The sequence below is a fragment of the Streptomyces sp. NPDC058307 genome (assembly GCF_042880295.1).
Lineage (GTDB): Bacteria > Actinomycetota > Actinomycetes > Streptomycetales > Streptomycetaceae > Streptomyces.
Map to the genome: position 1 here is coordinate 91,601 of NZ_JBHVYZ010000001.1, position 51,684 is coordinate 143,284.

A 51,684-nucleotide genomic window follows, 5' to 3' on the forward strand; every position below is an offset into this window, starting at 1 on the left:
ACCCGCGCCCCCGGCGGTTTGAAGTAGAACATGCTCTGCGCGGCCAGTACCTCCTCCCCGAGCAGCGTCTCCAGCACCTCCCGCAGCCGGGCGTCCAGCAGGACCTGCAGCGCGAGGTCGTTGATCTCGTGCGGCTGCATCACCCGTGGATACCTCCGCAGCGGATCCGTCGACTCGCTCGGCGCGCTCGGCTCGAAATGCCCCGGCACCGGCCCGCCGGAGTGCAGCGCGGTGAACTCGCCGCACAGCCGGTCGATCTCGTCGCGCGCGAACAGCCCGCGGACGACCATGAAGCCGTCCTCCTGGAACTGCCGGAGCCCTGTCTCGATGCCCGTGACTGTCATGTGTCCACTCCCTGCTCGGACGTGTTCCACTCTTCACGCTAGGCCGCAGACCGTGCGAGGAGGATGCCCGTGACCGCCGACGGATTGCCCGAGACCGCTGCGTCCGGCGACCCGGGCCCGCCACCGGGCCTCGTGGTCGTCGGCCGCTACCGCGAACTCCCGGGCTACGCCGTCCAGCGACCACGCGGCGCCGACAGTTGGCTGTTCACCTGGACGGTGAGCGGCCGGGGCACCCTGCGCCAGGGCCGGACCGAGACCGGGGCGGGCGCCGGGGACCTGGTGGTGCTCGCCCCCGGCACCCCGCACCGCTACGGCGTCCAACAGGGCGCCGGACACTGGGAGTTCTGGTGGGTGCATTGCGGAGCCCGCCCGTCCTGGACCACCTGGCTGGCGCCGCACGCCAGGGGAGACGGCATGTACGTCGTCACCCCGCCCCCCGCCGACGACAGCCCGCGGGCCCGCATCGAGGCGGCCGTCGTCCCCGCGGCCCCCACCGGTGACGGTCCGTCCGCCCGCGTCAAGGCGGATGTCGTCCCCCCGACCCCCGCCGACGACGGCCCGCAGGCCCGCATCGAGGCGGCCTTCCGGCGGATGTTCGCCGACGCCCGCTGGACCGGCACCGGCACTCCACCCGACACCGCCCCGCCCGACGACCGGGCCGCCGTCGCCGTGGCGCACGGCACCACCGCCCGCGAACTCGCCCTGGGCGCACTTGAGGAGGTCGTCCTGCTCACCGCCGGCGCCGCGCTCGGGAACCGGAACGGGACCGGCGTAGACCCCCGGGTGCAGCGCGCCCAGGAGCTGATCGCGGCCGACCCAGGCGCCCCGCACACGGTCCGGTCGCTCGCCGTCCAGGTCTCCCTGTCACCGTCCCGGTTCGCCCACCTCTTCACTCAAGAGCTGGGCCGCTCGCCCATCCGGGCGCTGCGCGAGGCACGTCTCCAGCACGCCGCCCGGCTGCTGGAGAGCACCGACCTGTCCGTGGAACGCGTCGCCGCCGCCTCCGGCTTCGCCAGCCCGTTCCACTTCAACCGCGTCTTCCGCGACCGCTACGGCACACCGCCCGGGGCCTACCGGGCCGTACGGCCCAATGGTTGAGGCATGACATCATGGGTGATCCCGGACGTGCGGTGTAGTGGAGGTTCAATGGTTTCCTGGATCTCATCGCGGAGTTGACTGAATCCTGTTTCCAATTGCGAAATCAGGAGAATGGCAATCCTTACGGCGTCGGTGCTGACAAATCGTCTATCTGCGCCGGGCCAGCGGGATGTGGAAAACCGCTAGATCACTTGTTGGACGCCCTTGACCTGTGCAAAGGTGTGCCTTGTCAGCGCACAGACAATGCGCATTCATCCTGTGTGCTCTTGACCCCCTCCGTACGCCCTTCACGCTTCAAGAGAGCTGTTCCAGGCGGACGTACCCATTGGTATGGACTTTATGCAACGCAGCATGCCCTCGGGAGGAAATGCCGCCGTGAATGACGCAGGCCTGTCGAATTCCCCGTCTCCGGTTCGCCCGTACGACGTCACGGACGAGCAGCTGAGCGCCGAGCTCAAGAAGTGGAGCGGCACGACGCCGGCCCTGCAGCCCGTCGGTGAACTCCTCGACCGGCACTGGGAAGCCGCCTTCGCCTACGCGCGGCTGTGCACCGACGGTCCCCGCCCCGCGGGCATGCTCACCACGGCCGCGTTCACCCGCCTCTTCGGTGAATCCCTGCGCCACACCGGGCCGACCGCCGCATGGCGGCCCCACCTGCTCGTCACCGTCCGCCGCATCGCCGCCGAGTGGGACGCCGACGGCCGACGGGAGATGCTCCACCCCGCGCTGAGAACCGAGGCGGGCGGAGACAGGGCCGCGGCCCGTCTGCTGCCGCCCGCCGAGCGGCGTCTGCTGTCCGGTGCCTTCCAGCGGCTGCAGCAGTCCGCCCGCTGCCTGCTGTGGCACACCGAGGTCGAGGCCGAGCCGATCGGCGCCCCCGCCGCCCTCCTCGGCCTGGACGAGGAGGACGCCGGCGTCGAACTGCGCCGGGCCCGCGAGCGGCTGCGCGAGGAGTGTCTCCAGGTCCACCGCGAACTCGCCCCCGAGCAGGAGTGCCGGCACTACCTGCGACTGCTCGACGTGACCTTCCGCCGCGGCGGTGTCGACCTCGACCCCGATCTGCGCGAGCACCTGGAGCGGTGCAGGCACTGCATGCACACCGCCGACCAGCTGCACCAGTTCAACGGGCAGCTCGGCCTCGCCCTCGCCGAGGCCGTGCTCGGCTGGGGTGCCGCCGCCTACGTGCAGTCACGGATGAGCGTCGACGACGCGGGAGAGGCGGCGCGGGAGGCCCAGGAGCACGCGCCGGCCAGGGCGTTCGTGGGCGAGGCCTTCGGTGCCGCGATGCCCTTCACCGCCCCGGGCCAGACCGCCGCTTCCGGCCCCGCTCCCGGCGACCCGGCGGCCACCGCCCCCCGCTCCCGCGCCCGTGAGCGCTCGGCCTCCCACCGCTCGACCCACAAGGCCTCCCGCCGCACCTCCCGCCGCAACCTCACCGCGGCCGTCCTGACGGTGGGCGGACTCGTCGTCCTTCCCCTGGTCATGTGGTCCGCGTTCCACTCGGACGGCAACGGCCCCGCCGACGCCGCCCCCTCCGAGGTGCCCGGCACCGACACGGCCTCCGCGACCAGTGACCCGTCGTGGGCCGGCGCGAGCGAGGCACGTGAGGGCGACCTGCGGGGCCGCCTGCACAACGTCGAGTCGGGGCTGTGCGTCGGCGTCGTCGGCAAGAAGATCGCCCAGGGCGCCGAGACCGAACTCGCCGAGTGCTCCGCGGCCGAGGGCCAGCAGTGGACGTACGAGACCGACGGTCTGCTGCGCAGCGCCGCCGACCCGGACCTGTGCCTGGACTCCCGCCTCGGCTTCTCGGTGCGCCTCGCGACCTGCACGGGCACCACCGCGCCCGACACCAAGGACATCCGCTACGACTTCACCCTCCAGGGCACCCTCGTACCGCGCTGGAACCAGGACCTCGCCCTGACCCCCGCCGCCACCGACGGATCCGGCGCGCTGGTCCTGAAGAACCGCGACGACGGCCCCGCCCAGCGCTGGGTGTTCGACACCTCGAAGCCCGACGCCCAGATGCAGGCGGTCAACTGGGACGCGGACAGCAGCCCCACACCGACCCCGAAGTCCGCCCCCGCGCCCTCCAGGACCCCCGCACCGACCCCGACGGCGACCGCCACACCGACGGCCACGCCGACACCGCCGAGCAGCGCGCCCCCCGGCGGCAACTGCGCCACCAACCCGTACGCCTGCAACTGGGGCGGCCAGAACGGCGGCGCACCCGGCGGCGGGTACGGCTACCCCGGTGGCCCCGGCTACGGCTATCCCGGTGGCCCCGGCTACGGTCCCGGCTACGGAGGCGCGCGCTGACCCCGCTCAGGCTCCGACGAGCTGAAGCGAGCCCCACAGCGCCACCACGGCGGCGGCCAGCGCGGCCGGCACGGTGAGCAGGCCGAGCCGGGTGAACTCCCCGAGCCCGACCTCGTGGTCGTCGCGGTGCAGGATGCGCCGCCACAGCAGCGTGGCCAGGGACCCGGCGTAGGTGAGGTTCGGGCCGATGTTCACCCCGAGCAGCACCGCGAGGACCGCGCCGGGCCCGGCGGCGGCGGTGAGCGGCAGCAGGACCAGGACCGCGGGCAGGTTGTTGATCAGGTTCGCCAGGACGGCGGCCAGCGCGGCGATCGCCAACAGCGCCACGATCCCCGTCCCGTCGGGCAGGACGTGGCGCAGGGCGTCGGCGAGCCCGTTGTCGACGACCGCTCGCACCACGACGCCGAGGGCGAGCACGAACGCCAGGAAGGCCGGAGCCGCCGCCCGCACCACCGAGACCGGGGTCGCCTTCCTCCGCACGAGCGCGCGGCCCGCCAGCACGAGCGCCCCCGCACACGCGACCCAGGCGGGGTCGACGCCGAACGCGGAGGCCACCACGAACCCGGCCAGCGTGCAGCCGACGGTGACCAGCGCGAACAGCGGCAGCGCGGGTTCCTCCGACGCCTCGGGGGAGTGGTCGAGGACGGTGAGGTCGGTGTGGAAGAAGCGCCGGAACACCACGTACTCGACGGCGATCGCCGCCAGCCAGGGCAGCGCCATCAGCAGTGCGAACCGGGTGAAGCTCACCCCGCTCGCCTCGAAGGCCAGCAGGTTGGTGAGGTTCGACACGGGCAGCAGCAGTGAGGCCGTGTTCGACAGATGCGCGCACGCGTAGACGTGCGGTTTCGCGCGGGCGCCCATCCGGGAGGCCGTGACCAGCACCACCGGCGTCAGCAGCACCACGGTGGCGTCCAGGCTCAGTACCGCCGTGATCACCGACGCCAGCCCGAAGACGCCGGTCAGCAGCCGACCGGGCGAGCCTGCCGCGCGCCGGGCCAGCCAGGCCCCACAGGCATGGAAGAGCCCCTCGACGTCACAGAAGTGGGCGAGCACCAGCACCGCGGCCAGGAACCCGACCACCGGCCCCAGCCGTTCGGCCTCCGCCCACGCGTGGTCCGGGGAGATCGCCCCGGTCACGACCGCGAGAGCCGCCGCCGGGACCGCGACCACCGCCTCCGGCCAGCCGAAGGGGCGCAGGACCGCCCACACGAGTACGGCGACGAGCAGGGCGACGGACAGGGCTTCGGCGAGCGGGGTGTTCAGGGCGAATCCTTCGGGACGTGAGCAGATCGTGCCTGGTCATGAAACCAGGCGGGGGTAAGAAACCTGCTAGTACCCCCGGTCGCGACCGCTCAGGCCCCGGTGCCCGGACTGAAGGGGATCAGGCGCACCGACGACTCGTTGCCGGACACCGGGACCTCCCCGGACTTCCACGCCACCTTCAACGGGTCCTTCTCGTCCGGCGGGGTCACCACAAGGGCGGCAGGGGTGGCCGTGCCCGCGCCGCTGACCTCGGGGTTCGCGAAGGACAGACCGGCCCAGGCGCTCTGGCCCGGCGCGAGTTTCACGGTCTCCGGCTCCGTGGAGGAGCGCTCGGGGTCCGGGCCCAGCTGCTTGCCGGACGCGTCGACGAAGGCGGTGCCCGGATAGCCGTACAGGGTGCAGGTGCGGCTCGACCTGTTCGTCAGCACGACCGGGAAGTTCTCCTGCCCGGCGCCCGGGTCGTTGCGGCCGACGGAGGCGCTCAGCTCGGAGGTGTGGCAGCGGGTGCCACCGACCGGGGAGTGCGCTGCGGACGGGGTGAGGGAGTTGCTCACCGCGTCGGTCGCCACCCCGCTCGGCGGGCTGCTCGCGCCTTCTGTGCGGGGAACGGAGGCGGACGCGGTGGTGGCGCCGGTCGAGGGCGCCGCCGTGTCGTCGCCGCTGCCGCAGCCCGCCAGCAGGCCGAGCATCGCGACCGGACCGGCGAGCAGTGCCGCCCGCCGCACACCAAGGGACCTGTTCGTCATGTCTCCACACTCCCGGAGATTGCACCCACGCGCGCGTACGGCGCCTTCTGCCCCGTCACACAGGTCCGACGCGGCACGGCCCGCAAAGGTTCGCTCACTCCTCGTCGAAGAGCCCGATCTCTGCCCAGATCGTCTTGCCGTCGGGCGTGTGCCGACTGCCCCAGCGCTGGGTGAGCTGCGCCACCAGGAGCAGTCCCCGGCCGCCCTCGTCCCATGTCTTGGCGCGCCGCAGATGCGGGGCGGTGTGGCTGGTGTCGGAGACCTCGCAGATCAGCGTGGTCGCGTCATGGATGAGACGCAGCCGGATGGGGTGGGCGCCGTAGCGGATCGCGTTCGTGACCAGTTCGCTCGTCACCAGCTCGGCCGTGAACGACGCCTCGCTCATGTCCCAGCGGCCCAGCTGCTCCACGACCTGCTTGCGGACGGGCGCCACAAGCGCCGGGTCGGCGGGGATGTCCCAGGTCGCCACCTGGGAGGCGGGCAGCCCCAGGGTGCGGGCCAGCAGCAGGGCCACGTCGTCCGTGGAGCCGCCGGGCGGGAGCAGCGCGTGCAGCACCCGGTCGCAGCTCTCTTCCAGGGAGTCGGCGGGTACGGCCAGCGCCTCGCACAGCAGCGTGTGACTGGCGTCCACGTCCCGTTCCTGGGACTCGACAAGACCGTCCGTGAACAGGGACAGCACGGTCCCTTCGGGCAGGGCCAGCTCGGCGGACTCGAACGGCAGCCCGCCCAGGCCCAGCGCCGGCCCCGCGGGCAGGTCCACCTGGCGGGCCGGCCCGCCAGGCGTCATCATCATGGGCGCCGGATGCCCCGCCCGGGCCAGCGTGCAGCGCCGCGACACCGGGTCGTACACCGCGTACAGACAGCTGGCCCCGACCTCACCGGGACTGCCGTCGTGCCCGGCCTCCGCGGACAGCCGTACGACGAGGTCGTCGAGGTGGGTGAGCAGCTCGTCCGGGGCCAGGTCGATGTCGGCGAGCGTGCGGACGGCGGTGCGCAGCCGGCCCATCGTCGCCGAGGCCTGGATGCCGTGCCCGACCACGTCCCCGACGACCATCGCGACCCGCATGCCCGACAGCGGGATCACGTCGAACCAGTCGCCGCCCACTCCGGCGCGCGCGGCCGGAAGATAGCGGGAGGCCGCCTCCACGGCGGCGGTGCGCGGCAGGGAGCGGGGCAGCAGACTGCGCTGGAGGGTGAGGGCGGTCTCGCGCTCGCGGGAGAAGCGGCGGGCGTTGTCGATGCAGATCGCGGCGCGCGCGGTGATCTCCTCGGCCAGCAGCACGTCGTCCGGGGTGAAGGGGTCGGGCCGGCGGTACCGGGTGAGGACCGCGACCCCGAGGGTCTGGCCGCGGGCCTGGATCGGTACCGACATAGTGGAGTGGACGCCGAACTCCTTGACCCGTTCGCCGCGGGTCCTGTTCCAGTTGAGCCACTGGTCCAGGCGTCCGGACGCCACAGTGGCGACGATGGTGCGGCCCGCCACCAGGGAGTCGGCCTGCGGTGAGGTGGCGGGATACACCTCGGTGTGCCCGGGTTTCGTCACGGCCATCGGATTGCCGGGGTCCACGGAATGGTGGGCGGCGCGGCGCAGTTCGACCGGTGCCGCGAGCTCGGTCGGGGCCTCGCCGTTCTCCTGCGGGTCCAGCAGGTCGACGCTCACGAAGTCGGCGAGCGACGGGATGCACACGTCCGCCAGTTCCTGGGCCGTAAGGGTGACGTCGAGGGTCGTGCCGATCCGCACGCTCGCCTCGTTGACCAGCTGGAGCCGCTCACGGGCGAGGTAGTGCTCGGTGAAGTCGTGTCCGGTCAGACAGGCTCCCCGCACCCGTCCCGAGCCGTCGGTGAGCGGCGCGATCCGGGTCAGCATCCCGGCCGCGCGGTTGAGGCCGCTGGGACGGACGTACCCCTCGATGTCGCGTGCCCGCCCGGTCGCGAGCACGTCGGCAAGGAGTTCCTCGACCTCCGCGTTCTCCGGGCGGACGCCGATGTCCGTGATCCTCAGCCCCCTGACCTCGTGGTCGGGCAGGTCGATCAGTTCGGCCATCCGGTCGTTGATCCACCGCAGGCGCAGCCGCTCGTCGCAGACCAGCATGGGACAGGGAGACTGTTCCAGCGCGGCCGCGGTCACCACGTCGTCCGGCGGATCGAGCTCCGCGTGGTCGGGCCGGACGACGACGCGCCAGTCGGCCCGGTCTCCTCGCTGCGGCCTGCGCAGGGCGAGCAGGTGGGCGGAGACCGTGCGACCGTCCCGGTGCCGCAGAGTGAGATCGCCGCTCCAGCGCGGGCCGACGAGGGCGGCCATCGAATCCGGCTCGGCCAGCAGGGCCGCGGCGGGGCGGCCCAGCACCTCGTGGGCCTCGTACCCCAGCAGCCGCCGGGCACCGACGCCCCATCTGGCCACAGCCCCCCGGTCGTCGATGACGGCCCGAGCGGTCGAGGCATCGTCGAACGGATCCACCGGCCTCATCGTCGCCACTCCATCACGCCTACGCACAGTGATCAGGTGCGTAAATGGAGTCCCAGCCTAGTGCGTCCCGCCCGCCGGTGAACGCCGATCCCACCTGTACGAGGCGGTGGCGCGCGGTGGCGAATGGGCCGTCCGAGAGGACGGCCGGACAGAAGGCGCTTTCCGCACCCTTGACGGACCTGAGTGGCACGTCATCAGATTCTGTGTGTTCACGATCAGTTGTGAGTACTTCTGGGCCCTGATGAGGGAGAGCCGCCATGACCGTCACGCGCAGATCGGTTCTGCTCGCTTCCACGGCCGCCCCGGCCGCGGGAGCGCTCCTGGCCACCCCGGTGGCCCAGGCCGCCGAGTCAGCCAAGAACGCGTCCGGCCGCCGCACGGTCGCGCTGCGCGACGGCTGGCGTTTCGCGCTGGTCGATCCGGGCGGGATCACCGACCCGACGGGGCAGTACGCGGACGCCGCCGCCCCCGGCTACGACGACTCGGGGTGGCGCGAGATTGCCGTCCCGCACGACTGGAGCATCGAACTCGCCCCGACCACACAGCACGGCACCACCAGCGGCACCGGCTTCTTCCCCGGCGGCCTGGGCTGGTACCGCCTCGCCTTCACCCTGCCGCCCGCCCTCGCCGGCAAGCGGATATCGGTGGAGTTCGACGGTGTCTACATGGACTCCTACGTCTACTGCAACGGCACCGAGGCCGGCCACCACCCCTACGGCTACACCGGCTTCGCCCTCGACCTCACCGACCTGCTCCACACCGACGGCACCACCGAGAACGTGATCGCGGTCAAGGTGCAGAACCGGCTTCCCAGCAGCCGCTGGTACTCGGGCAGCGGCATCTACCGCGAGGCCCGCCTGGTCGTCACCGAGGCGGTGCACGTGGAGCGCTGGGGCACTCGCGTCACGACCCCGGAGATCACCGGGGAGCGGGGCCTGGTCCGGGTGGCGACATCCGTGGTGAACGCGTCCGGCACCGCCACCGACGTCGAGGTCGTCAGCCGGATCGTCGATCCCCGCGGCCGTACGGTCGCCCGTACGTCCTCCACGGCCGCCGTCACCGACAAGGCCACCGAGACCCACGAACTCACGGTTCCCGAGCCGAAGCTGTGGGACCTGGAGACACCGCACCACCGCTACACCGTGCGGACCGACCTGCGGGTCGGCGGCACCACGACCGACACCTACAGCACCCCCTTCGGCTTCCGCACCTTCCGCTTCGACCCCGACGAGGGCTTCCACCTCAACGGCACCCCTCACAAGATCAGGGGCGTCGATCTCCATCACGACCTGGGCGCCCTCGGCGCGGCCGTGAGCATCGACGCGATCCGCCGGCAGATGACCCTCATGAAGTCGATGGGCGTCAACGCCTTCCGCACCTCCCACAACCCGCCCTCCCCGGAGATGATCCAGGTGTGCGAGGAACTGGGCCTCGTCATGCTCGTGGAGGCCTTCGACTGCTGGAAGACTCCCAAGACGCGCTATGACTACGGCCGGTTCTTCGACGAGTGGTGCGAGCGGGACGCGACCGAGATGGTCCTCGCGGCCCGCAACTCGCCCGCGGTGCTGCTGTGGTCGATCGGCAACGAGATCCCCGACTCCACGTCCACCGCCGGGCTCGCCATGGCCGACCGGATCATCGCCGCGATCAAGGCCGTGGACGACACCCGCCCGCTGATCATCGGATCGGACAAGTACCGCCGTCTGCCCGCCACGGGCTCGGCGGCCGATCTGATGCTGGCCAAGCTGGACGGCCTCGGGCTGAACTACAACACCGCCAAATCGGTGGACCAACTGCACGCCGCCTACCCGCACCTCTTCCTCTTCGAGTCCGAGTCGTCGTCCGAGACCTCGACGCGGGGCGCCTACCAGGAGCCGGAGCACCTCAACACCGGCGAGAACCACTCCCCGGGCAGGCGGGAGACCTCGTCGTACGACAACAACCTCGCCTCCTGGACCATGAGCGGCGAATACGGCCACAAGAAGGACCGGGACCGCAAGTGGTTCGCCGGGCAGTTCCTCTGGTCCGGCATCGACTACATCGGCGAGCCCACGCCGTACGACGTCTTCCCGGTGAAGGCGTCCTTCTTCGGCGCGGTCGACACGGCCGGCTTCCCGAAGGACATGTACCACCTCTTCCGCAGCCAGTGGACCGACGAGCCGATGGTCCACCTGGTGCCGATGACGTGGAACCACCAGAAGGGCGACACGGTCGAGGTGTGGGCGTACGCCAACGTCCCCGAGGTCGAGCTGTTCCTCGACGGCAGGTCCCTGGGCACCCGGACCTTCGACACCAAGAAGACCACCGACGGCCGGGCGTACCTGGAGACCACGGAAGCCACCGGCGACGACAAGACCTTCACCGACGGCCCCTACCCCGGCAGCTACATCAGCCCGAACGGCAGCGCGGGCAAGCTCCATCTGACGTGGAAAGTGCCGTACGCGCCGGGCGAGTTGAAGGCGGTGGCGAGGAGGAACGGCAAGACCGTCGCCACCGACGTACTGCGCACGGCAGGGCAGCCGCACGCCGTCCGTCTCACCGCCGACCGCACCTCGCTCGCCGCGGACGGCCGTTCACTGGTCTTCGTCACCGCGGACGTCGTCGACGCCCGGGGAGTGGTCGTGCCCGATGCCGAGCACCTGATCTCCTTCGCGGTCACCGGCGGCTCGCTCGCCGGGCTCGACAACGGCCGCCAGGAGAGCGCCGAGCGCTATCAGGCGAGCACCCGCACCGCCTTCCACGGCAAGGCCCTCGCGATCGTGCGGGCCGGCACGAAGCCGGGAGTGCTGAGGGTGACGGCGAGCGCGGAGGGACTGCGGGCGGGTACCGCGAAGGTGCGCACCACCCCGGCCCGGTCGGCCGCCCTCACCGAGCCGACCGTCTTCACCCCCGATCACCCGGCACCCCTCAACTACCCCTACGCGGAAGCCAGTTACTCCGGCCGACCGGACACCCTCCCGGCCGCGATGCTCGACGGCGACCCCGTCACCGGCTGGTCCAACGCCTTCAGCAAGGCGGCCACCGCTCTCCTGCCCGCCTTCAGCGGCGCGCGGACCGAGGACTGGGTCTCCGTGGACTTCGGACGGATCCGCACCTTCGACCGGGCGGAGATCTCCTTCACCGTGAGCGCGGCCCACAGCTTGCCCGCGGCGGTGGAGGCCGCGGTGTGGGACGGGAAGCGGTATGTGCCGGTCGAGGGTGCCTCCGTCGCCTGGGCCACCGCCTCCGGCGAACCGAGCGTGATCACCTTCGACGCTGTCCGCGGCTCCCGGCTCCGGCTCACGCTGACCAGCGCCTATCCGGGCGAGACCAGGGGAGCGGTACGCATCAGCAGGCTGGAGGTCCCGGGGAGCTGACCCGCGCCGGCAGCGGTCCGGACGGGAAACCAGTCCCGTCCGGACCGTTGACGGGGTGTCATGCCTGCAACAAACATGGCCTGCGACCGTCAGTTGGGAGCGCTCCCATTTTGGGCGCCGCCCGTACCTCCCCCGAGGAGTCCGGACGTGAACAGACGCAGAACCGCCCTGTTGTCCCTGACCGCCCTGCTGGGGGCGGCACTTGTCGCCTCGCCCACGTCTCCGGCCGCCGCCGACGAGGTGGAGCAGCTCAAGAACGGCACCTTCGACACCACCACCGCGCCCTGGTGGGCGAGCAGCAACGTCACCGCGGGGGTGTCCGACGGACAGCTCTGCGCGGACGTGCCGGGCGGCACCGCCAACCGCTGGGACGCCGCCGTCGGCCAGAACGACGTCACCCTGGTGAAGGGGGAGTCGTACAGGTTCTCCTTCACCGCGAAGGGGTCGCCCGAAGGGCACGTCGTGCGGGCCATCGTGGGACTGCAGGTGGCGCCCTACGACACCTACTTCGAGGTGAGCCCGCAGCTGAGCGTCTCCGGGAACTCCTACTCCTACACGTTCACCTCGCCCGTCGACACCGCCCAGGGCCAGGTCGGCCTCCAACTCGGCGGCAGCGCCGACCCGTTCCGCTTCTGCATGGACAACGCCTCCCTGCTGGGCGGGGTCCCGCCCGAGGTGTACGAGCCGGACACCGGACCGCGCGTGCGCGTCAACCAGGTCGCCTATCTGCCCGCCGGGCCGAAGAACGCCACCCTGGTCACCGACGCGACGACGAAACTGCCCTGGCAGCTCAAGAGCGCCTCCGGTGCCGTCGTCGCCCACGGCTCGACCGTGCCGCGCGGCATCGACGCCTCCTCCGGGCAGAACGTCCACTCGATCGACTTCGGCGCCTACAAGAAGCGCGGTGAGGGCCTCACCCTGGTCGCGGACGGCGAGACCAGCCGCCCCTTCGACATCGGCACGAGCGCCTACGAGCAGCTTCGCCTCGACGCCGCGAAGTACTACTACACCCAGCGCAGCGGCATCGCGATCCGCGACGACCTGCGCCCGGGCTACGGCCGCCCCGCCGGTCACGTCAACGTGGCCCCCAACCAGGGCGACAAGAACGTGCCCTGCCAGCCGGGGGTGTGCGACTACACCCTCGACGTCTCCGGCGGCTGGTACGACGCCGGCGACCACGGCAAGTACGTCGTCAACGGCGGCATCTCCACCTGGGAGCTGCTGAGCACCTACGAGCGTGAACTGCTGGCCCGCACCGGGCAGCCCGCCAAGCTCGGCGACGGCACCCTCGCCATCCCCGAGAGCGGCAACAAGGTGCCCGACATCCTCGACGAGGCCCGCTGGGAACTGGAGTTCCTGCTGAAGATGCAGGTGCCGGACGGGCAGCCGCTGGCCGGGATGGCCCACCACAAGGTCCACGACGAGCAGTGGACCGGCCTGCCGCTCCTGCCGAGCGACGACCCGCAGAAGCGTGAACTGCACCCGGCGTCCACCGCGGCGACCCTGAACCTGGCCGCGACCGCCGCACAGGCCGCCCGCCTGTACAAGCCGTACGACAAGGCGTTCGCGGCGAAGGCCCTGGCGGCCGCCCGTAAGGCCTGGACCGCGGCGCTCGCCCACCCCGACCTGTACGCCTCGGAGAGCGACGGCACCGGAGGCGGCACCTACGCCGACAGCAACGTCACCGACGAGTTCTACTGGGCCGCGGCCGAGCTGTACCTCACCACGGGGGAGAAGGCCTTCCAGGACCACGTGCTCGCCTCACCGCTGCACACCGCCGACATCTTCAGCCCCGTCGGCTACGACTGGGCCCGCACCGCCGCCGCGGCCCGTCTCGACCTGGCGACCGTGCCGAGCAAGCTGCCCGGCCGCGACAAGGTCCGGCAGTCGGTGGTCAAGGGCGCCGACCGCTACCTGGCCACGCTGAAGGCCCACCCGTACGGCCTGCCGTACGCCCCGGAGGGCAACCTCTACGACTGGGGCTCCAACCACCAGATCCTGCACAACGGGATCGTCATCGCCACCGCCTACGACATCACCGGCGCCACGAAGTACCGGGACGGCGCGCTCCAGGGCATCGACTACATCTTCGGCCGCAACGCGCTCAACATCTCGTACGTCACCGGCTACGGCGAGGTCAACTCCCACAACCAGCACGCCCGTTGGTACGCTCACCAGCTCGACCCGAACATGCCCAACCCGCCGAAGGGCACCCTGGCGGGCGGGGCGAACTCGGGCATCCAGGACCCCTACGCGCAGAGCAAACTCCAGGGCTGCGTCGGCCAGTTCTGCTACATCGACGACATCCAGTCCTGGTCGACCAACGAGCACACCATCAACTGGAACTCCGCTCTGACCCGGATGGCGTCCTTCGTGGCGGATCAAGGCTGACCCTCGCGTGCTCCACCAGCTCACCGGGCCGTTCGTGCGCGGTGAGCGTGTGGAGCCGGGCCTGATCGAGCGGCTGGTGCACCTCGACGTACTCACCGTGCGGCAGCCGCTTGATCACACCGGTCTCTCGGCCGTGCAACACCAGCTCCCGGTCCCGGAGTTGAAGCCCCAGGCAGATGCGCCGGGTGGCGACGAAGACGACCGCCGGGACCACGAACATCCCGATCCGCACGGCCCAGGTGACCGTGTTGATCGACAGGTGCAGCCGGGTGGCCACGATGTCGTTGCCGCCGCCCGCGAGCAGGATCAGATACAGGCTGATCCAGGACGCGCCGATCGCCGTACGGACCGGACGGTTGCGCGGGCGGTCCAGGAGGTGGTGCTCCCGCCTGTCCTTGGTGAACCGGGCCTCCAGGAACGGATACACGCCGATGAAGACCAGGAGGAGCGGGAAGATCAGGACCGGGATCAGGACCCCGAGCACCAGCGTGTGGCCCCACAGAGTGACCTCCCAGCCCGGCATCACCCGCACCAGGCCCTCCGCGAACCCCAGGTACCAGTCGGGCTGGGCGCCCGTGGAGACCTGGTCGGCGCGGTAGGGGCCGTACGACCAGACCGGGTTGACGGACGCCACCGCCGCGATGAGCGTGAGCGCCCCGAACACCAGGAAGAAGAACCCGCCCGCCTTCGCCAGGTACACCGGGAAGAACGGCGTCCCCACCACGTTGCGTTCGGTCTTTCCGGGCCCCGCGAACTGGGTGTGCTTGTGGTACACGACCAGGATCAGGTGGGCCACCACGAGGGCCGCCATGATGCCGGGGATCACCAGGATGTGCAGCGAGTAGAAGCGGGCCACGATGTCATGGCCGGGGAACTCGCCGCCGAACAGGAACAGCGCGAGATACGTCCCCACGATCGGCACCGACACGGTGGCGCCGTAGACGAACCTCATGCCCGTGCCCGACAGCAGGTCGTCCGGCAGCGAGTAGCCGAAGAGACCCTCGAACAGGCCGAGGAACAGCAGCGCCCAGCCGAACAGCCAGTTCACCTCGCGCGGCCTGCGGAACGAACCGGTGAAGAAGTGCCGCATCATGTGCGTGAGCATCGCGGCCACGAACACCAGCGCCGACCAGTGGTGCAGCTGCCGGATCAGCAGGCCGCCGCGCACGTCGAAGCTGATGTGCAGCGTCGAGGCGTAGGCCTCCGACATGCTTACGCCGTTCAGGGGCGTGTAACTGCCGTGGTACGTCAGCTCGTTCATCGACGGGTGGAAGAACAGCGTCAGCCACACACCGGTCAGGATCAGCACGACGAAGCTGTACAGGCAGATCTCGCCGAGCAGGAAGGACCAGTGGTCCGGGAAGACCTTGCGCAGATACTTGGCGCCGAGTGTGCGGGTGCCGAGCCGTCCGTCGAGCCAGCCGGACAGCCGCTCGCCCTTCCCCGGCCCGGTCGGGAGTTCCGTGCGCGTCACGCCTCCTCCTTCTGCACATGCGTGAGCTTGTCGGGATTGCTGACGACGTAGAGGGCCGAGACCTGGTCGCCGTCCGGGGTGAGGTCGAGGACGATCACCGCGTACGGCGCGTCGTCCTGGAACAGCACGGCCGCGTCGTCGCCGTTGACCCGGCGGTGGCGCAGCTCCAGCGGGTGTGTCTGCGTCGAGCCACGCCTCGCGTATCCGGTGAGCAGCCGTACGGCCTTGTCGCGGCCGTGCACCGGGCGCAGCGGCGACGGCCGGCGCTTGCCGCCGCCGTCCGTCCACACCGTGACGTCCGGCGCAAGGATCTCCATCAGCTCCGCGATGTCCCCGCCGACAGCAGCCCGCACGAAACGTTCCGTCGCCTCCCGGCGGACCCGGGGATGCGCCTCGTACAGCGGACGGCGGGCGTGCACATGGGCCCGCGCGCGGTGCGCCACCTGCCGTACGGCGGCCGGGGTGCGGTCCAGGATGTCCGCGATCTCGGTGTGGGCGTACCCGAAGACCTCGTGCAGCACGAACACCGCGCGTTCCAGCGGGGACAGCGACTCCAGGACCACCAGCAACGCCAGCGACACGGACTCGGTCCGCAGCGCGGGGTCGTCGGCGCCGTTCTCCTCGGCGACCAGGGGTTCGGGCAGCCACGGGCCGACGTAGGTCTCCCGGCGGCGGCTGACCACGGCCCGCCGCTGGAGCGCGTGGTTGACGGCGATCCGGACCAGATAGGCACGGGGGTTGTCGACGCCGCCCACGCCCCGGCGCGACCACGACAGCCAGGTGTCCTGGAGGACGTCCTCGGTGTCGGCGACGCTGCCCAGCATGTTGTAGACGACGCCGAACAACAGCTCCCGGTGTTCGACGAAGACACCGGTCGCCGCCTCGGTGTCGGGAAGGGGGATCTCGGACATCGCGTGTGGCCTCCCAGTAGCGCGCGCTCACTACTGCGAGGCCGTCGGGCCCCGAAATGTGACATCGGCCAGCCGGAATGTGACCCACGCCTCACCTAGGTCGTTCGTGTCCCGCGGTGTGACGCAGCCGGGTGACCGGTGCCGGTGCCGATCGAGACCACGAACGCGACCGGGCCGGGCCCGTGGGCTGGGCCGGGCGGCCGTGAACGCCGTCATCGAGTCGGCCGACCTCTCCGCCCCGGACCGCTTCCACGCCCCGACGTTCAAGCCGAAGATGCTCGGTTCCTGGCTGGTCGACCTTCCCACGGCGAGATGGACCCGCGCCTGCCCAGCCCGTTCACACCGACCGGCGGGCGGCCGAGGGGCGGCCGACGAGCATGGCCTGGTGCCGGACGCACACCGGGCTTGGGCGCTCGTCCAACTCGGCGGCGAGCGCGGCCCAGTCGGTCTCGGTGGCCCGGGCGGCGGCCAGGCTGGGGGTGACTGTCATGTCGTTTCCTCCTCCCCTTCGAGTGTGGGACGCCGCACATCGCCGGTCCGGCGGGAATCGGACACCGTGCTCGGACGTCGACGGTACCGACCTATATGGCCCTTGACCTGCTGCTATTTACGGTCGAGTACCCGCGCGGTACCGTGGAGGCATGCCAGCTCTCAACGTGGAGTTCAGCGATCGCGAGCTAGAGGACCTGCGGCAGATCGCCAAGGAGCGCGGTACGTCGATGAAGGCCCTCGTACGGGAGGCCGCCGCGGCCGACATCGCCCGGCACCGGGCCCTGCAGGAAGGCGCGGAAGCGTTCCGGCGGTTCTTCTCCGCCCATGCCGACGAGTTCGCCGCCGCCTTTCCCGAGGACGAACCGGCGGTCAAGGGCGCGGGGCGGGTCGGCTGACCGATGGCTTCCGTGGTTCACATCGACGTGCCCTGGCTGCTCCAGCGGCACGAAGAGGTCCTGCCCGACCAGCCCACGATCAACGACTTCTCGGCCCTCGTCGCCGCCGTGGCCCGGCACCGCGTCGACCCGCCCCGCCTGGGCGTCGACTCCGACCCGGCCTGGCGCGCCGCCGCCCTCCTGCACACCCTGGCCCTGCTCAAGCCCTTACCGTCGGCCAACGCCCGCTTCGCCTGCGCCACCGCAGTGGCCTACATGTTCGTCAGCGGCGTCGGCATCGACCCGCCCTACGGCGCCCTCGTCGACCTCGCCCGCGACCTGATCTCCGGCAAGAGCGACGTGTACGGTGCGGCCGACCGGCTGCGCTCCTGGCAGATCTGAGACCGCCCGGCGGGACGCCGACCGCCCCGCCCCCGGGGCCGCCGACCGAGGGCGGGAGGAACAGGGTCGGCGGCCGGGGTTTCGCACGGGAGAGCCGCCGTCCCGCGCGGGGCCTTCGAGAAGGGCCGTCTCCAGTGGACTACCGGTCACCGGGCGGGGGGGAGCGTGCGTGGCGCTCCGGCGCGTGCGCGTGTTTCACACGGGGCGCATGGCATGTCGAAAACCGGTGACAGTGTACGCAGTTGCGACTCCTCCGATTGTCTTTCAATTGACGCGGATCTTGCCCAAGTGCCTTGTTGGCCGTGAGTGACTTGTGCAAGGGTGAACCACCTGTGTGGGGGGCAAGGGCCGGGTCGCATTCGTCCCGTGGGGAACCGGGGTGAAGGGGCGTCGGCGAATTCGTGCTTCCCACGCCCACGCCCGAAAGGGGTGCCCCCTCGGCACTCCTTTTCGGCACGAGAACTTCTGTGAGTCCCATGTCCGTGGGAAGGAAACCCGCTCAGTGCCAACCCCCCACCCCCCGCTCCCTCCTTACCCGCCGCCCGGCGGCGCCTCCTCGGAATCCGACGAGGATCTCGCCGCCCGGCTCAGGGGCCGCCCCGACGGGGAGGCCGCCCAGGCCGTCGCACTGCTCATGGCACGCCACTGGAAACCGGCGCACGAATACGCCGTCATCTGCCTCGCCTCCACGACCGAGACCGCCTCCATGGTGGCCGCCGCCGCCTTTCACCAGGTCATGGACCGGCTCGCGCTCGGCGAACCCGCCCTCGCGCTGCGCCCCAGAACCCTCGTGGCCGTCCGGGACACGGTCAGGGAGTGGACGACCGAGGACCGGACGACCGCTGTTCTGCCGGACCTGATGAAGCCGAACGGCGGCCGTGGCATGCGGGCCGCGAAGTCCATGACCCCCGAAAACCGCAAGCTGGCCGAGCGGTCATTCCAGTCCCTTCCCGGACTCGCCCGCTGCCTGCTGTGGCACACCGAGGTGGAGGCGGAGTCGATTGCCGTGCCCGCCGCACTCCTCGGCATGGACACCGACACGGCGTCGGCCGCGCTCGAACAGGCGCGTGAAAAATTCCGTGAAGGATGTGTACATGCCCATCGGGAACTCGCGCCGACGAAGGATTGCCGCTTCTACAACCGCCTCCTCGACGTTCCGATTCGCCGCGGCGGAGCCCTGCTGCCGGATGTCCAGCAGCATCTCGCGGAGTGCCGCTACTGCCGTTCCGCCGCGGAACAACTGAGCCATTTCGAGGGCGGCCTGGGCATCCTCATCACCGAGGCGGTGCTCGGCTGGGGTGCCCGCCGCTATCTCGAACTGCGCGCCGGGCGTACGCCCCAGACGACGGCCCGCGGCCGGGGCGCCGGCCGGCACGGCGCGGAACGCCGCCGTATCCTCGCGCGCATTCCGACGCCCGGCCGCCGCGGTCCCGGCGAGGGCGGGGGCCTGCGCTCCTCACGGACGCTGCTGACCGGGGTCGGCCTCACCTCCGCCGGACTCCTCGCGGCCATGCTCGCCACCGGCCTGTGGTCGCACGACGGCGGCGCCGACCCGGCCGCCTCCACCAGCGCCACCGGCAGCGGTACGGCCCCCGGCGCCGGCACCGGGACCCCGGGCACCGCCCAGCTGCCCACCGCACCGGCGGTGACCCGGCTGCGCAACGCCGCCGCCGATCTCTGCCTCGACATCCGGGGCACGGTGAAGGCGGGCGCGGCCACCGAACTCGCCGCCTGCTCGACCGAGCGGACCCAGCAGTGGTCGTACGGGGAGGACGGCCTGCTGCGCAGCGAGGCGGACATCGAGCTATGCCTGGACTCCCACGTGGACGCCGGCGTGGTCATCCTCGGCACCTGCGCCGACGCGAAGGACAAGAGGGCCGACGACGTGCGCTACGACCTCACCGTGCAGGGGGAGTTGCTGCCCCGCTGGGACGAACAACTCGCCCTCGCCCCCACCGCCGGGGACCGGGGCGCCGACGTCGTCGTCAAGGTCCGCGACGGCTCGGGCCAGCAGCGCTGGCTGACCGACGCGGCCGCCGGCGCCAGTCCCGGCTCACTGTCGGTCACCGGGAGCCGGGCCCCGCAGGCCCGGCCCGCGGGTCTCACGGACCCGGTCTAGGGACGGACTCCTTCGACGGTCATCGGGAGGCCTCCCTCAGGCGGGGGCCTCCACGAGGTCGTCCGGGCCGACCGTGGCGGGGCTCGCGTGGCCCGAGAGGGCGAGCGTGAGGTCCAACTCCGCGAGCAGACAGCGGATCACGTGCTCGACGCCCGCCTGTCCGTCGAGGCCGAGGCCGTAGACGTAGGGGCGTCCGAGGAGCACCGCTCGGGCGCCGAGCGCGAGGGCCTTGAAGACGTCGTCGCCGGTGCGGACACCGCTGTCGAAGAGCACGGTCAGCCGGTCGCCGACCGCCTCCACCACCCGCGGCAGTGCGTCGGCCGCCGCGACGGCCCCGGCCACCTGACGGCCGCCGTGGTTGGAGACCACGACCCCGTCCATCCCGGCGTCGGCGGCGAGGCGGGCGTCGTCGGGGTGCAGGACGCCCTTGAGGACGATCGGCCCCTCCCAGTGCTCCCTGAGGAGCGCGAGATCGGGCCAGGTCTTGCCGGGATCCGCGAACATGCCGACGAAGTGCAGCACGGCGGCGTTCGGGTCCTCGTGCACCGGCTTGGCAAGGCCTGCCCGGAAGGCCGGGTCGGAGAAGTAGTTGGCGGTGCCGACGCCGTGCAGGAACGGCAGATACGCCTGGTCCAGATCGCGGGGCCGCCAGGACAGCAACGGGGTGTCCAGTGTGACGACCAGGGCCGTGAACCCGGCCGCCTTGGCCCGGTTCAGGAAGCTCAGCGCCACCTGCGGGTCCTTGGGCCAGTACAGCTGGAACCAGCGCTCGGCGTCCCCCATCGCCTCGGCGACCTGCTCCAGCGGCGTACTGGAGGCGGACGACAGGATGTACGGCACGCCCTGGGCCGCCGCCGCCCGGGCCGCCGCCGACTCCGCGTCGGGGTGCATGATCGACAGGACGCCCACCGGCGCCAGCGCCAGCGGCGCGGGCAGGGCACGCCCCAGCACCTCGATGGACAGATCGCGTTCGTGGACGTCCCGCAGCATGCGCGGGACGATCCGGCGCCGCTCGAGAGCCGCCCGGTTCGCCCGCGCCGTACTGCCGTCGCCCGCGCTGCCCGCCACATAGCCCACCGGTCCCGGACCGAGGCGCTGCTCGGTGAGCTCCTCAAGCCGGGTCAGGTCGGTGGGCAGCCGGGGCACCGCGCCGGACATGCCGTTCAGGTAGATCTCGTACTGGAAGTCCGCCCAGTGCTTGGCCATCCGTCCGGACCGCCTCTCGTCGTCGGGTGCGCCGACGATATCCGCGGGCGGATGCCGGTCAGGAAGGGAGGGCCGACGTCGAAACGGACTCGGCGAGGATCCGGGCCAGTTCGCCCGGCCGGGAGAACATCGGCCAGTGGCCGGTGTCCATCTCGACCAGCTCCCAGCACTCGCTCTTGAGCAGCTCCTTCACCACGGGCATGGGTTCCTCGTCGTCGAGGAGGCACTTGATGTAGGTCGCCGGAAGCTCGCCCAGGGGACGGGTGAGGACGGCGGTTTCGGTGAGCGCCGCGCCCGGGTGCGGGGACGAGCGGTCGATGATCCGGGAGATCTGCGCGTCCGTCAGACCCTGGCCGGCGTAGTAGTCGGCGCCCACCAGCGGCCAGAAGCCGGCATTGTCCTCGATCTCCTTGCGGACGTGGTCGCTCGGCCAACCGGACAGGAACGACTCCCCGTCGACGGGCACGTTGGAGTCCACGAACACCACCCGCGCGAGCCGGTCGCCGATCCGCTCGGCCGCCTGGCCCACGGGTACGCCCGCGTAGCTGTGTCCGACGAGCACCACCTCGCGCAGGTCCAGCCGCTCGACCTCGTCGACGATGTCCCGCACATGGGTCTGCTGTCCCGCCGGGACCCCCCGCTTCTCCGCGAGGCCGGACAACGTCAGCGGATGGGGCTGGTGCCCGGCAGCGCGCAGCTCGGCCGCGACCTCGTCCCACGCCGACGCCCCGAGTCTCGCTCCTGCCACCAGTACGAAGTCAGTCATGCCCGCAACGTAGCCGACGGCACTGACAACGCCCTTTCGCGGTAACGCGAGCCGGTAACGCCCGCCTCGCCGACCGCGGTTGACGACAGGGAGCGCGTCCGTCCTATCCGTCTTCCGGGTCCCCGGTGGCGGAGTCGGCCACTCCCTCGGTGTCCGGCCCCCGCTCCCGGACCCGCTGCACGTGCTCCAGGGACTCCCGCAGCTCCGCGAGCCAGTCGTCGGTGTGCCGCTGGACCAGCCGGACGCACCAGGCGAGCGCGTCACTGCGGCTGCGGGCGACCCCGCCGGCGATGAGGGTGTCCAGGACCTGGCGCTCGGGCTGGCGCAGCCGGGTCATCACGGGCGCGGCCACGTGCGTGAACAGGGCACGCTCACCGTCGCACTCCACGCCCCAGGAGACCTTGCGGCGGAACTTGTGCTCGGCCTCGCGGGCGACCTCGACGCGGTCCTCCCGGGTGCGCTCCCGGAACTCCTGGATCCGGCCCTGCAGGGCCGCCTCGCGCTCGGCGGCAGAGACGTCCCCGGTGAGCCGGGGGCCGGGGATGCGGCCGATCACGGTGATCTCCTCGCGGTCGACCACCACCTCGACCAGGGCCTCGAAGAGGTCGTCGGGCAGTCGGCCGGTGAACCAGCCGCGCAGCTTCTCTTGCTGTTCGTCGGTAATCATGTAATGACGATTACTCCACCACGTCATGAACGCAAGGGGTCGGGACGCGGTGCGCCGACAGCTGAAGCGGAATGTTTCAGGCCTATTGCGAAGGTGGGGTAATCAGGCCATCCGGCCGGATCGGGCGATCAAGAACCGCGCGGTTAAAGGGTTCAGTTGTTCGGATGATGTGACTTCGCGCCACTGATTCAACACGCAAGGTTACTGAAAGCCGTGGGGTCGATGTGAAGTCGGAGCCAGGACTCGGCAGACTCGCGCTCGCCGCTCCGGCACCGACCGAGTCGGAGGGCACACCCTCGAATCCAGCGGAAGGATGCACACAATGCGGAACACCGCGCGCTGGGCAGCGACCCTCGGCCTCACGGCCACCGCCCTCTGCGGACCCCTGACCGGGGCCGCCCTCGCCGAACCGGCCGCCGCCGCCTCAAGCCTCTACGCCCCGTCGGCGCTCGTGCTCACCCTCGGGCACGGCGAGAACGCCACCACCGTCACCCCGGAACGCGCCGTGACCCTGACCTGCGCCCCGACCTCCTCGGGCACCCATCCGGCCGCGGCTCAGGCCTGCGCCGAACTGCGCGCCGTACACGGGGACTTCGACGCCCTTGGGGCCGGACCGGACGCCCTGTGCACCAGGGAGTACAACCCCGTGGTGGTCACGGTCGACGGTGTCTGGCGCGGCAAGCGCGTCTCCTACGAACGCACCTTCGCCAACGAGTGCGTGAAGAGCTCCTACGGGACGAGCGTCTTCGCGTTCTGAGAGACCGGGATCGCGTGGTGCTCGTGGCCCGAGGGGTTAGTGGCTGGGGAGTGCAGCCCCTCTTACGGAACCCGCGTGATCCCGCACCGAGGGCCGGCGGACGGAGTGGGGCCGTCCGCCGGCCCCTCGGGTCACTCCTCTGGTCACTGCCCGTCAGCGCGTCCGCTCCCGGTGGCTGGTGTCGCACCACGGATAGCGGCGACTGCGCCGGCAGGTGCACAAGGCCACCCGGAAGCGGTCGGAGGCGACCGTGGTGCCGTCCTCCAGCTCCACTTCGACGGGGCCCTCGACGAGCAGTGGGCCGCGTTGCTGGACCCGGATGCGGCACGGCCGCTCGGAGTCAGAGGGGGAGTTCGGCACGGACGACCACCAGCTCTTCCTTCTCGTCGGCGGCGGACAGCAGACCGCGCTGACGCAGCCACTCCTTCCGCGTACGCAGCACCGGTCCGAAATCGATGCGGTGACGGCGGGTCACGGCGGCCTTGAGGCCGGCCTCGCGCAGATGCCCCACCGTCCGCCCCGAGTCGCTCAGTTCGGAGTGCACGATCAGCAGCACCCCTCCCGGGCGCAGCAGAGCAGGTGCCTCCCGGCAGACGCGGTCCAGCACCAACCGCCCGTCGTGGCCCGCGTCCCAGGCCCGGGCGCCGCGCGGCGGACGGATGCCCGTCGGCGCCGGCACGTACGGCGGATTGGTCAGGATGAGGTCGAACGACTGGTCCTGCACGGGGGTGAAGAGGTTTCCGCGCCGGACCCGGACCGGCAGACCGGTCAGCCAGGCGTTCGCGCGGACCGTGCACACCGCACGCCACGACACGTCGACCGCGGTCACCCGGCTGCCCCGGCGCGCCGCCTGCAGAGCGAGGGCGCCGGTCCCGGTGCCCACGTCCAGGACGTCCGCGCCGGGCGGCAGCGGTTCCTCGGACAGGGCTCCGGCCAGCAGCTCGGTGTCCTCCTGCGGGCTGTAGACACCGGGGAGGACCAGAGGGGGAATCAGTGATCTCACGTCGCCCAAGTACCCCGACATTCAGGAAATATGGTGGATTTCGGAAGCCAGCGGCCTGAGCAGGGACGAGCGTCCCTCCGCCCAGTCGCGCAGCAGGCGGTCGGCGAGCCGGTCCTCGACATGTCCGGTGACATCGATACCGAAGGCCACGTCGGCGGCCAGGTGCGGCTCCTCGGCCAGCAGACCGCCGATCACCTCGTGGCGTACGACCTGTTCGTGGACGGCGTCGGCCTCGACGTGCTCGTCGTAGAAGTGCTCGGCGGCCGGTCCCGCGCCGGTGCGGCGCATCGCCTCGGCGAGTCGCCGGGAACCGGGGGAGGAGGTGATCTCGACCGCCGCGAAGTGGCCCACGAGAGCTCCGCGCAGGCTGCGGTGCAGGCCCAGCAGGGACATGAGGTTCACCGTCGCGAGCATCTCCGCGCAGGCCGCGTCCAGGTAGTGCCCGTACGTCGTGTCCAGGCGCAGGTCCGTCATCAGGTTCGCGAAGAGGAGGGCGTGGACGCGGTCGGGGCGGCCGCCGCCGAACTCGTCGAACTCGATCGCCGCCATGCCCGCCTTGGCCCGGCCCCACAGCCGCGGCAGCACCCACGCGTGCGGGTCGGCCTCCTTGAGGTGGTAGAGCGAGCGCTGGGCGGCGTACTCACGCACCTGCCACAGTTCGCCCTCCTTGCTCAGGAAGTGACTGACTCCCGTGCCGTCGATGGGCTCCACGAGAATCCCGGCCAGCGCGTCCTCGACGCTGTCGTGGACCGGGGTGTCCGCGCGCAGGGCGGACAGGAAGCGGTGCTCCAGGGCCGCCCTGGTGCGCAGCAGATCCGCGTCCCACTCGTGGTCACCGGAGACGCCCGCGAAGCCGCGGTAGTGCAGTTCGTAACAGATGTAGAGGGCCAGCTGGAAGTCGTCGCCGTACACGTCCGCCGTCGCGACGGCCTCGTCAGGCGGCAGCGGGCCGGCGCCGAGCAGATACTCCTGGACTGCGGCGGAGACCGGGCCCCGGGCCGGCGGCAGCTGTGGTTCTCGAGGGTCCTGAGGCATGCCGCCCGGGTACCCGGGCGGCGGAGGATCACCCACCCCGCCCGGGCGGTCCAGGGTCACTCCCCTGCGGATTCCTCCTCGGCACGCTCGTTGGGGGTGATCGCTTCTCCGGCCTCGCCCCGGTGCGCCCGCTGCTCGTCGGAGTCCCGGACGCGCTTCTCGGTGTCCTCGAACTCGTGCAGGACCTCGTCCAGGGCGGTGTCGGGCTTCTGCTTCTTCTCCGGCACGGCTGTCTCCTCGCTCTCTTTCCTCGTTCAGTTGCCGGTGGTCGCGATCCGCAGGGGCACCGGCTCGGCGGGAACGGTGTTCTCCTCGTTGCGGCGGGCGATCTCGGCCCACCAGGAGGCGCCGTCCTCGATGTGCCGCAGCAGGACCCCCTCGCGGATCGCCCAGGGGCAGATGGTGACGGTCCTGATCCCGGTGAGTTTCATCGCCGTGTGCCCCACCACCGCACCGGCCAGGCTCTGCGCGGCGCGCGGAGCGGAGATGCCGGGCAGTTCGGCCCGCCGGGCGGCCGGGAGGGCGGCCAGGCGCTCGACGGCCTCCCCCAGGTCGGCGCGGTGCATCCGGCGTTCCACGAAGGGGCCGCGCCGCCCGGGCGGTGTTCCGCACAGCCGTCCCAGCTGCTCGAAGGTGCGTGAGGTGGCCACGGCGGTGCGCGGTCCCTCCCAGCGGATCCGTGACGCCACGTCCCGCAACTGGTGGCGTACCTTGCGGCGCAGTGCCCGCACCGCCTCCGGGGGCGGCGGGTCCTGCCCCTCGAAGAACTCGTGCGTCAGCCGGCCCGCGCCCAGCGGCAGCGAGGCCACGTAGTCCGGCAGCCGGCCGCGTCCGAAGGCGACCTCGAGCGACCCGCCACCGATGTCGAACAGCGCGAGCGGTCCCGCGCGCCACCCCATCCAGCGCCGCGCCCCGAGAAACGTGAGCTCCGCCTCCACCTCGCCCGGCAGGGTGTACAGCCCGATGCCGGTCCGGGTGCGGACGGTGCGCAGCACCTCCTGGCGGTTGGGAGCGGAGCGCACGACCGCGGTCGCGAAGGCCAGCGGTCCGGCCGCGCCCCACTTGGCGGCGGTCCGGCTCGCCTCTTCCACCGCCTCCACCAGCCGTTCCACGGCCTCCTCGGGGACCGGGCCGCCCGGCCGCACATGATCGGCCAGTCTCAGCCGCCACTTCGCCGTGTGGACGGGCAACGGCACCCCGTCCTCGGCGTCCGCCACCACCAGCCGGACCGTGTTCGAACCCACATCCACCACGCTTATCCGCATGGCCCTGTGGGTACCCACCGAGCGCCCCTTCCAACGCCTGCCGCCCCGACCGGTCGTCGCTCTCGGCCACCGGCCGGGCACCAACCGTCGGCAGTCGGCAGCGGGAAGGGCCGCCGTCTCCCTGCTGACGGCGGCCCTCCGGCACGTGCGGCTCCCGCTGCGGCTACATGTGTACGACGGGTGCGGCGTTCGCGTCCTGCTCCGGCACCCCGCGCCGGAAGACAAGGAAGGTGATCAGCGCGCCGACGGCGAAGAGGCCAGCCGACCACCAGAAGGCGGTGGTGTAGCTCTCGATCGTCGCCCGGGCCTGGGTCAGCTTGTTCGTCGGGTCCTTGCCGACCAGGTAGTCGGTGGCGGCGCTCGCGGCCAGCGTGTTCAGCAGCGCGGTGCCGATCGAACCGCCCACCTGCTGCATGGCGTTGACGGTGGCGGAGGCGACTCCCGCGTCCTCGGCTGCGACCCCGCCGGTGGCCAGCTGCATGGCCGGCGGCATGACCAGGCCGAGGCCGAAGCCGGTCACGATCAGCTGCGGCAGTACGGCGGACAGGTAGCTGGAGCCGACGCCGATCCCGGTCAGCCAGGCCATGCCGACCGCGGCGACGGCGAAGCCCAGCGGGATGACCACCTTCGGCCCGATCCTGGGGACCAGCATCGTGGTGCTGACCTGGGCCGCGACCATCAGTGCGGCGACCATCGGCAGGAACGCCGCACCGGTCTTGGTCGGGCTGAAGCCCAGGTTCAGCTGGAGGTAGTAGGTGAGGAAGAGGAAGACGCCGAACATGCCGCCGCCGGAGATCAGCACGGCCAGGAAGGAAGCGGCGCGGTTGCGGTCCAGCAGGATGCGCAGCGGCAGCAGCGGGTGCGCGGCGCGCGTCTGCCACCAGGCGAAGGCGGTCAGCAGCAGACCGCCCGCGACCAGGAAGCCCCAGGTCTCGGGAGAGCCCCAGTCGTGCGTCTCGGCGTTGGAGAAGCCGTAGACCAGGGAGAAGAGGCCGGCGGCGACCAGCAGCGTGCCGGGCACGTCCAGCTTGGAGTTCGCGGCGTCACGGTGGTTGTGCAGCAGCAGCCAGCCGCCCGCGAAGGCGACGACGGCGATGACGACGTTGACGTACAGCGTCCAGCGCCAGTCGAGCCCGTCGGTCAGGACGCCGCCGAGCAGCAGGCCCACCGCGCCACCGGCGCCGGCGATGGCGCCGAACACGCTGAACGCCCTGGCCCGCTCGCGGGCGTCGGTGAACGTCGTGTTGAGCAGGGAGAGCGCGGCCGGTGCGAGGAGCGCGCCGAAGGCGCCCTGCAGGGCACGGGCGGTGACCAGCATCTCGAAGTTGGTGGCGGCACCGCCGAGCGCGGAGACGGCCGCGAAGCCGACGACACCGATGAGGAAGGCCGTCTTGCGGCCGAAGAGGTCGGCTATCCGTCCGCCGAGCAGCAGCAGGGAGGCGAAGGCCAGCGCGTAGGCCGTGACGATCCACTGCCGGTTGCCGTCGGAGAAGCCGAGGTCGGCCTGGGCCGAGGGGAGGGCGATGTTCACGATGGTGGCGTCGAGGACCACCATCAGCTGGGCGAGCGCGACGACGGCGAGGATCCACCACCGCTTGGCCGAAGCGTCGGCGGATGCCTCGACGGCACCCTCCCGCCCGCTGTCGGTCAGAGTCTTCTGGGACATGACGATAACTCCAGGGAAAGTCAGCTGCGTACTGCGATTCATAAACGAAACGGTTTCGTACACGTCGAGGCTAGACCATGCCGAGCGAAACGGCAACGTTTCGCTGAGGGGGTGGCGGTGCCCCGGGCGCCCCTACGCCATCTGCCGTCGCACCAGCTCGTGCAGCCGCCCGCCGGTGTCCGCGAGGAGCTGTGCGGGCGGGCCCTGCTGGGCGACCTTGCCGTTCTCCATGACGATCACGCGGTCGGCGTCCAGCACCGTCGACAGGCGGTGGGCGATGACGATCCGGGTGGCGTGGAGGGCCTTGGTGGACTCGATGACCGTGCGCTGGGTGTCGTTGTCCAGGGCGCTGGTCGCCTCGTCGAAGAAGAGGATCCGCGGCCGCCGGATCAACGCCTGGGCGATCATGAGTCGTTGACGCTGGCCGCCGGAGATCGCCCCACTGCCGGAGACGATGGTGTGCAGGCCCATCGGCATCCGCTGGATGTCCTCCGCGAGCCCCGCCATCGCGGCCGCCGCCATCGCCTCCTCGGGCGTGTAGGGCTCGGTGCCGCAGATGACGTCCATGATGGAGCCGGTGAAGGGCTGGGCGTGCTGGAGCACGACACCGCACTGCCGGCGCACCGCGGACTGGTCGAGGGCGGCCAGGTCCTGGCCGTCGTACAGGACACTCCCGGAGACCGGACGGTCGAAGCCGATCAGCAGCCTGAGCAGGGTCGACTTGCCGCAGCCGCTCGGGCCGACGATCGCCACGAACTCGCCCGGCCGGATCTCGAAGGACACGTCGTCGAGGATCAGAGGACCGTCGTCGGAGTACCGGAAGGAGAGCTTGCGGGCCTCCATCGCCCCGGTCAGCGGGCCCGGCCTGGTGCTCGCCGTGCGCACCTCCGGCTGCGCCTGAAGGACCGGCTTGATCTCCTCGAACAAGGGCAGCGCGGACACCGCCGAGACGAAGGCGCCGGTGAGCTGGGTGACCGCGGTCAGCAGCATCGTCACCGAGGTGTTGAAGGTGAGGAACTCCGCCGCCGACATCGACCCGCGGGCCGGGCCCGCCAGCAGCATGAACATCAGCAGGGTGCACAGCGGGAGGTAGACCGAGCCCATCACCGCGGTGAGGTTCCTGATCCGGCCGACCTTCTGCTGGAGCTCGCGGCTGCGGGCGAACTCCGAGGCCCAGGCCGCGTAGGCGTAGTTCTCCGCCGCCGCCACCCTCAGCTTGGGCAGACCGCGCAGGGTCTGGAAGGCCTGGTTGTTCAGCTTGTTGCCGAGCACGACCAGCCGCCGCTGCCAGCGCACCTGCCACAGCCCGAGGCCGAGGAAGCCGGCGGCGATGACGACGAGCATGCCGATGGCCGCCATCGCCATCGGGACGCTGTACCAGAACAGCAGGCCCAGGTTCATCGCACCGACGGTCACCGACTGGGCGACGGTGGGGCCGAGGCCCGCCATCATCCGGCGGATCGAGCTGATGCCCATGGCCTGACTGGCCAGTTCACCGGTCGAGCGCTCGGTGAAGAACTTCGTCGGCAGCCTCAGGAGCCGGTCCCAGACGGCCGGTTGGAGGGTCGCCTCGATACGGCCCTCCAGCCGGAGCATGGTGAGGTTCTGCAGCAGCATGAAGGCCGCCGTCACCACCCCGCTGACCATCACGGCCAGACACACCTGCACGATCAGCGCGGTCTGCGCCTTCGGCACGAACTCGCCGAGCACCTTGCCGGTCGCGATCGGGACCAGCGCGCCGATCGCCACCGTCACCAGACCGCTGAGCAGCAGGTTCGTCACATCGCCGCCCGTGCCGCGCATGCTGAACCGCAGCAGGCCCAGCGGGCTGAGCCCCCGGTCGGGCAGCGGGCGGTAGAACATCACCGCGCGCGGCTCGAACTCCTCCGCGTTGTCCTTCTCGATCGGCGTCTCACGGCCCGTCGCCGGATGCACGGCCACATAGCCGCCGCGCCGCCACAGCAGCGCGACCGGCGTGCCCGACAGCACCCGGTGGCCCACCAGCGGGCCGACGTTGTCCCGCCACCAGCGACCGTCCAGGCGCACCGACCTGATCCGGACGCGGGAGGCGAGGGCGATCCGCTCCACCGGGTCGAGACGGTCGCTTTCGGTCCCGCTGTGCGCGTTCTCGGCGAGCGGGATCCCGGCCGCGTCGGCGACCAGCTTGCACGCCGCATAGCTGGCGTCGGCATCGGCGGCCGTCGCGCGCTGCTTCGACCTGCCGATGGACGCCAGCAAGGTCCGGTCGGCCTGGGCGCGCACGGCCTCACCGGCCTTGATACCGGCCGCAGTCCGGGTCTCGTGGGTGCGCTCGAGCTGCTCGATCCAGCGGTCCAGCGTGGTGAGCAGCCGGTACTGCTGGTCGACCATGGACTGCCAGACCGCCGGGTCCATCAGCAGGTCGGCGGCGGCCTCGGCGCCGTAGAGCGAGCCGTACTGCACGCTGCCCGGCGGCACCTGCATCCAGAAGACGTCGTCGTCGGTCGGGGCAGCGGCCCGCTCGTCGGCCATCGGCGCCTGGAAGAGGATGGACAGGCTCCGGCCCACCCCGAGCGCGAGGGCGTACTCCAGCGGGCTCGTCGTCGGCGGCACGTACTGCGGGTTGCCGTACGCGTCGTACGACCACGTCTGGGTGGGCGCCGGCTCGTACAGCTCGCGCAGGCCGATGCGGTGCACCACGCAGTCCCGGAGCGGCCTCGCCACCAGGGTGTGCTCGGGCCCCGCGACCGGCCCGAGCAGCAGCGCGCCCGGCTCCAGACGGCCCAGGTGGTGCCAGTGGCCCTGCTGTCCGGCGTCCACCGCGAACAGGTCCACCGCGCCCGACACGACCAGCCACAGCACCTGCGGCCCTTCGAGGTCGATGCGGCTGAAGCCGGCGCAGTCGACCCGCGTGCCCATCTGCCCGAGGGCGCCGAGGACCACGTCCCCTTCGTGTGCGGTCGTCATCTCACCGTTCCTTGACCAGCGCCGCGTACGCGCCGCCGCGCGCCACCAGTTCCTCGTGCCGCCCGCGTTCCACGATCGTGCCGTGCTCCAGTACGACGATCTCGTCGCTGTCGCGCACGGTGCTGAGCCGGTGCGCGATCACCACACAGGCGCAGCCGCGCTTGCGCAGGTTGTCCATGACGACCTGCTCGGTCTCCGCGTCCAGCGCGCTGGTCACCTCGTCGAGGACCAGGATGCTGGGCCTGCGCACCAACGCCCGCGCGATCTCCAGACGTTGACGCTGGCCCCCGGAGAAGTTGCGGCCGTCCTGCTCGACCCTGCTGTGGATGCCGCCGGGTCGGCGCACGACCACGTCGTACAGGGCCGCGTCGCGCAGCGCCTCCACCACGGCCTCGTCCGGGATCGACGGGTCCCACAGCGCCACGTTGTCGCGGACCGAGCCCTCGAAGAGGAAGACGTCCTGGTCGACGAAGGACACCGAGGACGCGAGCGCGCCGCGAGGGATGTCGTCCAGGCGCTGCCCGTCGATGCGGATCACGCCCTCCCAGGGCGCGTACAGGCCAGAGATCAGCCGGGACACGGTCGACTTGCCACTGCCGGAACCGCCGACCAGCGCCACCTGCTGCCCGGGACCGACGGTCAGGTCGAAGCCGGTCAGCAGCGGCTTGTCGAGCGGGTTGTAGCCGAAGGTGATGTTCTGCAGCTCGACATGCCCGTGCAGCCGGCGCGTCGAGTCACCGGCGCCGGGACGGCCGTAGAGCGGGTCGGCCTTGAAGTTCTCGACGTCCTTGAGGCGGGCCACGTCGGCCGCGAAGTCCTGGATGCGTCCGGCCACGCCGTTGAGACGGGTGATCGGCGCGGTGAAGCGGGTCACCAGAGCCTGGAAGGCGACCAGCAGACCGACGGAGATGCCGCCCTCGACGGCCCGCATACCGCCGATCCACAGGATGAGCGCGCTGTTGAAGGTGGCCAGCATCGGCGCGACCACGCCCAGCCAGGCGCTCGGCACCCCGAGCCGCTGCTGCTCCTCGAGGGTGGTGGCGTGCTGCCCGGCCCACTTGCGGAAGTAGCCGTCCTCGCCGCCGGTCGCCTTCATCGTCTCGATCAACTGCAGGCCGCTGTAAGCGGTGTTGGTGAGCCGTGCGCTGTCGGCGCGCAGCTTCGCCGTACGGGTGGCCCGCAGCCGGATGACGACCCGCATGGCCACCACGTTCAGCAGGGCCACCCCGATGCCGACGTAGGTCAGCTGCGGGTCGTAGGTGTAGAGCAGGATCGCGTAGAGGACGACGACCACCGCGTCGACGCCCGCCGCCGCGAGGTCACGGGCCAGGGTCTCGGCCACCTGGTCGTTGGACTGCAGGCGCTGCACCAGGTCGGCCGGGCTGCGCTGGGAGAAGAACGTCACCGGAAGGCGCAGCAGATGGCGCAGGAAGCGGGCGCTGGACAGAGTCGAGGAGATGATGCGGCCGTGCAGCAGGTTCGCCTGCTGGAGCCAGGTCAGGGCGAGGGTGAGAGCCACACAGGCCCCCATCGACGTGAACAGCACGCCGAGCAGCGAGGTCTGCCCCCCGATCAGGAACATGTCGATGTACGTGCGGCTCAGCGCGGGGGTGGCCGCGCCGACCAGCACCAGCAGCAGGCTCGCAAGGACCGCCGTCGGCATGGTGCCCGCGGTGCCGCGCAGCCGGGCCGGCATCGCGCCGAGGACCCCCGGCTTGCGGCCGCCCCGGGTGAAGCCCTCGCCGGGCTCCATCACCAGCACGACACCGGTGAAGCTGCCGTCGAAGTCCTCCATCGGGACGAAACGGCGGCCCTTGCCGGGGTCGTTGATGTAGACACCGCGGCGGCCGAAGCGGCGGCCCATGCCGTCGTAGACGACGTAGTGGTTGAACTCCCAGAACAGCACCGCCGGGCTCTTCACCTCGGCGAGCGCGGCCGTGTCCATCTGCATGCCCTTGGCCGTCAGACCGTAACTGCGGGCCGCCTTCAGCAGGTTGCTGGCGCGTGAGCCGTCCCGGGAGACACCGCAGGCGATCCGCAGCTCCTCCAGCGGGACGTGCCTGCCGTAGTGACCGAGGACCATGGCGAGGGAGGCGGCGCCGCACTCCACGGCCTCCATCTGCAGGACGGTGGGCGTACGGACCGTCTTCGACTTCCCCGTGGGGACCGGGCGCTTGGGCGGGGCGGAGCGGCGCCTGCTCCGGGTGTCCTGTGCGGTGCTCACGGCAGCAGCCAATCGACGGGACGCTGATCGGCCAGCCGGATCGAACCCGAGGCCACGGTCATGGAGGTGAGGGCGAACGGCGGTCCGTCCGCGGACGACCACTGGTAACCGCTCCTGGTCTTCCCGGACTTGTCCAGCTTCACCAGTACGGCGACCGGCCGACCGTCCTTGGTGAACTGCTCGCCGAGCTGGCTGTCCCCGAGGAACGCGGCGATCTGCTGCGCCGACTGCGTCGAGCGGTCCACCGACTTCACATGGCCGCGCAGCACGCCGTACTCCTGGGTGGGCACCGAGGAGACGGTCAGGTCCACGGCGGCGTTCGCGGGAATGGAGGCCGCGTTCCCGGCGGGCACGTACACCGTGGCGTACATCGGGTCGGAGGCGTGGGCGACCTTCTCCACGGCGGCGACGTTCGCGCCGGTCGAGATGATCTGCCCGATGGTGGCCGCCAGCGCGGTGAGCCGGCCCGCGGCGACCGTGCGGACGACGGTGGCGCCCTCGGACGTACGGACCTTCAGTACCGGGGAGTTGGCGGGCAGCCGCGTGCCCTCCTTGGCGATCACCTGCGTGACCTGGCCCGCGACCGGGCTCTGCAGGATGTAACTGCCCTGTCCGTGCGTGAGGATGGCGGGCGCGCTCACCGTGGAGGCCACCGAGCCGGTCACCGCCCACACGGAGGCGGCGGCCATCACGACCACCGTCACGGACATCACGAGCCAGCCCTGGGGGCGGGCGAAACGCACCGGAAGGTCGAGCTCCTCCGGTGACTGGAGCTTGGCGAGGGCCTGTTGGCGGAACTGCACGCGTCTTCCCTCACCTGCGAAAGCTGTGAATGCTGCAAATTCTGTGAATGCTGTGAATTCTGCGTGTGCCGCGAATTCTGCCCACGACAAAGGACCGACTCGTGCGAGCCGGCCGCATTACGGCACCCAAGAGTCCCGGAACCGCCGGTGTGCGGCTCCGGGACGGGTCGACCACATGTCAGTGATCAGATCACGGAGAGGTGATCAGAGACCGGCGACCAGGCCGGTGACCGGGGCGGTGTTCAGGCCGGTCACACCCTCGACCGTGCCGACGACCGTGTTGACCAGGCCGGAAACCGGGGCAACGCCGTCCACCAGGCCGGTGACGGTGCCGAGGGCGTTCAGCTGCAGGCCGCCGGAGACGTTGTCGAGGTCGGCGTCCGAGATCTCGGCGGTCTCAACCTGGGGGGTGGAGTTCATGATGGAACTTCCCTTCGTATGGGTATTTCACAAGGGGGGAGCGGCCCCCTCTGGGGACAGATGACGGCCGCAATCGCATGACGCCGGATCCCGTTTCCGGAAAACCCGACGGCCCTGCGGTGCGATGGATCAAAGCACGCTGCGGCTCTGCCCTTCCAATTAACCCCCCGTCTCACCAGGGAACTTGAGTCACAGAAGCCTCCATCCGTGCAGGCTCGCGCACGCCTTGGTGGCGACTTCTTCACATGTGATGTCGAGGAGACACGAAGAGGCCCTTGTCGTCGTCATGGCGAATGCGACACACCTCGCCAATGGCATGGACGGCGGTCCGTACTTGTGCAGAACTCCCGGTCCCGGTGACCTGGTTGCGCATTCGATGTGCAGATTCGCTGAAGAGGGGATTCGGGGCGGCATCCACAACGGACCGTTGCCGACTGCTTGCTGAGCGTGTCGGACCGGGTGTCGGCCCGGCCAGGTGACGACCGACTTGATCAGGACATCCGAAGGCGGCGTCTGCGGCGGTCGTCCGAGCCCGGCTCGACACCGCCCCGCCCGCCCGCGCCAACCGCTGTGACCAGTGTTCACGCCCGCCGCCCGCCCGCCGCGGCCCGTGGCCGAATCGGTGTGGCAATCGGGGCGTAAAGAAACGGCATTGAACGCCCCGCGCACACCGTGCGTACCCATGGCCATCCAGGCGCCCCGAACAACCGACTGCCGTACGGCGGTTACAGACTCCGGTCCCCCAGGAGGTCGAGAAGTTTGAGTCACAAGCGAATTCCGAAGCGCAAGGCCGCATTCGCGGCAGGCACCGTGGTGGCGCTCGGAGCCGCCGCGATCCTGCTGCCCAACGCCAATGCGTCCCAGGACGGCTCGTCGAACGACGCGGCGGCCATCGCGCCGAAGACTCTGAAGGCGACGGACGCCTCGGACCTCGCCTCGCAGCTCCAGCAGTCGCTGGGCGATGCCTTCGCCGGGTCCTACTACGACGCCGACAGCAAGCAGCTCGTCGTGAACGTCATATCCGGCGACAGCAATGTCGTCGTGCAGGCGAAGAAGGCCGGCGCGAAGGTCCGCGAGGTGGAGAACAGCCTCCCCGAACTGGCGGCCGGCGCCAAGACGCTGAAGCAGCAGGCGACCATCCCGGGCACCGCCTGGGCTGTCGACCCGCGCACCAACAAGATCCTCGTGACCGCCGACAGCACCGTCACCGGCGCCAAGTGGAACACCATCGAGTCGACCGTGAAGAGCCTCGGCTCCGACATGGCGACCATCAAGAAGTCGGCCGGCACCTTCAAGACCTTCGTGTCCGGCGGTGACGCCATCTTCGGCGGCGGCGCCCGCTGCTCGCTCGGCTTCAACGTCACCGCGGGCGACGGCAGCCCCGCCTTCCTGACCGCCGGTCACTGCGGGGTCGCGGCCGAGCAGTGGTCGGACACCCAGGACGGCCAGCCGATCGCCACCGTCGACCAGGCCACCTTCCCCGGCAACGGCGACTTCGCCCTGGTCAAGTACGACGACCCGGCGACCCAGGCACCCAGCGAGGTCAACGTCGGCGGCGGCCAGACCGTCGCGATCAGCCAGGCCGCGGACGCCGAGGTCGGCCTCCAGGTCTTCCGGATGGGCAGCACCACGGGCCTCGCCGACGGCCAGGTCCTCGGACTCGACGCCACCGTGAACTACCCCGAGGGCACCGTCACCGGGCTCATCCAGACCAACGTCTGCGCCGAGCCCGGCGACAGCGGCGGCTCGCTGTTCACCCAGGACGGCTCGGCCATCGGTCTGACCTCCGGCGGCAGCGGCGACTGCACGGTCGGCGGCGAGACCTTCTTCCAGCCGGTCACCACCGCCCTCCAGGCGGTCGGCGCCACGCTCGGCGCGGGTGACGCGGCCGGTGGCGCGGGCGACCAGGCCGGTGCCGGTGACCAGGCGGGTGCCGGTGGCGACACCGGGGCCGGTGTGGGCGGCGACGCCAGTGCGAGCCCCAGTGACCAGGCCGGCGCAGGTCAGGAGGCCGGCGGTGACGTGATCGGCGGCCAGGAGACCGGCAACGGCCAGGAGACCGGCGCCGGCAACGACACCGGTGCCGGCACCGGCCAGGAGACCGGCAACGCCACCGGCGATGCCACGGGTGACGTCGTGGGCCAGTCGCAGAACTGACCCCGTAGGTCCGGCACCACACCCTGAACCGGCCGCGTCGGCAGCGGTCCCCCCACACCCGCCGCTGCCGACGCAGGCCTTATGACCACCTCCCGGCCACACCGCGGTTCCGGCCCGGGCAGGTGCAACGGTCCGGCCCTCCGGCGGGAGGGCCGGACCGGCGCGTTCTCCAGTGGGTCGGACCCCGGCGGATCAGCCGTCCGCCCGCAGCAGAAGCAGCGCCACGTCGTCGCTCCGCTCCCGCGCGCCCGCGCCGCGGCGGACGAGGTCGTCGGCCAGCTCGTCGAGCGGACGGTCACCGGCCGCGGCGAGTTGGCGCCCCAGCTCGGCGAGCGCGTCCTCGATGTCGACGCCGGGGGACTCGATCAGGCCGTCCGTGTAGAGGGCGAGGACGCAACCGGGCGCCAGGTCCACCTCCGTGGTCGGGTAGACGGCCGAGCCGTCGATCCCCAGCAGCGGGCCCCCGGCCAGATCCAGCACCCGCACCCGGCCGTCCGGCCTGCGCAGCAGCGGCGGCGGATGCCCCGCCCGGGCCATGACCGCCCGCCCCCGCTGCGGATCGAGCCGCAGATACAGGCAGCTGGCGAACAGTTCGGCGCCGAGGTCGATCAGCAGCCGGTTGGTCGAGCGCATGACCTCCGCCGGTGTCTGGCCGACGGTCGTGTACGCCCGTACCGCGGTCCGGATCTGCCCCATCAGCCCGGCCGCCGTCACGTTGTGGCCCTGCACGTCCCCGATCACGGCGGCCGCCAGTCCGTCCACCGGTACCAGGTCGTAGAAGTCGCCGCCGATGTCCATGCCCTGAGTGGCCGGCAGATAGCGGGCCGCCGCGTCGATGCCGGGCAGCGACGGCAGGGTGTGCGGCAGCAGGGCCGCCTGCAGACCGTGCGCCAACTGGTGCTTGGCGTCGTAGAGGACGGCCCGCTCCAGGGCCTGCGCGATCAGCCCGCCCAGACTCGTCAGCACCGCCCGCTCGTCCGCGGGGAACGGATGCCGCTCGGCGTAGGCCAGCACACAGCTGCCCACCGGGCGCCCGGAGGCGATCAGCGGCAGATACGCCCAGGCCGCGAACCCGTCGGGGGTGGCGTGGCGCCCCGGATACAGGCGCTCCAACTGCTCGCGGGACTCGAAGAACGCGGGCACCCCGGTGTTCAGGGCGTGGGTGCCCGGCGTCGGTTCGGTCAGCGGCAGCCCGTCGAACCGCTCCACGATCCGTGCGTCGGGGTAACCGCGATGCCCGAGCACGTGCAGGCGTCCCGCCCGTGAACCGAGCACGACCAGGGCCTGGCTCCCCACCGCCGGGGCGATCTCGTCCGCCACGAGCTGGACCACGTCCTGCACGCCCACCGCCTCGGTCAGGGCCCCGGCCAGACTCAGCACCTGGGAGATGGTGACCAGTCGGGGCGGCGTGTCCCCGGGCTGCGGACCGGCCCGGTTCATCTCCGCCACCGCCCGGGCCCGGCTGACCCGGACGCTCAGCCCGGTCGTGCTCGGATACAGCCGGAAGGACAGCCAGTCCCCGGGCGGCCGCAGCGCCACGAACGACGTGCTGTGCTGGCTGAGCAGCGCGGCCCGGTAACGGTCCTCGTAGACCGGGTCGTTGAGCCAGGGCACCGCCGCCCACAGCTGTGAGCCCAGCAACCGGGAGACCGGGACGCCGATCAGCTCGGCCGCCGCGGCGTTGGCGAAGGAGATGCGCCCGTGCAGATCGAGCGAGCACAGTCCGTACGGCAGCCTCGCCACCATCCGCGCCGCCTCCACCGTGCCCAGCGTCCCGGCGGCGCTTCCGACGTGGGCCGCGGCCAGCAGATCGGGTTCGGCGTGCGGCGCCACGCTGTCCTCCAGCGCCCGCTCCAGCCGCATCGCGAGCCGCCCGCAGGCCGCGGTCAGATGGTCCCGTTCCCGGTCCGACAGCTCCGGCGGGTGCGAACCGGGCCAGGTCACGAAGACCGCTCCGTACACCTTGGCCGAGGTCGCCACCGGCACCGCGGCCAGGGCGAAGGGATACGGCAGCACCACGGCGATCCGCGGATAGTGGCGCGCCATCTCGTGCTCTCCGCCCACCCATACCAGCCGCCGCTCCCGCACGGCCTCCGCCACCGGGATGGGCGCGCTCAGGCCCACCCGCTCCCAGGGCGCGGCGAACGCCCGCGGCAGGCCCGCCATCACCGCCATCTCCAGCACCGGTTCCTCGGCGGCCAGGAGATACACCGCGCCGGAGTGGGCGTGCACCTCGTCCATCATCGACGCCAGCGCGAGCGAGAGCAGCGGCCGTCCGACCCGGGTCCGGGCGCCCGCCGGCGCCGCGGACGTATGCCCGTCGGACACGCCGACCACCTCCTCGTGCGGGCGCGTCCCACAAGGAGCGCGGGCCGCTGTCGCGTGCCGGGTCCCCAGGGATCAAATCTCCACCCTCACGGCGCGTCCCGCACGGCGAGCGTTCCCGTGTGCGGGCACACGGATACCCGGGCGACGGCGAGGACGGCCGCGTACCCCTTCGGCCCGCGACCATGCCCCCTCAGTCGAAGCGCGCCACGGCACGCGGGCGCCGCTCGTGCGCCCCCGCGCACCCTGATGGCCGGTTCTCCGCGCCCGGGGGCGGTCCGGGACCCGAACAATGGGGCACGCGTTTCATGCCACGGAACCGAGCAGCGTGAGTCGAGGGGGACGAGCAGTGATCCGGGTGCTTCTGGTGCACGACGCGTGTCTGGTGAGATCGGCCCTGGCGGAGTGGCTCCGCCGGGAACCCGACCTCGGGGTGTTCGACACTCCGTGGCACAGCGCGCCCGGCCGTCTGCGCTCCGTACGTCCCGACGTCTGCGCGGCGGACCTCGAGTGCTCGGACGCGTACGGCATCCCGCCGCTGGGGGAGTTGTCGGTGCGCGAGCCGGACCGATGTCCGCCGCGCCTTCTCGTGATGGCCAGCGCCAACCGGCCGGGACTGCTGAAGCGGGCCGTCGAGGCGGGGGCGCTCGGCTACGTTGACAAGGAGGGGGCGGCACCCGAGCGGCTCGTGCGCGGGATTCGCCGGGTCGCCGAGGGGAAACGTTTCGTCGATGACTCGCTGGGCTTCGGCTTCCTCCAGGCCGCGGAGATGCCGCTGACCCGACGGGAGCTGAGCGTGTTATCCCTCGCGGCCGAGGGGGCCTCGATCGCGGAGATCGCGGGGAACCTGTGCCTGTCCCACGGAACCGTGCGCAACTACATGGCCGCGATCACCCGGAAGACCGGGGCCCGCAACCGCATCGACGCGATCCGGATCTCGCAGGGGCAGGGCTGGCTCTGACCGTTCGGGGGGAACGGCCGTCCAGCCGCCGACGAGTTCGCGGTACGCGGCCGATTCCCGCACCAGCTCGTCGTGGGTCCCGTACGCCGTGCGCGGGCCGTCCATCAGCAGCACGTGGCCGGCGCGGCGGGCCGAGCTGATCCGGTGGGCGACGACCACCAACGTGGTGCCGGGCCGGTTCGCGAAGGCCCGCTCGGCGCGCTCCTCGGCCCGGGGGTCCAGATGGCAAGTGGCCTCGTCGAGCAGGACGAGGGGGGCGTACGACAGATAGGCCCGGGTGAGCGCGACGAGCTGCCGCTCACCGGCGGACAGGGTGCCCGGGTCGACGGTCGCCCGGGGTCCGCCCAGGGCTTCGAGCAGCGGGGTGAGCCCGACCGCCCGGGCCGCCGCGAGCAGCTCCGGCTCGGGCACCGGGTCCGCCCGGAGGTGCCCCAGGTTCTCGGCGAGGGTGCCGGTGTGGACGTACGCCTCCTGCGGGATGAGCACGCGCAGCGCGGCTGCGCCGGGGGAGGGCACGGGGTGTCCGCACAGCCGGATGCTTCCGCCGGTGGGCTGGAGGAGACCGGCGATCAGAGCGGTGAGCGTGGACTTCCCGATCCCGCTGGGGCCTACGACGGCCAGGTGGGCGCCGGGTGGGAGGACGAGGTCGAGGTGGTCGACGACGGGGGTGGCGGCGGGGCCGTAGGCGAAGGAGACGGCGGTGAGGGAGAGGGCGGGGGCGTGCGGGGAGGCGGTGTCTCTCGGCGGCGGTGCGATGCTGCTGTCGGGATCCCGGTCCGCCGTCCATGCCCCGGCGTGCGGGGCGAGGCGGTGGCCCGGCTCGGCGTGCCGGTCGGCGGGGCTCGCGTCGGTGAGGCCGTCGTCCGTCTCGCCGTCGGGAGCGTGCGCGGCCACGGCGGGGTGCCTCCCGCCGTCCGGGCCGTCGGCGCCGGTGCGGCTGGGCAGAGGATGCTCGCCGTGTGATGCCGTCCGCTCGACCGACCCCTCGGCGCCCGGTTCATCGGCGGGCTCGCGGAGCAGTCGGCGCAGGACCACCACCAGCCGGGAGCCGCTCGTGCCCAGGCCGTGGACCAGGTTGCGCAGGGCGGGGAGCAGGGACTGGGTGACGTAGGCGAGGGCGCCGACGAGGGCGCCCGTGGTGACGCCGCGGGCCAGGAGCCAGGGGGCGCAGGCGAGGAGGAGGACGATCGGGAGCTGGCCGCCGAGGGCGAGGGAGGCCACGCGCAGGACGGACCAGTGGGCGAGGGAGTACGCGGCCCGCTGCTCGGTGTCGACAAGTCGGCCCGTGTCGGCGGCGACCCGGTTCTCCGCACCGGCCGCCGTGATGTCCCGCAACCCCGGGCAGACCCTGCCGAGACCGTCGGCCAGCGCCTCGTCGGCGACCAGGAACTCCTCCTGGCGGCGGGCCAGCGGCCGCAGCGTGGCCGCGAACAGGCCGAGTCCGGCGGCGAGCGGTGGCCCCACGACGAGCAGGAGCAGCGGGTCGAGCGAGGCCAGTCCGACGGTCGCGCCGACCGCCGTGAACACGAAGGAACGCGACACCATCACCAGCCCGGCGAACGTGTCCCGCGCGATCTCCACCTGCTGGGTCAGCCCGGACAGCGCCCCCGTGTCAGCCTCCCGCACCCCCCGTTCCACCACCCGCCGGACCAGGACGTCCCGGAGCGGCTCGACCAGCGCGGCGACGGCGGCGTACACCCGCACCGTCCCGTACGCGCCGACCAGCACCCCGACGGCGGCCACCCCGAGCCAGCCGAGTCCGACGCCGGGCCGCCCGGCCAGAAACCCCTCGTCCAGGGCCCGGGCGGGCGCGTACCCGGTGAGGAAGGTCTGCCCGGTCTCCAGCACGGACCATCCGCCGAGCCGGACGAGGACCCGCCACCGGGCCTGCAGGAACCGCAGACCGCGCGCGTATATCCCGTCGGTCACTGCCCTGCCTGCTTCAGCCCGCCGGCCTCGGACGCGCCGTCCTGCCGAGCCGTCGCTCATGACGGGCCCCCGGGCACCGCTTCCGCTCCGTCCCCGAACACCGCCCGGTACTCCGGCGCCCGCCACAGCTCCTCGTGCGGCCCCACCGCCCGTATCCGGCCCCCGTCCAGCCAGGCCACCGCGTCCGCGCGGGCCGCCGTGGCGGTGCGGTGGGCGACGAGCAGGCGGGTACCGGCCGCCCCGCCGCTCACCAGGGCCTCGGCGATGCGGGCCTCCGTGACCGTGTCGAGGCTGGAGAGGGCGTCGTCGAGGACGAGCAGGCGGCCGCCGTGGGCGAACGCCCGGGCCAGACCCAGCCGTTGGGACTCCCCGCCGGAGCGTGGGGCGTCGGCCACGAGGGTGTCGTAACCGTCGGGCAGCCGGCGCACGAAGTCGTCCGCGTGGGCCGTGCGGGCGGCCTCCCGGATGCGGGCGGGGGAGGGGGACGGGAGGGTGAGGCCGATCTCCTCCTCGACGGTGCCGCCGAGCAGGGCGGGGCGTTCGAAGGCGTAGCCGATGGAACGGCGCAGTTCGTCGTGGGTGAGCTCGCGCAGCGGGACCCCGTCGAGCAGGACCTCTCCGGCGTCCGGGTCGGCGAGCCGCCCGGCGATCGCGGCGAGCAGTGACTTGCCCGCCCCCGACCGGCCCACCACGGCGAGCGTCGTCCCGCCGGGTACCACGAGGTCGATGCCGTCGAGCACGGCACGCGCGCCGCGCAGGGCGGTGACGCCCCGCAGTTCCAGCCGCCCCGGGCCGGGCGGCAACAGGCGTTCGCCGTGCGCGACGGCGGGTTCCGCGAGGACCTCGTCCAGGCGTCCGGCCGCCGCCCGGGCCCTGGCCAGTCCGGCGAGCTGGCCCACCAGGACGCCGACGCCGGCCGCGAGGACCGCGTACCGGGAGGCAGCGAGGACCTCGCCCACGGACACCCGGTGTTGGGCGAGCAGGACCCCGGCCACCGCCACGACACCGAGCTGGAGCAGCGGAGCCACGGCGACGGACTGGCCCGAGGCCCGGCCCTGCACTTGCCACATGCGGTGACCGGCCTCGGACAGCTCGGGCAGCGGGCGCAGGATGCGGGCCGTCTCGCGGTCCTCCGTGCCCGCCGCCCGGATGGTGCGGTGGCCGCCGACGGCCTCCGAGAGGGCCTGCGCGATCCGTCCCTGCACCTCCTGGTAGCGCGTCACGCATTCCCGGGTGTCCCGGGTGAAGGCGCGCAGCAGCAGGGCGAGCACCGGCGCTCCGGCCAGGAACACGGCCGCGAGCCAGGGGGAGATGAGGCCGAGGGCCACGACGGCGCCGACCGGTCCGGCGAGCGCGGCGAGCAGGGCGGCGCGGGCGGTCGGCGCCGTGCCGGCCTGTGCGGCGTTGCCGACGAGGCGCGCGACGAGGTCTCCGGGCCCGAAGCGGGCGGTGGCGCGCGGGCCGACGGCCAGGACCTGCCGGGTGAGGCGGCGGCGCAGCCAGGCGGTGGTGCTGGCGTCGAGGGTGCCGCCGAGGACGGTCTCCACCGCGTCCAGCAGGGCGATGAGGAGGACCAGCGCGGCGCAGTACAGGATCCAGCGGGCCGCGGGCGCGTGCGCCAGCAGCAGGTCCAGGGTGCGGCCGAGGGCGGCGGGCAGCAGCAGTCCGGCGCCGGTCGCGGCCGTGCTCACCAGGCACAGGACCAGACAGCGGGCGGGGGCCGGACCCAGGAGGCCGGGCGCGGCCGGCGTCGAGGTGCGAGTCGTCATACGGCGGCCTTCCCGAGGTGTGCAGAACCCCGGGCGGCCCCTCCCTCGCGGGAGTGGACCGCCCGGAGTCATGGGCGCACGATGTCTGTCAGAGACAGAGCGTCACGCTCGCGGCGCTGACACAGGACAGCAGGCTCAGGGTGCTGTTGCCGCCGCCGCCGGTGTGCTCGTCGGACTCCATCGTCTGCAGGTCGAGAAGTGCCATCTCGGTTTCCTTTCCTCGGTGTCGTCCACCCGTGGGGACGGGGTTGGGTTCACGGCTCCGTCACATCGCGGAACCGCGTTCTGTGGGCCGCCCGAGCGGCGGCAGGAACGGCAGGTGTGCGGTGGCCGGGTCGCCGGGGGCCGCGTGGGCCGCGCCGAGCGCGAGCAGGCACCCTGCCGTTCCGGTGCCCAGGTCCATCGACAGCCGCATCATCTGGTGGCCGGGGAAGGCCAGTTGGCCCTGGTAGTCCATCGAGAACCAGCCGAGCCCGTCGATCTGTTCGGCGAGCCGCTCGCGGGTCGCGCCGGGGGTGTCCGTGCGCGCGAGGTGCAGGATCATCCCGGCACGGCCCTGGAAGAGACCGGGCTGGACGTAGAAGCGGCTGGTGGCGGCGGTCAGCACCCCGGCCCGCGCCCGCTCGAACTCGCCCTCGGTGTCGGCCCCTTGGGCGAGGTAGTCGTCCAGGACCATCCCGATGCCGGCGCTTCCCTCGCCGAGATAGGGCAGCGTCCGCCAGCCCTCGTCGACCTCCAGCGAGCCGCCCGGATGCGTCACGCAGCACTCCAGGTCCCTGCGCAACGCCACCTCGGCCGCCCTCAACAGCAGGGGCTCACGGGTGTGTTGGTACTGCCGCAGCAGGAACAGCGCGGGCCCGGTCCACCCCTTCAGCAGCCCGGCCCGGCGCCGCCTGGGGGTCTCCGCGAGGGGCTGCGCGAGTCGTCGTACGAGGACGTCGGCGGCCTCGGCGGCACGCTCCCCGAGCTCCGACTCGCCCGTGGTGCGGGCCAGTTCGCCGAGGACCAGGCCGAGCCCGGCCAGGCCGCCGTGCAGGTCGGCGGAGAGGTTCTGCCAGCGTTCCGCGAGGACGCGCTCGACCAGGTCGAGGGCGCGCTGCCGGTGGCCGAGCCGGTCCAGGACATGGGCCACGCCCGCGAGACCGTCGTAGAGCCCGAGCGGGGTGCCCGTCGGCGGGGGTGCGGTGCGGGCCAGGAGCCAGCGCTCGCCCTCCTCGTACCGCTCCGCGCCGACCGCGTCCAGCGCGTACAGCACCCCGGCCGCGCCGTGCGCGAGCCCGAGGCCGCCGCCGTCGTTGAACTGCGTGATGTCGCCGGGGAAGAGCCGGTCCTCGCGCTCCGGGGTGGCCGACGCGAGGAGCGCCTTCACCATGGAGTCGCGGCTGTGCGGCCAGTCGCCCGGTTCGACGAAGGACGGCGTGGCCTCGACACGGACGGCCGTGTGCTCGCCGCCGGTGTCCCGGGTGATCTCCGCGACCGCCTCGTCGAGGAACTCCTTCGGCACGTCCGGGAACTGACGCAGGATCACCTCGGCCAGATGGGCCGCCTTGCCCCGGTCCACCACGAACAGGGTGGTCACCGGCAGGAACAGGGCGATCCTGAGGCAGGCCAGGGCGTAGCGGTCGACGTCGATGCCCTTGCGGTCCGGCGGGGCGAAGAAGCCGGGGTGGGCGACGACCTGGCGGCCGTTCTCCTCGACCGGCGCCGCCGCCTCGAAGTCGAGCAGGGAGACCGACTCCTCGTCGGGGCCGACCATGATGTTGAAGACGTGCAGGTCGTTGAAGACGATCCCGCGCGCGTGCACCGCCTGAACCGCCCGCTCCACCGCCCCGTGGATCCGCACCGCCCACGCCGTGTAGTCGGCGACGGCCTTCGGATCGGGGTCCGGGGTGAGCAGCGGATGCCGCTCGGCGAAGAACGAGTTCAGCGGGCGCCCCTCCAGGAAGTCCATGACGAGGAACCGGTGGTCGCCGAGGGTGAACCAGTCCCGCACCTCGGGTACCACACCCGTACCCGCCACCTGTTCCAGGGCGTCCTTCTCCCGCTCCAGGCGGGAGATCGCGTCCGCCCCGTCGGCGGCCAGGCCCGCGTGCGGCCGGCCCTCCTTCAGGACGACCTTGCGCCCGTCGCGGGTGTCGGTGCCCGTGTAGACCCCGCCGCCGTTGGAGAAGTGCAGCGCCTTCTCGATCTTGTACGGCAGCTCGCCGACCGTCGTGGTGTTGCGCGCCTCCAGATGCGGCTCCAGGAAGGCGGGCAGCGTCACCCACTCGGGCACCTGGAAGGACGGCTCCCGCCGGTCCGGCACCAGCGTGCCCTCGCCGTCCTGCACCGCCGGCACCAGTGAGCCCCGGTCGTCGACGACGAAGGTGCGCGCGAACGCGCCGTAGCGGACGTAGAGCGGACCCTCGTGCCAGCGCAGGTCGGTGAGGATGTACGGCCCCTCGAAGCCCTCCAGGAGCTTGCCCAGCTCACGGAGCACGTCGTGCAGCTGCTCCTCGTCGGCCGGGTAGATCGTGACGAACTTGCCGCTGGTGTCGCGGGCCGCGTACTTGGTGTTGCGCAGGTGCAGCAGATGCGGGCCCGGCACGAACTTGAACGCGATGCGCCGGGGCACGCAGTAGTCCCACACGATCGCCGCGATCCGCTCGGCGTTCGCCCGGGTGGCCGAGGCGTGGATCTTCCAGCCCTGCGACGGGCCCGGCGCCGGCTTCCCGTCCGGGCCGAGCGGCGTGAGCGTCAGCCAGTCGCCGATGCGTGCCGCGTCCCAGCCGTCCGGCACCTCGCGGCGCGCCGTCTCGTAGACGGGCGCCTCGCCGGCCGAGATCCGGTCGGGCGTCTCGTAGAAGTGTCTGTCGGCGAGCGCGTACACCTCGTAGCGCTTGTCCATGCGTCCCCCTCCTTGGCCCACCACAGAGCCTTCCAGCGGGGCGGTGGCCACGGACAGTCACGGCTGTCACGAGACCACCGTGCGAAACGCATGCGTCAAGAAGTGTTCGAAGGGTTTCGAGCACAGCCGCCGCGGTCGCTCCACCGAACGCCCACAGGGGCTGCGCAGGTGCCGTATTAGCGCTGTAATGGCGAAGTGGTGAGTGAGGGCGCTGCGGGCCGCAGAACGAGAGCGTTGCGTGCCGAAAATGCCCTGACGTCGATCACGGACGGTCCCGAATCCCCGGAAAGGCTGCGCCGCGTCCTCGAACAGGCGCTCGTCTTCGCCGGGGCGACGCTCGCCGCCGTGTACACGCCCGGTGCGGACGGGGACGTGCTGTACCTCGTCGAGTCGGCCGGTGTCCCCCGGACGGTCTACGGGCTGCGCGACAGCTATCCCGGCTCCGGCGGCTCCCCACCCGCCGACGCGCACCGCTCGGGCCGGCCCCTCTTCCTCGGCCCGGAGGAGCTCGCCGCCTGCGCGGAGTCCCGCAGGGTGGCCCGGCGCGACTTCCACCTGGCCGTGCTGCCCGCACACGGCGACGACGGAAAGGCCTGTCTCGTCGCCGTCGGCGAGGACCCGCACGGTTTCGACGACGAGGACCGCAAGTGCCTCGAACTGATCGCCGACGCGATCGTCTGCCCCCTGCCCGTGGCCGCCCCGGAGGGCGCGGAACTGGGCTCCCACGCGTTCAGCCTCGACATGGACACCGGCCGGGTCGAGGTCGGCGACGGGCTCCTGGAGCTGTTCGGCATGAGCCGGGCCGCCTTCGACGGCAAGATCGAGACCCTGCTCGGCATGACCGTCCCGGAGGACCTGCCCTCGCTGATGTCCCTGTTCGAGGCCGGTCACATGTCCATCGGCGACCGCGAACTGGAGTTCCGCATCCTCCAGCCCACCGGGCCGCCCAAGTGGCTCAGGCTGCGCGGCCGCATGCTGGCCGGCGGCGAGGGCCGTCCCGCCCGGCTCGTGGGCACCGTCGCCGACGCCTCCACCCTGCGCTCCGACGTCACCGACGTGGCCCGCGTCCAGCGCCTGGCCGCCGCCCTCTCCATGGCCGGCACCGTCCGCGACGTCAGCCAGGCCGTCGTCTCCGCCCTCCGCGCCCCGCTCAGGGCCGACCGCATCGCCCTCGCCGAGCTGGAGAACGACCGGCTCGTCGTCACCGTCCTCGACCCGCCCGAACCGGAGTCCTGGCCCGAGCTGTGGCGCCTGGAGTGGCGCAGCGAGTGGCCCGAGGCACCCGTACGGGCCATGCCCACCCTGGCCACCGCCCTGCGCGAGGGCCGCGCCCAGATCTGGCCCGCCGGGACCGTCCTCGAACCCGCCCTCGCCGACGTCGGCCCCGGCGGCCTCGCCGTCCTGCCGCTGCCCGCCGCGGGCCGCATGGCCGGCGCCTGCCTCATCGGCTGGGACACCCCGCACCACTTCGACCCCGACGAACGCGCCCTGCTCACCGCCTCCGCCGGCCTCGCGGGACAGGCCCTGATGCGCGCCCACGCCCTCGACGCCGAGCACGAACTCGTCGGCATGCTGCAGCGCCAGCTGCTGCCCCGCCGACTGCCCAAACTGCCCGGCGCGGTCGCCGTCGCCCGCTATCTGCCCAGCACCGCGGGCCTGGAGCTCGGCGGCGACTGGTACGACGTGATCCCGCTGCCCGACCACCGGGTCGGCCTGGTCATCGGCGACGTCCAGGGACACAGCGCCGCCGCCGCGACCCTCATGGGCCAGATGCGCACCGCGCTGCGCGCCTACGCCGTCGAGGGCCACCCCCCTGACGTCGTCGTCGCCCACGCCAACCGGCTCCTCATGGACCTGGAGACCGACCTCTTCGTCACCTGCACCTATGTGGACATCGACATGGAGGAGGGCACCGCCTGGTGCGTACGTGCCGGCCACCTGCCGCCGGTGCTGCGCCACCCGGACGGCACCACGGAGATCGTCGAGTCCGACGGCGGCCCCCCGCTCGGCGTGGTGGCCCAGGCCGACTTCCCGATGAGCCCGCTGCGGCTGCGGCCCGGCACCCTGATCGCCCTGACCACCGACGGACTCGTGGAGTCCACCGAGGCCGACATCGACGAGGGCATGGCCCACTTCGCCCACGGGCTGGCCGTCTCCGACCCGGCCCACCTCGGCCTCGTCGCCGACGCCCTGCTCGGCGGCGCCCGCCGCAGCGACGACGTCGCCCTGCTCCTGCTGCGCTACGACGGCATGGCCACCCGCCCGCTCCGGGAGGGCTGGACCGTCTGGCGGGTCCCCGAGGCCGCCCGGCACGCCCGCCGCTTCACCCGGCGCACCCTGCGCGTGTGGGGCGTCTCCGAGGATGCCATGGACACCGCCCTGCTGGTCGTCTCCGAGCTCGTCACCAACGCCCTCGTGCACACCGGCGGCCAGGTCCGCCTCGACCTCACCCTCGTCGGCAGACGGCTGCGCGTCTCCGTCTCCGACACCTCGCCCCGGACCCCCGCCAAACCCACCAACATCGGCTGGGAGGCCACCGGAGGACGCGGCATCCTCCTCGTCGAGGCGGTGTCGGCGGCCTGGGGCAGCGTCCCCGTCAGCGGCGGCAAACAGGTGTGGAGCGAAATCGCACTGGACGCCTGAGGAGGGGTACCCGGGGCGGACCATCCCCGCAGCAGAGAGGTACGTCATGACTCAGCACGTCAGCGACATCATGACCAGCGCCCCGGTCACCGTGGAACCGCAGACCTCCGTGACGGCCGTCGCCAGGATCATGCGCGACCAGGACCTCGGCGCCGTCCTGGTCACCGACGGCGACGAACTGCGCGGTCTGGTGACCGACCGCGACCTCGTCGTGCGCTCCCTCGCCGAGGGCGGCGACCCGGAACAGGCCACCGTGGCCGACGCGTGCAGCGACGACCTGGTGACCGTCACGCCCGAGGACGACCTGGACCACGCGATCGAGCTCATGCGTGAGCACGCCGTGCGCCGGATCCCGGTCGTCGACCACGGCCACGCCGTCGGCATCGTCTCCCTCGGCGACACGGCCATGGAACGCGATCCCGGATCGGCCCTCGGCGACATCAGCGTGGCACGGCCCAACACCTGAGCCCAGCGGGCTGGTTGGGCCTGCCGTCAAGTGCGCTCGTCTCGGATCCTCGGCGAAAGTGTGTGCGGGGCGAGGGGCTGACGGGCCTCCCGGTCCGTTTGTCCCGCGCCCCCCGGGGGACCCGGAGAGCACCATGGAAGGACGGTGAACCGCCGTGACCCCGCAGACCGTTGAGAAATCCGTCGCACGCCGGCCCGAGACGGGCTGGTCAAGGGCCCGCCGCCTGCAGAGCAAGGGAGAGCTCCGGACCTGCCTGCCCGCGGTCGAGGACCGGGTCGGACCCACCACGGCGCACACGGGAGAGGGCAACATCTTCCGCGGCGAGGACTGAGCGTCCGCTCCGAGCCCTCGCAAGACCCCCCTGCCATGACCGGTCCCTCCGGATCCGGGCTAGGGTGACGCAGATGAAGGCTCTCGTGCTGTCCGGCGGGGCCGGTCCCCGGTCGCGGCCGATCACACACACGCCGCCCGAACAACCGGTGCCCGTCGCCCACCGAGCCGTCCTGCCCGACGGCCCGCAATCCATCGCCGCCTCGGAGACCCACCGGGTCCGAGCGATCGTCGGCGAGGATTTGTTCACGCCGGTCGTCCATGGCGCCGTACGGGCCGTCGAGCCGTCCGGGCGGGGCGAGTTGGAGAATTTCCCGGCGGAGGAGAGCATTCCCGCGGAGATCATCACCGCCCTCCACGCCCTGCGGCACGGCAAGGCGCAGACCTTTTCATGAGCCTCCTCGCCGCCGACCGCCGCTGCGCCGACGGGCCCGGTACCGCCGTCCTCACCCGGAGTGCCACCCTCCGTCTTTCCGTACTTTGCACGCCTTTTCCCTCAGGATCATGCTCCTCGGCGCGAAGTCCTGTCATGGGGAGCTCACAGCAGGTATGTTCCACGGAACCGGTTGAATGTTCCGGCACCTCGGCCGACCCGGACCGGGACGGCCCCACCAGCAGCGGGGCCTGCAACGGGCCCGCACCACGCCCCGCCCACAGCGCCCCAGGGCGCGACCGGTGGACGCAGGTCGCGCCGGCCTCGCACCGGGACCGGCGGTCCGCCCTGCACGAAGCACTGTCACACATCCGCAAGGAGATTTCCCAGTGAAACGTCACGAGTTCCTGCGGGGGCTCCACCAAGCCAGCGCGAACCGCAACTACCTGGAGATCGGCGTCAATGACGGCCGCAGCCTGACGTTCTCCCGGGTACCGAGCATCGCGATCGACCCGGCGTTCAAGGTGGTCTCGGAGATCCGCTGCGACGTCCATCTGGCGAAGGCCACCAGCGACGACTTCTTCGCGCGGGAGAACCCGCTGCAGCACCTCAAGGGCGGCCGCCACCCGCTGCGCAACATCATCCGCAACCGCAGCCCGTTCGGCTACTGGAAGGACGTCACGCTCGACCTGGCGTTCATCGACGGCATGCACCTGTTCGAGTACGCGCTGCGCGACTTCATCAACGTCGAGAAGTACTCGGACTGGGCCAGCGTGATCGTCTTCGACGACATGCTGCCGCGCAACGTGGACGAGGCGGCCCGCGACCGGCACACCAACGCCTGGACCGGTGACGTCTACAAGGTCATCGAGGTCCTGAACCGCTACCGGCCCGACCTGGTGACGGTCCTGGTCGACACCGAGCCCACCGGGCAGCTCGTGGTCTTCGGCGCGGACCCGACCAGCACGGTGCTGAAGGACAAGTACGACGAGATCATCGCGGAGTTCGTGGTTCCCGACCCGCAGAAGGTGCCCGAGACGGTCCTGGAGCGGACCGTGGCGATCAAGCCGGAGACGCTGATCGAGGCGCCCTTCTGGAAGGCGCTGGTGAACGCCCGCAACCGCGGCAGCAAGCGGGACCGCAGCTGGGAGCACCTGCGCACCAGCCTGAAGCAGCTCAGCGACGCCGGCTGAGCGACGTGCGGTGAGCCGGGGGGGGCGCGGGGCCGGGCGACCCCGCGCGGGGGCGACCCACCCCCTGGCCCCCGCCGGGCGGGGCGCGGGCCCGCCCCCCGGCTCCCCCCCCCCCCCCCCCCCGGGCCCCGCGGGCGGGC

At 72.0% G+C, this 51,684-nt stretch carries 38 protein-coding genes and 2 pseudogenes; 15 read left to right on the forward strand and 25 right to left on the reverse strand.

What is annotated here, in order from left to right; all coding sequences use genetic code 11:
- The coding region (locus ACFVYN_RS00445) for a phytanoyl-CoA dioxygenase family protein (protein WP_389990480.1) at positions 1-344 on the reverse strand (344 nt) is incomplete at its 3' end.
- Between the two features lie 69 nt (positions 345-413).
- Here ACFVYN_RS00445 and ACFVYN_RS00450 point away from each other — a divergent pair.
- Positions 414-1,442 (forward strand): helix-turn-helix domain-containing protein, encoded by a 1,029-nt coding sequence (locus ACFVYN_RS00450; RefSeq protein ID WP_389990482.1) that lies wholly within the window; start codon positions 414-416, stop codon positions 1,440-1,442.
- Between the two features lie 375 nt (positions 1,443-1,817).
- Positions 1,818-3,758 carry a ricin-type beta-trefoil lectin domain protein gene (locus ACFVYN_RS00455; protein WP_389990484.1) on the forward strand — a complete coding sequence of 647 codons (1,941 nt, stop codon included), beginning with the start codon at positions 1,818-1,820 and terminating at the stop codon, positions 3,756-3,758.
- Positions 3,759-3,764: 6 nt separating this feature from the next.
- Here the strand turns inward: ACFVYN_RS00455 and ACFVYN_RS00460 are convergent, their stop codons facing one another.
- The 3 genes from ACFVYN_RS00460 to ACFVYN_RS00470 form a co-directional block, all read right to left on the reverse strand.
- Positions 3,765-5,021: an SLC13 family permease gene (locus ACFVYN_RS00460; protein ID WP_389990981.1), complete on the reverse strand. Its 1,257-nt coding sequence runs from the start codon at positions 5,019-5,021 to the stop codon at positions 3,765-3,767.
- A gap of 89 nt (positions 5,022-5,110) precedes the next feature.
- Positions 5,111-5,767, reverse strand: coding sequence for a DUF4232 domain-containing protein (locus ACFVYN_RS00465; RefSeq protein ID WP_389990486.1), 657 nt, complete (start codon positions 5,765-5,767; stop codon positions 5,111-5,113).
- A 94-nt stretch (positions 5,768-5,861) separates the two neighbouring features.
- Positions 5,862-8,234 (reverse strand): SpoIIE family protein phosphatase, encoded by a 2,373-nt coding sequence (locus tag ACFVYN_RS00470; RefSeq protein WP_389990488.1) that lies wholly within the window; start codon positions 8,232-8,234, stop codon positions 5,862-5,864.
- Positions 8,235-8,491: 257 nt separating this feature from the next.
- On the opposite strand from ACFVYN_RS00470, the gene ACFVYN_RS00475 reads away from it, so the two are divergent.
- Entirely contained in the window at positions 8,492-11,590 is a 3,099-nt protein-coding gene (locus ACFVYN_RS00475; RefSeq protein ID WP_389990490.1) for a glycoside hydrolase family 2 TIM barrel-domain containing protein, read from the forward strand.
- Positions 11,591-11,737: 147 nt separating this feature from the next.
- Entirely contained in the window at positions 11,738-13,981 is a 2,244-nt protein-coding gene (locus tag ACFVYN_RS00480) for a glycoside hydrolase family 9 protein (RefSeq protein WP_389990492.1), read from the forward strand.
- On the opposite strand, the gene ACFVYN_RS00485 is transcribed toward ACFVYN_RS00480, so the two are convergent.
- The 3 genes from ACFVYN_RS00485 to ACFVYN_RS00495 all read right to left on the reverse strand — a co-directional run bounded on the left by ACFVYN_RS00485 (position 13,926) and on the right by ACFVYN_RS00495 (position 16,856).
- Positions 13,926-15,455, reverse strand: coding sequence for a cytochrome bc complex cytochrome b subunit (locus ACFVYN_RS00485; RefSeq protein ID WP_389990494.1), 1,530 nt, complete (start codon positions 15,453-15,455; stop codon positions 13,926-13,928). The two genes, ACFVYN_RS00480 and ACFVYN_RS00485, sit on opposite strands and share 56 nt — an antisense overlap.
- Positions 15,452-16,366 carry an RNA polymerase sigma factor SigJ gene (sigJ, locus tag ACFVYN_RS00490; RefSeq protein ID WP_389990496.1) on the reverse strand — a complete coding sequence of 305 codons (915 nt, stop codon included), beginning with the start codon at positions 16,364-16,366 and terminating at the stop codon, positions 15,452-15,454. The genes ACFVYN_RS00485 and sigJ overlap by 4 nt, the downstream gene beginning before the upstream one ends.
- A gap of 337 nt (positions 16,367-16,703) precedes the next feature.
- Complete coding sequence (locus ACFVYN_RS00495; protein WP_389990498.1) at positions 16,704-16,856, reverse strand: hypothetical protein; 153 nt, start codon at positions 16,854-16,856, stop codon at positions 16,704-16,706.
- A gap of 151 nt (positions 16,857-17,007) precedes the next feature.
- Between ACFVYN_RS00495 and ACFVYN_RS00500 the strand changes: the two genes are divergently transcribed.
- From ACFVYN_RS00500 to ACFVYN_RS00510, 3 genes are all read left to right on the forward strand, one after another.
- Positions 17,008-17,253 carry a hypothetical protein gene (locus tag ACFVYN_RS00500; protein WP_031048562.1) on the forward strand — a complete coding sequence of 82 codons (246 nt, stop codon included), beginning with the start codon at positions 17,008-17,010 and terminating at the stop codon, positions 17,251-17,253.
- Positions 17,254-17,256: 3 nt separating this feature from the next.
- The gene (locus ACFVYN_RS00505) at positions 17,257-17,634 is read left to right on the forward strand and encodes a toxin Doc (protein WP_389990500.1); all 378 of its coding nucleotides are present in this window, start codon (positions 17,257-17,259) and stop codon (positions 17,632-17,634) included.
- 502 nt (positions 17,635-18,136) lie between these two features.
- The gene (locus ACFVYN_RS00510; protein WP_389990502.1) at positions 18,137-19,753 is read left to right on the forward strand and encodes an RICIN domain-containing protein; all 1,617 of its coding nucleotides are present in this window, start codon (positions 18,137-18,139) and stop codon (positions 19,751-19,753) included.
- A gap of 36 nt (positions 19,754-19,789) precedes the next feature.
- Here ACFVYN_RS00510 and ACFVYN_RS00515 read toward each other — a convergent pair whose 3' ends face one another.
- The 3 genes from ACFVYN_RS00515 to ACFVYN_RS00525 form a co-directional block, all read right to left on the reverse strand.
- Positions 19,790-20,959: a lactate 2-monooxygenase gene (locus ACFVYN_RS00515; RefSeq protein ID WP_389990504.1), complete on the reverse strand. Its 1,170-nt coding sequence runs from the start codon at positions 20,957-20,959 to the stop codon at positions 19,790-19,792.
- 58 nt (positions 20,960-21,017) lie between these two features.
- A complete protein-coding gene (locus ACFVYN_RS00520) occupies positions 21,018-21,725 on the reverse strand; it encodes an alpha/beta fold hydrolase (RefSeq protein WP_389990506.1) in 708 nt (235 codons plus the stop codon).
- Between the two features lie 103 nt (positions 21,726-21,828).
- Complete coding sequence (locus ACFVYN_RS00525; protein ID WP_389990508.1) at positions 21,829-22,392, reverse strand: hypothetical protein; 564 nt, start codon at positions 22,390-22,392, stop codon at positions 21,829-21,831.
- 322 nt (positions 22,393-22,714) lie between these two features.
- Between ACFVYN_RS00525 and ACFVYN_RS00530 the strand changes: the two genes are divergently transcribed.
- Entirely contained in the window at positions 22,715-23,149 is a 435-nt protein-coding gene (locus ACFVYN_RS00530; RefSeq protein WP_389990510.1) for a protease inhibitor, read from the forward strand.
- 153 nt (positions 23,150-23,302) lie between these two features.
- Here the strand turns inward: ACFVYN_RS00530 and ACFVYN_RS00535 are convergent, their stop codons facing one another.
- The 10 genes from ACFVYN_RS00535 to ACFVYN_RS00580 form a co-directional block, all read right to left on the reverse strand.
- The gene (locus ACFVYN_RS00535) at positions 23,303-23,509 is read right to left on the reverse strand and encodes a CDGSH iron-sulfur domain-containing protein (RefSeq protein ID WP_389990511.1); all 207 of its coding nucleotides are present in this window, start codon (positions 23,507-23,509) and stop codon (positions 23,303-23,305) included.
- Complete coding sequence (locus ACFVYN_RS00540; protein ID WP_389990512.1) at positions 23,490-24,173, reverse strand: HemK2/MTQ2 family protein methyltransferase; 684 nt, start codon at positions 24,171-24,173, stop codon at positions 23,490-23,492. The genes ACFVYN_RS00535 and ACFVYN_RS00540 overlap by 20 nt, the downstream gene beginning before the upstream one ends.
- Positions 24,174-25,187: an iron-containing redox enzyme family protein gene (locus tag ACFVYN_RS00545; protein WP_389990514.1), complete on the reverse strand. Its 1,014-nt coding sequence runs from the start codon at positions 25,185-25,187 to the stop codon at positions 24,174-24,176.
- Between the two features lie 56 nt (positions 25,188-25,243).
- Positions 25,244-25,414: a hypothetical protein gene (locus ACFVYN_RS00550; protein ID WP_389990516.1), complete on the reverse strand. Its 171-nt coding sequence runs from the start codon at positions 25,412-25,414 to the stop codon at positions 25,244-25,246.
- Positions 25,415-25,441: 27 nt separating this feature from the next.
- Positions 25,442-26,452 (reverse strand): Ppx/GppA family phosphatase, encoded by a 1,011-nt coding sequence (locus tag ACFVYN_RS00555; protein WP_389990518.1) that lies wholly within the window; start codon positions 26,450-26,452, stop codon positions 25,442-25,444.
- 163 nt (positions 26,453-26,615) lie between these two features.
- The gene (locus tag ACFVYN_RS00560) at positions 26,616-28,118 is read right to left on the reverse strand and encodes an MFS transporter (protein WP_389990520.1); all 1,503 of its coding nucleotides are present in this window, start codon (positions 28,116-28,118) and stop codon (positions 26,616-26,618) included.
- A gap of 132 nt (positions 28,119-28,250) precedes the next feature.
- Complete coding sequence (locus ACFVYN_RS00565; RefSeq protein WP_389990522.1) at positions 28,251-31,064, reverse strand: NHLP bacteriocin export ABC transporter permease/ATPase subunit; 2,814 nt, start codon at positions 31,062-31,064, stop codon at positions 28,251-28,253.
- A 1-nt stretch (position 31,065) separates the two neighbouring features.
- On the reverse strand, positions 31,066-33,288 hold the full coding sequence (locus ACFVYN_RS00570; RefSeq protein WP_389990524.1) for an NHLP family bacteriocin export ABC transporter peptidase/permease/ATPase subunit: 2,223 nt from the start codon (positions 33,286-33,288) through the stop codon (positions 31,066-31,068).
- Positions 33,285-34,091, reverse strand: a complete 807-nt coding sequence (locus ACFVYN_RS00575; protein WP_389990526.1) for an HlyD family efflux transporter periplasmic adaptor subunit — start codon at positions 34,089-34,091, stop codon at positions 33,285-33,287. Before ACFVYN_RS00575 ends, ACFVYN_RS00570 begins: the two co-directional genes overlap by 4 nt.
- A 204-nt stretch (positions 34,092-34,295) precedes the next feature.
- Positions 34,296-34,511: a type A2 lantipeptide gene (locus ACFVYN_RS00580; protein ID WP_389990528.1), complete on the reverse strand. Its 216-nt coding sequence runs from the start codon at positions 34,509-34,511 to the stop codon at positions 34,296-34,298.
- 759 nt (positions 34,512-35,270) lie between these two features.
- On the opposite strand from ACFVYN_RS00580, the gene ACFVYN_RS00585 reads away from it, so the two are divergent.
- Positions 35,271-36,668 (forward strand): S1 family peptidase, encoded by a 1,398-nt coding sequence (locus ACFVYN_RS00585; RefSeq protein ID WP_389990530.1) that lies wholly within the window; start codon positions 35,271-35,273, stop codon positions 36,666-36,668.
- A gap of 192 nt (positions 36,669-36,860) precedes the next feature.
- On the opposite strand, the gene ACFVYN_RS00590 is transcribed toward ACFVYN_RS00585, so the two are convergent.
- Positions 36,861-39,005, reverse strand: a complete 2,145-nt coding sequence (locus ACFVYN_RS00590) for a SpoIIE family protein phosphatase (RefSeq protein WP_389990532.1) — start codon at positions 39,003-39,005, stop codon at positions 36,861-36,863.
- A gap of 580 nt (positions 39,006-39,585) precedes the next feature.
- On the opposite strand from ACFVYN_RS00590, the pseudogene ACFVYN_RS00595 reads away from it, so the two are divergent.
- A pseudogene (locus tag ACFVYN_RS00595) lies at positions 39,586-39,870 on the forward strand (LuxR C-terminal-related transcriptional regulator); the annotation flags it as partial.
- Here ACFVYN_RS00595 and ACFVYN_RS00600 read toward each other — a convergent pair.
- The 4 genes from ACFVYN_RS00600 to lanKC all read right to left on the reverse strand — a co-directional run bounded on the left by ACFVYN_RS00600 (position 39,793) and on the right by lanKC (position 46,539).
- Positions 39,793-41,943, reverse strand: a complete 2,151-nt coding sequence (locus ACFVYN_RS00600; RefSeq protein WP_389990534.1) for an ATP-binding cassette domain-containing protein — start codon at positions 41,941-41,943, stop codon at positions 39,793-39,795. The pseudogene ACFVYN_RS00595 and the gene ACFVYN_RS00600 overlap by 78 nt on opposite strands.
- The gene (locus ACFVYN_RS00605; protein WP_389990536.1) at positions 41,940-43,652 is read right to left on the reverse strand and encodes an ABC transporter ATP-binding protein; all 1,713 of its coding nucleotides are present in this window, start codon (positions 43,650-43,652) and stop codon (positions 41,940-41,942) included. The genes ACFVYN_RS00600 and ACFVYN_RS00605 overlap by 4 nt, the downstream gene beginning before the upstream one ends.
- Positions 43,653-43,740: 88 nt before the next feature.
- Positions 43,741-43,857 carry a SapB/AmfS family lanthipeptide gene (locus ACFVYN_RS00610; protein ID WP_020117173.1) on the reverse strand — a complete coding sequence of 39 codons (117 nt, stop codon included), beginning with the start codon at positions 43,855-43,857 and terminating at the stop codon, positions 43,741-43,743.
- A gap of 60 nt (positions 43,858-43,917) precedes the next feature.
- Entirely contained in the window at positions 43,918-46,539 is a 2,622-nt protein-coding gene (gene lanKC, locus ACFVYN_RS00615) for a class III lanthionine synthetase LanKC (protein ID WP_389990538.1), read from the reverse strand.
- Positions 46,540-46,734: 195 nt separating this feature from the next.
- Between lanKC and ACFVYN_RS00620 the strand changes: the two genes are divergently transcribed.
- From ACFVYN_RS00620 to ACFVYN_RS00640, 5 genes and pseudogenes are all read left to right on the forward strand, one after another.
- Complete coding sequence (locus ACFVYN_RS00620) at positions 46,735-49,182, forward strand: SpoIIE family protein phosphatase (RefSeq protein ID WP_389990540.1); 2,448 nt, start codon at positions 46,735-46,737, stop codon at positions 49,180-49,182.
- A 46-nt stretch (positions 49,183-49,228) separates the two neighbouring features.
- Positions 49,229-49,648, forward strand: a complete 420-nt coding sequence (locus ACFVYN_RS00625; RefSeq protein WP_389990542.1) for a CBS domain-containing protein — start codon at positions 49,229-49,231, stop codon at positions 49,646-49,648.
- Positions 49,649-49,802: 154 nt separating this feature from the next.
- A complete protein-coding gene (locus ACFVYN_RS00630) occupies positions 49,803-49,979 on the forward strand; it encodes a hypothetical protein (RefSeq protein WP_389990544.1) in 177 nt (58 codons plus the stop codon).
- 73 nt (positions 49,980-50,052) lie between these two features.
- A pseudogene (locus ACFVYN_RS00635) lies at positions 50,053-50,217 on the forward strand (glucose-1-phosphate thymidylyltransferase); the annotation flags it as partial.
- A gap of 523 nt (positions 50,218-50,740) precedes the next feature.
- A complete protein-coding gene (locus ACFVYN_RS00640; protein WP_389990546.1) occupies positions 50,741-51,544 on the forward strand; it encodes a class I SAM-dependent methyltransferase in 804 nt (267 codons plus the stop codon).
- Positions 51,545-51,684 lie beyond the last annotated feature (140 nt).

What these genes read in the sequence shown, in the direction of transcription:
- ACFVYN_RS00515 (WP_389990504.1), bottom strand. Translation starts at nt 20,959, where the DNA reads ATGGCCAAGCACTGGGCGGACTTCCAGTACGAGATCTACCTGAACGGC.
- ACFVYN_RS00505 (WP_389990500.1), top strand. Translation starts at nt 17,257, where the DNA reads ATGGCTTCCGTGGTTCACATCGACGTGCCCTGGCTGCTCCAGCGGCAC.
- lanKC (WP_389990538.1), bottom strand. Translation starts at nt 46,539, where the DNA reads ATGGACAAGCGCTACGAGGTGTACGCGCTCGCCGACAGACACTTCTAC.
- ACFVYN_RS00525 (WP_389990508.1), bottom strand. Translation starts at nt 22,392, where the DNA reads ATGATTACCGACGAACAGCAAGAGAAGCTGCGCGGCTGGTTCACCGGC.
- ACFVYN_RS00605 (WP_389990536.1), bottom strand. Translation starts at nt 43,652, where the DNA reads ATGACGACTCGCACCTCGACGCCGGCCGCGCCCGGCCTCCTGGGTCCG.
- ACFVYN_RS00470 (WP_389990488.1), bottom strand. Translation starts at nt 8,234, where the DNA reads ATGAGGCCGGTGGATCCGTTCGACGATGCCTCGACCGCTCGGGCCGTC.
- ACFVYN_RS00495 (WP_389990498.1), bottom strand. Translation starts at nt 16,856, where the DNA reads ATGACAGTCACCCCCAGCCTGGCCGCCGCCCGGGCCACCGAGACCGAC.
- ACFVYN_RS00560 (WP_389990520.1), bottom strand. Translation starts at nt 28,118, where the DNA reads ATGTCCCAGAAGACTCTGACCGACAGCGGGCGGGAGGGTGCCGTCGAG.
- ACFVYN_RS00600 (WP_389990534.1), bottom strand. Translation starts at nt 41,943, where the DNA reads ATGAGCGACGGCTCGGCAGGACGGCGCGTCCGAGGCCGGCGGGCTGAA.
- ACFVYN_RS00465 (WP_389990486.1), bottom strand. Translation starts at nt 5,767, where the DNA reads ATGACGAACAGGTCCCTTGGTGTGCGGCGGGCGGCACTGCTCGCCGGT.
- sigJ (WP_389990496.1), bottom strand. Translation starts at nt 16,366, where the DNA reads ATGTCCGAGATCCCCCTTCCCGACACCGAGGCGGCGACCGGTGTCTTC.
- ACFVYN_RS00520 (WP_389990506.1), bottom strand. Translation starts at nt 21,725, where the DNA reads ATGACTGACTTCGTACTGGTGGCAGGAGCGAGACTCGGGGCGTCGGCG.
- ACFVYN_RS00565 (WP_389990522.1), bottom strand. Translation starts at nt 31,064, where the DNA reads ATGACGACCGCACACGAAGGGGACGTGGTCCTCGGCGCCCTCGGGCAG.
- ACFVYN_RS00500 (WP_031048562.1), top strand. Translation starts at nt 17,008, where the DNA reads ATGCCAGCTCTCAACGTGGAGTTCAGCGATCGCGAGCTAGAGGACCTG.
- ACFVYN_RS00555 (WP_389990518.1), bottom strand. Translation starts at nt 26,452, where the DNA reads ATGCGGATAAGCGTGGTGGATGTGGGTTCGAACACGGTCCGGCTGGTG.
- ACFVYN_RS00610 (WP_020117173.1), bottom strand. Translation starts at nt 43,857, where the DNA reads ATGGCACTTCTCGACCTGCAGACGATGGAGTCCGACGAGCACACCGGC.
- ACFVYN_RS00530 (WP_389990510.1), top strand. Translation starts at nt 22,715, where the DNA reads ATGCGGAACACCGCGCGCTGGGCAGCGACCCTCGGCCTCACGGCCACC.
- ACFVYN_RS00545 (WP_389990514.1), bottom strand. Translation starts at nt 25,187, where the DNA reads ATGCCTCAGGACCCTCGAGAACCACAGCTGCCGCCGGCCCGGGGCCCG.
- ACFVYN_RS00580 (WP_389990528.1), bottom strand. Translation starts at nt 34,511, where the DNA reads ATGAACTCCACCCCCCAGGTTGAGACCGCCGAGATCTCGGACGCCGAC.
- ACFVYN_RS00625 (WP_389990542.1), top strand. Translation starts at nt 49,229, where the DNA reads ATGACTCAGCACGTCAGCGACATCATGACCAGCGCCCCGGTCACCGTG.
- ACFVYN_RS00475 (WP_389990490.1), top strand. Translation starts at nt 8,492, where the DNA reads ATGACCGTCACGCGCAGATCGGTTCTGCTCGCTTCCACGGCCGCCCCG.
- ACFVYN_RS00540 (WP_389990512.1), bottom strand. Translation starts at nt 24,173, where the DNA reads ATGTCGGGGTACTTGGGCGACGTGAGATCACTGATTCCCCCTCTGGTC.